The sequence below is a fragment of the Streptosporangium sp. NPDC023825 genome (assembly GCF_040639575.1).
Taxonomy (GTDB): domain Bacteria; phylum Actinomycetota; class Actinomycetes; order Streptosporangiales; family Streptosporangiaceae; genus Streptosporangium.
In genome coordinates this window covers 115,344-161,861 of the sequence record NZ_JBFAAE010000009.1, presented here as the reverse complement: position 1 = coordinate 161,861, position 46,518 = coordinate 115,344, and the positions used below count along the sequence as shown (strand labels likewise).

Annotated in this window: 41 protein-coding genes and 1 pseudogene (1 of these 42 cut by a window edge); 22 read left to right on the top strand and 20 right to left on the bottom strand. The window is 72.3% G+C overall.

The annotated features are described in order from the left end of the window. Positions 1 to 524, top strand: a pseudogene (locus AB0G15_RS11560) (LLM class F420-dependent oxidoreductase); the annotation flags it as partial. A 125-nt stretch (positions 525 to 649) separates the two neighbouring features. Then, positions 650 to 841, top strand: a complete 192-nt coding sequence (locus AB0G15_RS11555) for a hypothetical protein (RefSeq protein WP_362837709.1) — start codon at positions 650 to 652, stop codon at positions 839 to 841. 81 nt (positions 842 to 922) lie between these two features. Here the strand turns inward: AB0G15_RS11555 and AB0G15_RS11550 are convergent, their stop codons facing one another. Then, entirely contained in the window at positions 923 to 1,234 is a 312-nt protein-coding gene (locus tag AB0G15_RS11550; protein ID WP_362679526.1) for a DUF3817 domain-containing protein, read from the bottom strand. Between the two features lie 29 nt (positions 1,235 to 1,263). Then, positions 1,264 to 2,190, bottom strand: a complete 927-nt coding sequence (locus AB0G15_RS11545) for an SURF1 family protein (protein ID WP_362837707.1) — start codon at positions 2,188 to 2,190, stop codon at positions 1,264 to 1,266. A 132-nt stretch (positions 2,191 to 2,322) separates the two neighbouring features. Here AB0G15_RS11545 and AB0G15_RS11540 point away from each other — a divergent pair, with 132 nt between their 5' ends. Then, positions 2,323 to 2,499 carry a hypothetical protein gene (locus tag AB0G15_RS11540; protein WP_350971244.1) on the top strand — a complete coding sequence of 59 codons (177 nt, stop codon included), beginning with the start codon at positions 2,323 to 2,325 and terminating at the stop codon, positions 2,497 to 2,499. Between the two features lie 323 nt (positions 2,500 to 2,822). Then, the gene (locus AB0G15_RS11535; protein ID WP_362837705.1) at positions 2,823 to 4,280 is read left to right on the top strand and encodes an NAD(P)/FAD-dependent oxidoreductase; all 1,458 of its coding nucleotides are present in this window, start codon (positions 2,823 to 2,825) and stop codon (positions 4,278 to 4,280) included. Between the two features lie 281 nt (positions 4,281 to 4,561). On the opposite strand, the gene AB0G15_RS11530 is transcribed toward AB0G15_RS11535, so the two are convergent. After that, positions 4,562 to 6,349 (bottom strand): gamma-glutamyltransferase family protein, encoded by a 1,788-nt coding sequence (locus tag AB0G15_RS11530; protein ID WP_362837703.1) that lies wholly within the window; start codon positions 6,347 to 6,349, stop codon positions 4,562 to 4,564. A gap of 130 nt (positions 6,350 to 6,479) precedes the next feature. Here AB0G15_RS11530 and AB0G15_RS11525 point away from each other — a divergent pair, with 130 nt between their 5' ends. The 7 genes from AB0G15_RS11525 to AB0G15_RS11495 all read left to right on the top strand — a co-directional run bounded on the left by AB0G15_RS11525 (position 6,480) and on the right by AB0G15_RS11495 (position 13,754). Continuing rightward, positions 6,480 to 7,616: a histidine kinase gene (locus AB0G15_RS11525; RefSeq protein WP_362837701.1), complete on the top strand. Its 1,137-nt coding sequence runs from the start codon at positions 6,480 to 6,482 to the stop codon at positions 7,614 to 7,616. Beyond that, positions 7,613 to 8,260: a response regulator transcription factor gene (locus AB0G15_RS11520; protein WP_362837699.1), complete on the top strand. Its 648-nt coding sequence runs from the start codon at positions 7,613 to 7,615 to the stop codon at positions 8,258 to 8,260. The genes AB0G15_RS11525 and AB0G15_RS11520 overlap by 4 nt, the downstream gene beginning before the upstream one ends. A 93-nt stretch (positions 8,261 to 8,353) precedes the next feature. Next, a complete protein-coding gene (locus AB0G15_RS11515; protein ID WP_362837697.1) occupies positions 8,354 to 8,977 on the top strand; it encodes a Uma2 family endonuclease in 624 nt (207 codons plus the stop codon). 112 nt (positions 8,978 to 9,089) lie between these two features. After that, positions 9,090 to 9,608 carry a sigma-70 family RNA polymerase sigma factor gene (locus AB0G15_RS11510; protein ID WP_362837695.1) on the top strand — a complete coding sequence of 173 codons (519 nt, stop codon included), beginning with the start codon at positions 9,090 to 9,092 and terminating at the stop codon, positions 9,606 to 9,608. Continuing rightward, entirely contained in the window at positions 9,605 to 10,813 is a 1,209-nt protein-coding gene (locus tag AB0G15_RS11505) for a hypothetical protein (protein ID WP_362837693.1), read from the top strand. The genes AB0G15_RS11510 and AB0G15_RS11505 overlap by 4 nt, the downstream gene beginning before the upstream one ends. A 209-nt stretch (positions 10,814 to 11,022) precedes the next feature. Beyond that, on the top strand, positions 11,023 to 12,189 hold the full coding sequence (locus AB0G15_RS11500; RefSeq protein WP_362837691.1) for a sulfite exporter TauE/SafE family protein: 1,167 nt from the start codon (positions 11,023 to 11,025) through the stop codon (positions 12,187 to 12,189). Positions 12,190 to 12,341: 152 nt separating this feature from the next. Beyond that, complete coding sequence (locus AB0G15_RS11495) at positions 12,342 to 13,754, top strand: tetratricopeptide repeat protein (RefSeq protein ID WP_362837689.1); 1,413 nt, start codon at positions 12,342 to 12,344, stop codon at positions 13,752 to 13,754. 147 nt (positions 13,755 to 13,901) lie between these two features. Here the strand turns inward: AB0G15_RS11495 and ald are convergent, their stop codons facing one another. After that, positions 13,902 to 15,017 (bottom strand): alanine dehydrogenase, encoded by a 1,116-nt coding sequence (gene ald, locus AB0G15_RS11490; protein ID WP_362837687.1) that lies wholly within the window; start codon positions 15,015 to 15,017, stop codon positions 13,902 to 13,904. 208 nt (positions 15,018 to 15,225) lie between these two features. Further along, positions 15,226 to 16,620, bottom strand: coding sequence for an aspartate aminotransferase family protein (locus AB0G15_RS11485; protein WP_362837685.1), 1,395 nt, complete (start codon positions 16,618 to 16,620; stop codon positions 15,226 to 15,228). Positions 16,621 to 16,901: 281 nt separating this feature from the next. On the opposite strand from AB0G15_RS11485, the gene AB0G15_RS11480 reads away from it, so the two are divergent. Both AB0G15_RS11480 and AB0G15_RS11475 read left to right on the top strand, forming a co-directional pair. Continuing rightward, on the top strand, positions 16,902 to 18,248 hold the full coding sequence (locus AB0G15_RS11480; RefSeq protein WP_362837683.1) for a M20/M25/M40 family metallo-hydrolase: 1,347 nt from the start codon (positions 16,902 to 16,904) through the stop codon (positions 18,246 to 18,248). Positions 18,249 to 18,394: 146 nt separating this feature from the next. Then, positions 18,395 to 20,224, top strand: coding sequence for a substrate-binding and VWA domain-containing protein (locus tag AB0G15_RS11475; protein WP_362837681.1), 1,830 nt, complete (start codon positions 18,395 to 18,397; stop codon positions 20,222 to 20,224). A gap of 179 nt (positions 20,225 to 20,403) precedes the next feature. On the opposite strand, the gene AB0G15_RS11470 is transcribed toward AB0G15_RS11475, so the two are convergent. Beyond that, positions 20,404 to 20,928, bottom strand: coding sequence for a cysteine dioxygenase family protein (locus tag AB0G15_RS11470; protein WP_362837679.1), 525 nt, complete (start codon positions 20,926 to 20,928; stop codon positions 20,404 to 20,406). 75 nt (positions 20,929 to 21,003) lie between these two features. On the opposite strand from AB0G15_RS11470, the gene AB0G15_RS11465 reads away from it, so the two are divergent. From AB0G15_RS11465 to AB0G15_RS11450, 4 genes are all read left to right on the top strand, one after another. Continuing rightward, a complete protein-coding gene (locus AB0G15_RS11465) occupies positions 21,004 to 21,882 on the top strand; it encodes a LysR family transcriptional regulator (protein ID WP_362837677.1) in 879 nt (292 codons plus the stop codon). 90 nt (positions 21,883 to 21,972) lie between these two features. After that, positions 21,973 to 22,614 (top strand): heme ABC exporter ATP-binding protein CcmA, encoded by a 642-nt coding sequence (ccmA, locus tag AB0G15_RS11460; protein WP_362837675.1) that lies wholly within the window; start codon positions 21,973 to 21,975, stop codon positions 22,612 to 22,614. A 73-nt stretch (positions 22,615 to 22,687) separates the two neighbouring features. After that, positions 22,688 to 24,232, top strand: a complete 1,545-nt coding sequence (locus AB0G15_RS11455) for a DUF6297 family protein (RefSeq protein WP_362837673.1) — start codon at positions 22,688 to 22,690, stop codon at positions 24,230 to 24,232. 43 nt (positions 24,233 to 24,275) lie between these two features. Then, entirely contained in the window at positions 24,276 to 24,920 is a 645-nt protein-coding gene (locus AB0G15_RS11450) for a LysE family translocator (protein ID WP_362837671.1), read from the top strand. Between the two features lie 43 nt (positions 24,921 to 24,963). On the opposite strand, the gene AB0G15_RS11445 is transcribed toward AB0G15_RS11450, so the two are convergent. Both AB0G15_RS11445 and AB0G15_RS11440 read right to left on the bottom strand, forming a co-directional pair. After that, on the bottom strand, positions 24,964 to 25,917 hold the full coding sequence (locus AB0G15_RS11445; RefSeq protein WP_362837669.1) for an aldose epimerase family protein: 954 nt from the start codon (positions 25,915 to 25,917) through the stop codon (positions 24,964 to 24,966). Beyond that, complete coding sequence (locus AB0G15_RS11440) at positions 25,914 to 26,885, bottom strand: LacI family DNA-binding transcriptional regulator (RefSeq protein ID WP_362837795.1); 972 nt, start codon at positions 26,883 to 26,885, stop codon at positions 25,914 to 25,916. The genes AB0G15_RS11445 and AB0G15_RS11440 overlap by 4 nt, the downstream gene beginning before the upstream one ends. Before the next feature lie 399 nt (positions 26,886 to 27,284). Between AB0G15_RS11440 and AB0G15_RS11435 the strand changes: the two genes are divergently transcribed. Both AB0G15_RS11435 and AB0G15_RS11430 read left to right on the top strand, forming a co-directional pair. Continuing rightward, positions 27,285 to 28,442 (top strand): Gfo/Idh/MocA family oxidoreductase, encoded by a 1,158-nt coding sequence (locus tag AB0G15_RS11435; protein WP_362837667.1) that lies wholly within the window; start codon positions 27,285 to 27,287, stop codon positions 28,440 to 28,442. A gap of 45 nt (positions 28,443 to 28,487) precedes the next feature. Next, positions 28,488 to 28,916: a hypothetical protein gene (locus tag AB0G15_RS11430; RefSeq protein WP_362837793.1), complete on the top strand. Its 429-nt coding sequence runs from the start codon at positions 28,488 to 28,490 to the stop codon at positions 28,914 to 28,916. Positions 28,917 to 28,926: 10 nt separating this feature from the next. On the opposite strand, the gene AB0G15_RS11425 is transcribed toward AB0G15_RS11430, so the two are convergent. The 4 genes from AB0G15_RS11425 to AB0G15_RS11410 all read right to left on the bottom strand — a co-directional run bounded on the left by AB0G15_RS11425 (position 28,927) and on the right by AB0G15_RS11410 (position 33,889). Then, on the bottom strand, positions 28,927 to 30,570 hold the full coding sequence (locus AB0G15_RS11425) for a DMT family transporter (RefSeq protein ID WP_362837665.1): 1,644 nt from the start codon (positions 30,568 to 30,570) through the stop codon (positions 28,927 to 28,929). Between the two features lie 395 nt (positions 30,571 to 30,965). Further along, a complete protein-coding gene (locus tag AB0G15_RS11420; protein ID WP_362837663.1) occupies positions 30,966 to 32,432 on the bottom strand; it encodes an aldehyde dehydrogenase (NADP(+)) in 1,467 nt (488 codons plus the stop codon). Between the two features lie 185 nt (positions 32,433 to 32,617). Continuing rightward, positions 32,618 to 33,349, bottom strand: coding sequence for a hypothetical protein (locus tag AB0G15_RS11415; protein ID WP_362837661.1), 732 nt, complete (start codon positions 33,347 to 33,349; stop codon positions 32,618 to 32,620). A 99-nt stretch (positions 33,350 to 33,448) separates the two neighbouring features. Next, positions 33,449 to 33,889 (bottom strand): hypothetical protein, encoded by a 441-nt coding sequence (locus tag AB0G15_RS11410; RefSeq protein ID WP_362837791.1) that lies wholly within the window; start codon positions 33,887 to 33,889, stop codon positions 33,449 to 33,451. A gap of 145 nt (positions 33,890 to 34,034) precedes the next feature. On the opposite strand from AB0G15_RS11410, the gene AB0G15_RS11405 reads away from it, so the two are divergent. Beyond that, positions 34,035 to 34,319 carry a DUF2249 domain-containing protein gene (locus tag AB0G15_RS11405; RefSeq protein ID WP_362837659.1) on the top strand — a complete coding sequence of 95 codons (285 nt, stop codon included), beginning with the start codon at positions 34,035 to 34,037 and terminating at the stop codon, positions 34,317 to 34,319. A gap of 55 nt (positions 34,320 to 34,374) precedes the next feature. Here the strand turns inward: AB0G15_RS11405 and AB0G15_RS11400 are convergent, their stop codons facing one another. From AB0G15_RS11400 to AB0G15_RS11380, 5 genes are all read right to left on the bottom strand, one after another. Then, positions 34,375 to 35,961 carry an acyl-CoA synthetase gene (locus AB0G15_RS11400; RefSeq protein WP_362837657.1) on the bottom strand — a complete coding sequence of 529 codons (1,587 nt, stop codon included), beginning with the start codon at positions 35,959 to 35,961 and terminating at the stop codon, positions 34,375 to 34,377. Positions 35,962 to 35,980: 19 nt separating this feature from the next. Continuing rightward, positions 35,981 to 37,132, bottom strand: a complete 1,152-nt coding sequence (locus AB0G15_RS11395) for a thiolase domain-containing protein (RefSeq protein WP_362837655.1) — start codon at positions 37,130 to 37,132, stop codon at positions 35,981 to 35,983. A gap of 66 nt (positions 37,133 to 37,198) precedes the next feature. After that, positions 37,199 to 38,218 carry a thiolase domain-containing protein gene (locus tag AB0G15_RS11390; protein WP_362837653.1) on the bottom strand — a complete coding sequence of 340 codons (1,020 nt, stop codon included), beginning with the start codon at positions 38,216 to 38,218 and terminating at the stop codon, positions 37,199 to 37,201. Continuing rightward, positions 38,219 to 39,139, bottom strand: coding sequence for an OB-fold domain-containing protein (locus tag AB0G15_RS11385; protein WP_362837651.1), 921 nt, complete (start codon positions 39,137 to 39,139; stop codon positions 38,219 to 38,221). Next, positions 39,129 to 40,679, bottom strand: coding sequence for an acyl-CoA synthetase (locus AB0G15_RS11380; RefSeq protein ID WP_362837649.1), 1,551 nt, complete (start codon positions 40,677 to 40,679; stop codon positions 39,129 to 39,131). Before AB0G15_RS11380 ends, AB0G15_RS11385 begins: the two co-directional genes overlap by 11 nt. A gap of 320 nt (positions 40,680 to 40,999) precedes the next feature. On the opposite strand from AB0G15_RS11380, the gene AB0G15_RS11375 reads away from it, so the two are divergent. Further along, complete coding sequence (locus tag AB0G15_RS11375; protein WP_362837647.1) at positions 41,000 to 41,815, top strand: crotonase/enoyl-CoA hydratase family protein; 816 nt, start codon at positions 41,000 to 41,002, stop codon at positions 41,813 to 41,815. A gap of 81 nt (positions 41,816 to 41,896) precedes the next feature. Next, positions 41,897 to 43,099, top strand: a complete 1,203-nt coding sequence (locus AB0G15_RS11370) for a cysteine desulfurase-like protein (RefSeq protein WP_362837645.1) — start codon at positions 41,897 to 41,899, stop codon at positions 43,097 to 43,099. A gap of 50 nt (positions 43,100 to 43,149) precedes the next feature. Here the strand turns inward: AB0G15_RS11370 and AB0G15_RS11365 are convergent, their stop codons facing one another. From AB0G15_RS11365 to AB0G15_RS11355, 3 genes are all read right to left on the bottom strand, one after another. Next, positions 43,150 to 44,964, bottom strand: coding sequence for a hypothetical protein (locus tag AB0G15_RS11365; protein WP_362837643.1), 1,815 nt, complete (start codon positions 44,962 to 44,964; stop codon positions 43,150 to 43,152). A gap of 57 nt (positions 44,965 to 45,021) precedes the next feature. Continuing rightward, positions 45,022 to 46,137 carry a nitronate monooxygenase family protein gene (locus tag AB0G15_RS11360; protein WP_362837641.1) on the bottom strand — a complete coding sequence of 372 codons (1,116 nt, stop codon included), beginning with the start codon at positions 46,135 to 46,137 and terminating at the stop codon, positions 45,022 to 45,024. Between the two features lie 222 nt (positions 46,138 to 46,359). Continuing rightward, positions 46,360 to 46,518: the 3' end of a DUF3068 domain-containing protein gene (locus tag AB0G15_RS11355; protein WP_362837639.1), read on the bottom strand. It continues 735 nt past the right edge of the window; the window shows 159 of its 894 coding nt (coding positions 736-894); the start codon falls outside the window, past its right edge; the stop codon is at positions 46,360 to 46,362.

Here is a 46,518-nt window from a genome sequence, read left to right as displayed (position 1 = left end):
GGGAGCAGGGCGCGGCCTTCGGGGCGGTACCGGTGCGGGAGCAGGGCGCGGCCTTCGGGGCGGTACCGGTGCGGGAGCAGGGCGCGGCCTTCGGGGCGGTACCGGTGCGGGAGCAGGGCGCGGCCTTCGGGACAGCACCGGTGCCGAGGGTGGCGGCCTGGGTGACCGCCGCGGTCGACCCGGGGCGCGAGGCGGTCGACCGGATACGGCGCGCCGTCGTGGGATATCTCGCCGCGCCCGGGTACGGCGAGATGTTCGCCGAGGCCGGGTTCGAGGACGTGGTCGCGTTCGCCAGGACCCGCCCGCACCCCCGCGAGCTGCTGGCGGCCGTCCCCGACGGCCTGCTGGAGTCGGTCGCCCTGCTCGGCGGCGTGGACGCGGCCCGCGAGCGCCTGCGCGCGTACGCCGACGCGGGCGTGGACGAGGTGGCCCTGGTCCCGGTCGGCACGGACGCCGACCCCGGCGGCGTGGCGACACTCAAGGCGTTCAAGGCGCTCGAGACTCTCAAGGCGCCGGTCCGATAGCGGAACCGAAGGCAAAATCACGATATATCTCGGTTGGAACCACCTCGGCAGGTCCACACGTTGGACTGGCGACGCACAATGAACTACAGACGGGGCGTCCGCCCCGCGTTCGGAGGATGTTGAGGATGTCGCCCGTCCAGAAGTACGCGATCGGCGCCGGAGCAGTGGTGTTCCTGTCGTGGCTGTTCCTGCCAAATATCGTGACGCTGCTGATCCTCCTGGGCGTCGTCGCCGCCCCGGTCGTCGGCTACCTGATGCTCGACCCGTCCCAGCGCGCACGCCTCAAGCGCTCGCGTCGCCGGGGTCTCGGCCGCTGACCCGGCACCTGACCGCCCACCGCGCCACGGCACGGCCCGGCCACGCGAACCCGCGTCTCCGGGCCGGGCCGTCCGGGCCGGTCAGGCCGCGGCGGTGGCGAGCTCCGATTCCACCCGGCGGGTGACCTTGCGCTCGAACACGAACGAGAGCAGCGGCACGGTACCCGCGAGCATCACCCCGAGGATGTACGGCCACGTCCAGCGCGCCTTCATGCCCAGATTCATCGTGGCCACGAGATAGAGCATGTAGAGGAAGCCGTGGATCGGAGAGACGATCTTCGAGGGCTGCTCGATGCCGAAGCCGTACCTGAGCACGATGCAGGTGACCAGGACGAGCAGCATCACACCGACGATGTAGGCCAGGATGCGAAAGGGCTTGAGAGCGGATTCCACGGTCGGTTACCTCGGTCTTGGGGTTCGGTTCACGGGGCGGTGCGGGCTGGCAGGGCGGGGGCTTCAGGCTCGGTTCCCGGACCGGCCCCGGACTCGGCGCCGGTCCTGGAGTCGGTGCCGGTCCTGGAGTCGGTGCCGGTCCCGGGACCGGCGTCCCCGGAAGCGGCCCCGGGGCCGGGATCCGGGCCGGGGTCAGGCCCTGGACCGGAGGCGGGAGGAGCGTCGGAGTCGCGTTCCCGGGTGCGGCCGCGCAGCGCGTCGCGGACGAAGTGCCACCACATGAAGACCGCGAACAGCCCGAAGATCCACCACTGGGCGGCGTAGGCGAGGTTGCGCCAGGTGAGCCCGCCCCGCTCGGTCGGCGGGGGAACGCTCACCGGCCTGGCCGCGACCTCGGGGGCCGGTGACTGGGTGGCGGCGACCAGGAACCCGTCGCGCAGCCTCGTACCCCGCCAGACGTTGATCAGTTCGGCCGACGAGACGGTCAGCACCTGTCCCGGCGGCAGCTGCCGGACCCTGCGCTGGACGCTGTCGGTGGCCTCCGAGGGCTGCAGGCGCCCGGTGACGGTCACCCTGCCCCCGGAAGGTGCCGTGACGGCGGGGTCCCCGGCCGTGGCCACCCAGCCGCGTACGACCGGGATGGAGGTGCCGTCGCCGAGGTCGAGCGGCGCGAGCAGCCACAGGCCTCCGTCGCGCTCGGCCACCAGGAGCTGCTTCGAGGCGTCGAAGGTGCCCTCGGCGGTCACCCGGCGGCTGACCTTGTCGGCCGTCAGGTGCTCTCCGGGCGCGGTGAGCGTGGCGACCGCCACGGGGGCGGGGTCGAGCAGCGACTGGGGCCTGCCGGACTCCTCGAAGACACCGAGCTGCCACCTGCCCAGCAACCCGCACACGACGAGGGCTCCGACCGCGAGCAGGTGGAGCACCACCACGCGGGCGGAGAACAGGATGCGGAGCATGGCACCACGCTATCCGCCCCGGTCGGCGGTCCGGCCCCCAGCACCCGTCCTTGGCCGGGCGCCGGGACATCCTTCCCGTGAAAGTGGACAAATCTGTGCTGGGAGGTATCCCGTATCGCTAAAGTCATCCCCATGTCTGATCCTCAGCCGATTGACCCCGCGGGCAACACCCAGGCGTTCCGTGCGTTCGCCCAGCGCAAGGACCCGGAGGCCGCTCCCGAGAAGCGGTCGCTCGCCCTGCCGATCACGGCGGCGGTGGTGGTGGCGGTGCTGGTCGTCGTCGCCGTGGCCGCGTACCTGCTGCTCTGACGGCCGGGGGGTCCACAGCGCCGACGGCATCGCCCTCGGCGCTTTTCGCGTTACCGAACGGCCAGGCGCTCCCGGGACGGGAACATACCGAACCGGCCGGGCGCTGCCGTGGACAAGAACATACCGACCGGGCGGTTTGGAACGACCCGCCAGGCCGCGAGGGTGGACGACGTGCTCCCCGGCTCAATACATTGGACGAATAGTCCAATAGAAACGAGCACGGACCGCTCTCGCCGCACGGCCGGAACCGGCTCCTCGCCGGCGCCGCCCGAGGGCCGCCGCCGGCGAGGAGCCGGGAGAGCGAGGGGGAGCGAGGAGGCCCGATGAGCACGCGCCCCGGGATCACGATCATCGGCTCCGGTTTCGCCGGGCTGGGCATGGCGATCAAGCTCAAGGAAGCCGGATACCACGACTTCGTCATCCTGGAGAAGGCCGGCGACCTGGGCGGGACCTGGCGTGACAACACCTACCCCGGCTGCGCCTGCGACGTCCCCTCGCACCTGTACTCCTTCTCGTACGAGCCCGGCCCGGGCTGGTCGCGGATGTTCTCCCCCCAGGCCGAGATCCGTGACTACCTGCGGGCCTGCGTCGAGAAGTACGGTCTCGGCCCCCACCTGCGGTTCGGCGCGGAGGTCGCCGGGCTGGAGTACGACGACGCGGCGCGCCGCTGGCGGGTGGACGTCGCCGGGGGCGAGACCTTCACCACCAACGCGGTGATCTCGGGCACCGGCGCGCTGCACGTGCCGTCGCTGCCCGCGATCCCCGGCCGCGAGAGCTTCGCGGGCCCGTCCTTCCACTCGGCCGAATGGGACCACTCGGTGGACCTGACCGGGAAGCGGGTCGCGGTCATCGGCACCGGCGCGTCGGCGGTCCAGTTCATCCCGCGGATCGCCGGACAGGCCTCTCGCCTTCACGTCTTCCAGCGCACACCCCCCTGGATCCACCCCAAGCCCGACTTCCCCCTCTCCCCCCGGGCGAGGCGGCTCCTCGGCCTGCCGGGCGCCACCCGCGCGCTGCGCGCCGCGATCTACTGGGCACTGGAGAGCCGGGCGCTGGGCTTCGCCGTCGACCCGCGCCTGATGGGGGCCCACCGGAAGCTGGCCCTGCGCCACCTGGCCGACCAGGTCCCCGACCCGGCGCTGCGCGCCAAACTCACCCCCGGCTACACGATCGGCTGCAAGCGCGTCCTGATCTCCAGCGACTACTACCCGGCGCTGGGCAGGGACAACGTCGAGGTGATCACCGACGAGGTGCGGGAGATCAGGGAGGGCTCGATCGTCGACTCCACCGGCAGGGAGACCGAGGTCGACGTGCTCGTCTACGGCACCGGCTTCAGGGTCACCTCCGCGCTGGACGAGCGGCGGATCGTCGGCAGGAACGGCAGGAAGATCCAGGATGCCTGGCAGGACGGCGTGCAGGCCTACTACGGCATCACCGTCGCCGGGTTCCCGAACCTGTTCCTCCTGCTCGGCCCCAACACCGGCCTGGGCCACAACTCGGTCGTCTTCATGATCGAATCGCAGGTCCGGTACGTCCTGGGCTGCCTGCGCCTGCTGTCCAGGACGAAGGCCAAGGCCCTCGACGTCCGCCCCGAGGCGCAGCGCGCCCACAACGACCGCCTCCAGGACCGCCTCGGCCGCCGCGTCTGGAACACGGGCGGCTGCGGCAGCTGGTATCTCGACGAGCGCGGCGTCAACAGGACCCTCTGGCCGGGCTTCACCTTCGAGTACTGGGCACGCACCCGGACGCCGAGACGCGAGGCGTACGAGCTGATCCCCTGACCGCCTCCCCGGCGCCCCGCCGCGTTCCCGCGGCCCCCACCGGCCGCGGTCCCGCGGTCCCGCGGTCCCCGCCACCGGCGTTCGCCCCGGCCCGCCACCGGCGTTTCCACCGGCGGCGTTCGCGCCGGCCCGCCACCGGCCTTCCCACCGTCTCAGCCGGCCACGGCGGCGTGGCCGAGACCGCGCCGCCGTGGCCGGCGTCCGTTCGTACCGTCATCGCGCCCGCCACGACTCCTGCCGCGGCTCCCGTCGCGGTTCCTGCCGCGGGGCGGACGGGAACCCTACCTGCGCCCGCTCACCACCAGCGCGCTGCCGCCGCCGCGACGGGTCGGCTCCGCCACCGCCTGGAGCTTCCCGTGCCGCAGGAACTCGACCGCCGTGGCCGCGCCGATCTCGGGGTTCAGCACGAGGCTGTGGCCCCGGGCGGTGAGCTCGGCGCCGTAGCGGTCGATGAAGCCCTGCTCGGCCTGGGTCTGGGCGGTGTTGCGCTGGGTGGCCCGGGGCGCCGCGAGCGCCTCGGGGAGCGACATGCCGAGGTCCCAGCGGTTGACCAGGATCTGCAGCACGGTGGTGATGATCGTCGAACCGCCGGGGGAACCCAGCGCGAGCAGCGGCCTGCCGTCCTTCAGGACGATCGTCGGCGCCATGGAGGAACGGGGCCGCTTGCCCGGCGCGGGCAGGTTCGGGTCGCCCGGAGCCGGTCCGAAGGTGAAGTCGGTCAGCTCGTTGTTGAGCAGGAAGCCCCGGCCGGGCACGACGATGCCGTTGCCGCCGGTCGACTCGATGGTGATGTTGTAGGCGACCACGTTGCCCCACCGGTCCGTGACCACCAGGTGCGTGGTCTCCGGCCCCTCGGGGGCCGACGGGGTGGCCTCCGCGGAGGACGCGGGCGCGCACGGCCCGTACGTCCCGTCGGGGTTGCCCGGCGCGGCCGGGCTCGTCAGGGCCCGCTCGCCGATCAGGCAGGCGCGCTCCTTGGCGAACCCGTCGGACAGCAGCTCCCCGAGAGGGACGTTCGGGATGTCGCCGACGTACCTGCCCCGGTCGGCGAAGGAGAGCCTGGAGGCCTCCAGGTACTCGTGCTCGCCGACCTTCGGCAGGGCCTCGAGGATGTTGAGCGCCTCACCGACCGTCGAGCCCCCCGAGGACGGCGGCGCCATGCCGTACACGTCCATGCCCTTGTACGTCACCTTCGTGGGCGGCCGTTCGAGCGCCCGGTAGGCCTTCAGGTCGGGCAGTTCCATCAGCCCCGGCCGCACGTTGCGGGTGGAGCCCGGGGCGACCGGCGGCTTCTTGACGGTGGCCACGACCTCGGCGCCCAGGGAGCCGCCGTAGAGCCACTCGCCGCCCTGCCTGCCGAGCCTGCGGTAGGTGTCGGCCAGCTCGGGGTTGCGGAAGGTGGAGCCGACCGGCGGCGGGGCACCGCCCGGCAGGTAGAGCTTGGCGGTGGAGGTGAAGTCCTTGAAACGGGCCGCGTTGGCGGCGGTCTGGTCGTAGAAGGTCTGGTCGACCTTGAAACCCTTGGAGGCGACCTCGATCGCGGGCTTCAGGGCCTGGCGCAGCGAGAGCGTGCCGAACCTGCGCAGCGCCAGCTCCCACTGGGCGACGCTGCCGGGCACCCCCGCCGACAGCCCGCTGGTCACGGCCTCGTCGAACGGGATTCCCTCCAGAGAGGCCGGCCCCATCGCCTTCGGCGCGGTCTCCCGGCCGTCGATCGTGTGGATCTTCTTGCGGCGCGCGTCGTAGTAGACGATGAACCCGCCCCCGGCCAGCCCGGCCGAGTAGGGCTCGGTCACGCCCAGGGTGGCCGCCGCGGCGACCGCCGCGTCCACGGCGTTGCCGCCCTCGCGCAGCACGCCCAGCGCGACCTCGCTGGCGTCGAGGTCGACGGTCGAGACCGCGCCCCCGTACCCCTCCGCGACAGGCTTCTTCTCCGCCCGCGGCCACACGTGCGACACCTGCGGCCACACCTGCGACGCCTGCGGAGCGGCGGCGGCGGGTTGGACGAGCAGTAGGGAACTTCCCACCAGGATCCCCGCCAGGGGGGTGGCGAATCGACGATTGATCATGAGACCTCCCGCAGACAGCTTGACTCAGCCCGTGAGCCTTGTCAGCCCCTTCCCTACCGCAGGGGATGTAGTACCTCATGCCTCACGAGACGGACGCGAGCTTCCGGCGGGCGCACGTACAGTGCTGAACGTGCACGCCAAACCCCGCTGGGCCGAGTTCCTGCTCCCGCTGTTCGCGGGGGTCTTCCAGGGTGCGGCCACCCGCGGCGTGCAGTGGTGGCAGGTCCACGACCCCGGCATGCTCAGGGTCCCGCTCGACCCGCTGGGCTGGGCGCTCGTGCTGGCCGGCCCCCTGGCCCTGATCGTACGCCGCCGCCACCCGGTGGCCTGCCTGGCGGTCGCGGTGGGCTCGACCGCGATCTTCATCGGCCTCGGCCACCCCTACGGCCCGGTCTTCCTCAGCCCGATCGTCGCGCTGCACACCGCCGTGGCGCGCGGCCACCGGCGGGCGGCCTGGTCGATGTGGGGCCTGGCCTACGTGTTCCTCGTGGTCTACACGTCCTGGCTCGCCCCCGTCCGCCCGGCCGGCTGGTTCCACGACCTCACGGTGGGCGCGCTGATGGGCCTGGTCCTGGTGGTGGCGGAGTTCTCGCGGGCCAGGAGGGAGCGGCAGGCCGAGCGCGAGCGGGTGGAGGAGGAGGAGCTGCGGCGGCGGGCCAGCGAGGAGCGGCTGACCATGGCGCAGGAGCTGCACGACGTGCTCGCGCACAACATCTCCCTCATCCACGTCCAGGCGTCCACCGCGCTGCACCTCATCGAGGAGCATCCCGAGCAGGCGCGGACCGCGCTCACCACGATCAAGCAGGCGTCCAAGGACGTGCTGACCGAGATGCGGTCGGTGCTCAACGTCCTGCGCGACGGCGCGCCCCGCTCCCCCACCGCCGGGCTGGACCGGCTGGACGAGCTCATCGAGCGCAGCGGGCTGCCGGTCACCAAGGAGATCGTCGGCATCGTCGGCGAGGCCGGGCCGCTGCCTCCGGAGATCGACCGGGCCGGATACCGCATCGTGCAGGAGGCCCTCACCAACGTCACCCGGCACGCCCCCGGCGCGTCGGTCACGGTCGTGCTCCGCTACGACCCCCGCGCGCTGACCGTCCAGGTCACCGACTCGGGCGGCGACACCCCCGGGGAGAGCCTGGGCAGCGGGAACGGCGTCCCCGGCATGCGGGAGCGGGCCTCGGCCCTGGGGGGGACGCTGACCGCCACGCGCCACGGCCGGGGCTTCCGCGTCGAGGCCCGGCTGCCGATCCCGGAGGAACCCCGATGATCAGAATCGTGCTCGCCGACGACCAGGCCCTCGTCAGGGCGGGGTTTCGTGCCCTGCTGGACGCGCAGCCGGGGATGACCGTGGTGGCCGAGGCCGCCGACGGGGCGCAGGCCCTGCGGCTGGTCGCCGAGCACGAGCCGGACGTGGTCCTGATGGACATCCGCATGCCCGGCATGGACGGGCTGACCGCCACCCGCGAGATGCCCGCCGGGCCGCGGATCATCATCCTGACCACCTTCGAGCTGGACGAGTACGTCTTCGAGGCCCTCCGCGGCGGCGCCAGCGGCTTCCTGGTCAAGGACACCGAACCGGCCGAGCTCATCCAGGCCGTCCGGGTGGTGGCCGCGGGCGACGCCCTGCTCTCCCCCGGCGTGACCCGCCGCCTGATCGCCGAGTACGCGAGCCGCGCCAAGGAGCCGCGCCACACCCGCGACCTCGGCCTGCTCACCGACCGCGAGCGCGAGGTCCTCGCCCTGGTCGGCACCGGCATGACCAACGACGAGATCGCGGGTGAGCTCTTCATGAGTCCCGCCACCGCCAAGACCCACGTCAGCCGGACCATGATGAAACTCCACGCCCGCGACCGCGCCCAGCTGGTCGTCATCGCCTACGAGTCGGGCCTCGTCCGCCCCGGCTGGGTCTGACGTCCCGCATCCCGGTAAAGGCTCGCGCCTGCCCGCCCCACTTGCGATACTCAACGTGTTCACCAGAACACGAAGGGACATATCGTCATGGTCATGACATCGCGACGGAGCCACGCCAAGCTGCGCCCCTCCCCCGAGACCTCGTCCCAGCCCCTGCCAGGAACGGCGCGCGAGCTCTTCGACGCGCTCCCGCAGCTTCCAGGACTGCGGACCGAGATCATCGATGGGAGACTGGTAGTGAGCCCGATGGGCACCCCCGAGCACGCCAGAATCGCGATGCGCCTGTATCGCGCCCTCCTTCCCCTCATCGAGGAGAAGGAGTGGGACGGTTTCAGCGGCAACGTCGACGTCTGCATAGACGGACCGCGTGACCCGATCGTCCCCGACTTCGTCCTGGCGCCCGCCGACTGCCCGCGCCGGGGCGCCCGCGAGTTGCTCTCCTCCGGCCTCCTCATGGTCGCCGAGATCGTGTCCCCGGGAAGCGTCGTCGACGACCGCGACCGCAAGCCCGTCATCTACGCCTCCGGGGGCGTCCCCGTGATGCTCCTGATCGACCCCGTGGCCGCGCCCGCCACCATGACGGTCCTCAGCGACCCCAAGGAGGGCGAGTACCGGACCTCCACCCGGGTCGAGATGGGCTCGCGCCTCCACCTCCCCGAGCCGGTCGGCTTCACCCTCGACACCTCGATCTTCCTGGACACCCGGACCACGCCGTAAGAAGAAGACCGAACGGCGGGCAGATCCATGCGGCCCCGGCCGGTCGGGCGGGCACGCGAACACTCATGCCCGTCCCAAGCAGCGGATCGGGGCCGGTGCGCGTTCTTAGGGCATGAACGGTGAGACAGTCGCCCGCGCCCCCGCGCCGTCCGGCGCCGAGGCGGTACTGGCCGGCCTGTACCGCGAGCACTGGCTCGCCCTGGTGCGCCTGGCCGTGCTGCTCGTCGGCGACCGGGAGGCGGCGGAGGACGTCGTACAGGACGTCTTCTCCAGACTGCACGGCAAGGGTCCCGAGACACTCACCCTGACATACGTCCGCGTCTGCGTGCTGAACGCCTCGCGCTCGGTCCTGCGCAGGCGCGGCGTCGCCGCGAGGGCGGTGCTGGGACGGCCTGACGAGCCGGTGGACTCCGCGGAGACGGCCGCGCTGCTGGGCGAGTCGCGGCAGGAGATGCTGGCCGCGCTCAGCCGGCTGCCCAGGCGTCAGCGCGAGGTCCTCGTCCTGCGTTACTACCTCGACATGTCCAACGCCGACATCGCCCAGGCGACGCGCGTCAGGGAGAGCACCGTGCGGTCCACCGCCTTCAGGGCCCTGGAGCGGCTCGAACGCGAACTGGGAGGCAAGGCATGACCGAGATCGAGGACCGGCTCAGGGACGCGATGGCCGCCAGGGCCGAAAGCGTGCGGGACGACGGGCGGCCCCGGGCCCTGCCCGCGCCACGCGGGACGTCCGGCGCCAGGTGGTGGGCCCCGATCGCGGTGGCGGCCGCCATCGTGACCGTGGTGGCCGCCACCGTCGCGGGAACGCGTACGGTCACGCCGCCCACCCCGGCGGTCCCGCCGGTCCCGACGGTTCCGACGGCGCGGCCGACGCCTCGCACCGGCGTTCTCGCACCGCCGGTCAGGCAGGTGTGGCCGGGCGCGGTGCACGAGATCCCGGCGACGGGGCCCGGCGGCCGGGTGTTCACCCCGGACGTGTTCGTCACCGGCCGGGTCGTGGCGGGGCGGGGGCTCACCAGGAATCGGCTCGACGGGATCTGGTCGTACGACGTCGACAGGCGGAGGTTCACCCGGATCGCGCCGCTCAAGAACCCGAACGTGATGAACGCGCCGCTGGTCTTCGGCGACGGCTACCTGGCGTGGTCCACGCTCCGCGACCGCCTGACGGAGATATGGGCGGTGCCGGTCACCGGCGGCGTCCCGCGGCGGATCGCCTCGGTCGCGGCCGTGCTCGTCGACGACACCTACCGCGGGGTCGACCTGGCCATCGCCGGCGGCGCGGCCGTCTGGTCGCCGCTCGACGGCGGCGGCGTCTACCGGGCCCCGCTGACGGGCGGGAAGGCGTCCCTGGTCGACGGCACGAGAGGCTTCCACCTGGTCGACTGGCCGTGGGCCGGGCGGCCCGAGCAGGACATGATGTCGGACCGTCCCGCCGCTCGCCCGATGGAGTCCCTGAAGAACGTGCTCACCGGCGAGACCAGGGGCGCGGCCCCTCCGGCGGGGCTGACGTCCTGGAGCGACTGCGGGGTGACGTGGTGCCTCAACGGCGCCGAGGCGTGGCGACGCGACGGCACGAACCGGCACGGGCTGCCGGGGACGGCCCACGGGCTTCTCTACTCGGGCCGCTTCGTCCTGCTCCATCAGAGGAGCCGCGACGGCAGGGGGGCCAGCTCCCTGCACGACGTCGCCACGGGACGCACCGGCCTGCTGTTCCCGGTTCCGACGCGCCGGGGGGACAAGGCGCCTCCCACCCTGTACGTGCACGAGGGCATGTTCCGGTTCCGGTCGGGACCGGGCAGGCAGGTTCTCGTCGACCTGAACGCCGCCGGCCGGTGAGCCCCGCCGCCGGCGGGACCCACCGCGCGAAGTGGCTCCCCGGGGAACGTCCCCGGGGGGCGCCCGGCCGCCGGAAAGCCGGACGCCCGGCGAGGAGCCCGGAAACCGGAACCCCGGTGAGGAGCCCGGAAACCTGGACGCCCGGTAAGGACGGCGGGAGCGCTCGGTAAGGAAGTGTCACCGTCGGTCACCCTCCGGCGAGATTACGTTTGGTCCGTGGGGATCTGGATCGTCACCGGGGGCGTCCGCTGAGCGCGGGACCGGCCGCGCTGTTCGCCGCAGGGCTCGCCGCGGGACTGGTCGCGGGTACGGCCTCGTGCGCGGCCGTGCAGGGCGGCCTGCTCACCGGGCTCACCTCCCGCCGCCCGGCCGGCTCCGGCGGGCTCACCTCCCGCGGCCGCCCGGCCGGCTCCGGCGGACGCGGCGGGACCGGGGCGGGCCCCCCGGATCCCTCGGGTCCCTCTGGCCCTTCGGGTCCCGCTGTCGTCGCGCTGTTCCTCGCCGGGCGCCTCGGCTCCCACACGGCGGCCGGAGCCCTGCTCGGGCTCGCCGGGTCCGCGGTGCGGCTGGGTCCTCAGGTCAGGGCCGCGCTGCTCGTCGCGGCCGGGATCGCGGTCGTGTTCTTCGGAGTCCGCATGTTCGGCCGCGAACCGGAGGACGGATGCCGCCCGGACGCCCCGCCGGGCGGGCGTACGTCCCGGCGCGGGGGCGTGTCCGGGATCGCCGCCCCCGTGCCCAGGGCGCTGACGCTCGGTGCCGCGACGATCCTGCTGCCGTGCGGGGTGACGCTCAGCACCGAGATGGTGGCGGTCTCCAGCGGGTCGGCGCTGGGCGGGGCCGCGGTGATGGCGGGCTTCGTGGCGGGGACGGCTCCCGCGTTCGCCCTGCTCGGACTGGTCCTGCGGCGGGCCGCGACGACCAGGCTGGCGGCGCTGGCGGGGGTCGTCGCGCTGGCGGCGGGCCTGTGGACGATCTCCTCGGGGCTGAGTCTCGGGGGGTGGCTCCCCGGGGCCGGCGGCCCGGCCATGGCGGCGGACGGCCCGGCACGGCCGACGGGCGCCCCGGCAGGTCGGCCAGGGAGGGCTGCGGACGATCAGGGGGGCGACACCGCGGCCGTCCGCGCCGGCGGTGCCCAGCGGGTCGAGGTCCGGGCCACCGGCCACGGCTACCGGCCGGGCGTGGTGACCGCCCGCGCGGGGGTTCCCACCGACCTCGTCTTCCGTCTCGAGGGCGTCCCCGGCTGCACCCGGACGCTCACGATCGACGGCCGCGACGTGGTACTGCCCGCCACCGTGCGGCTGGGCGCGCGCGAGGCGGGTTCCCTGCGCTACGTCTGCTCGATGGGCATGTACGTGGGGTTCGTGCGCTTCGTCTGAGCGCCGGGCCACCGGGCCGAGCACGAGGGCAGGATCGGCGGACGGGCCGGCGGACGGATCGGCGGGCGGAAGTCGCGATTACCCTCCGCGGCCGAATGGTTACGTGCCACCCTGTGACCTGTCGGCTGCGCGACGTCGGCGAGGAGGGTGACATGGGGTGGTGGCCTGACGACCCGGAGGCGGCCGCGGGGCTGGTACCCACCCCCCGGAGCACCGAGCACGAGAACGACACGGACGGCGAGACCGCGCTGCTGCTCGCCGCGCACGGCGGTGACGTGCAGGCCGCCCACCAGCTGGGCCGCCACTTCGCGCAGCGGGGCGACCGCTCGGCGGCACGGCACTGGTGGGAGCGCGCGGCCGCCGCCGGAAACCTCGACAGCGCCTACAACCTGGGGATCTGGCACGAGAAGCACGGCACTCCCGCGGAGGCCGCGCGATGGTACGAGCTGGCGGCGAACGCCGGAGACGTCGAGGCCGCGGTGAACCTGGCGGTCCTCCTGCTGGACCAGCACGGCGACGTCCCCGCCGCCCGGCGGTGGTTCGAGACGGCGGCCAGGGCGGGCTCCCGCGCGGCGGCCAGGCGGCTCGCGCTGCTCTGCGAGGACGGCGGCGAGGTGAAGGCGGCCGGGGAGTGGCATCGCAGGGCCGCGATGGACGGCGACCTGGCCTCGGCCTACGACCTCGGGTTCCTCGCCTACGCCTCCGGCGAGGAGGACGAGACGCTGCGCTGGTGGGAGCTGGCCGCCCGGAGCGGCCATGCCGACGCGGCCTACCACCTCGGGCTGTTCCTGCAGGCCAACCGCGACCCCGAGGGGGCGGAGGCGTTCTTCCGGCTGGCCGCCAGGAACGAGCACCCCGGTGCCGCGTCCCAGCTCGGCGGGATCGCGCTGTCCCTCGGCGACCTGCGCACCGCGCGCGCCTGGTTCGAGCGGGCGGCCTGCACCGGCAGGATCGACGACCAGCGGACGGCCGGGTTCGTGTGCGTGGAGATGAGCGACGCTCGGGGGGCCGGCCACTGGTTCAGCCGGGCCGCGGCGGGGGGCGACCCGGAGGCGGCCTTCAATTTCGGCCTGCTGCTCATCGCCGAGCACAGCGACCTGCAGGGCGGGCAGCACTGGTTCCGCCAGGCGGCACAGGCGGGACACCACCGGGCCGCGGTCGAGCTGGCCGCGCTGCTGTCGGCCGCGGGCTTCTCCCGCGAGGCGGAGCGGTGGCTGTCCGATCCGCCCTCTCCCCCGTGGAGCCGGACCACCGAGCCCGAGCTCGTCGCCCGCGCCGAGCTGGCCGCGGCCGCCGTCGCCCGGCGGGGCGGCGCCCCCCTGAGGGTCGCCGACCTGACCGAGATCCTCGGTACCTGGGACCTCGTCACCCGGCCACTGCGCGACCACACCGACGTCACGACGTGGCTGACCGAGCGGAGCGGGCTGCCGTCGGGCGCGATCGAGCACTTGGCGTCCGTACGGGCCACGCTGCTGCGCCCCGGCGGCGCCCCCTGGCCGACCCCGGTGGAGATCGAGCACGTCCTGGTCACCGCACGCGCCCTGCGTTCCGGCTGGTCGCCGTGAACGAGGCGCGGACAACACGCGGACGAGACGCGGACGAGGCGCAGACGAGGCCGTGACCGGCGCCGTGCCCCCTCGCGAACCCGCCCCGCGGCCCGGCGGGGCCACGCGTCCCACGCCCGGCCGGCGCGGGACGAACGGACCCCTGGCTCAGGCGGCGATGACCTCGGAGACCGGCACGTACGGCAGGCCGAGGGCGACGGCGACCTGCTCGTTGGTGAGCCGTCCCGCGTGGGTGTTGAGGCCCAGCGCGAGGGAGGCGTCCTGCTGGAGCGCGGGCTTCCAGCCGAGGCCGGCCAGCTTGACCGCGTAGGGCAGCGTGGCGTTGGTCAGCGCGTAGGTGGAGGTGTTGGCGACGGACCCCGGCATGTTGGCCACGCAGTAGAAGATCGAGTTGTGGACCTGGTAGGTCGGCTCGGCGTGCGTGGTCGGGCGGGAGTCCTCGAAGCAGCCGCCCTGGTCGATGGCGATGTCGACGAGCACGGAGCCCGGCTTCATGCGGGAGACCAGCTCGTTGGAGACGAGGGTCGGGGCCTTGGCCCCGGGGATCAGCACGGCGCCGATGACCAGGTCGGCCTCCAGGACCTCCTTCTCGATCGCGTACGAGGTCGAGACGAGGGTCTTGAGACGGCCCTGGTAGATGGCGTCGACGAAACGCAGGCGGTCGATGTTGAGGTCGAGGACGGTGACGTCCGCGCCCATGCCGACCGCGATCTGCGCGGCGTTGAGCCCGGAGACGCCCGCGCCGATGACGACGACCTTGGCGGGGGCCACGCCGGGCACGCCGCCGGGCAGCACGCCGCGCCCGCCGTTGAAGCGCATGAGGTTGTAGGCGCCGACCTGCGGGGCGAGCCGGCCCGCGACCTCGGACATCGGGGCGAGCAGCGGCAGGGTGTTGCCGACCTGGACGGTCTCGTACGCGATGCCGGTGACCTGGCGGTCGAGGAGGGCGTCGGTGCACTCACGGCCGGCCGCGAGGTGCAGGTAGGTGAAGAGCACCTGGCCGGGGCGCATGCGGTGGTACTCCTCCGCGATGGGCTCCTTCACCTTGAGGATCATCTCGGCCTGGTCCCACACCTCGTCGGCGCTGTCGAGGATCTTGGCCCCGGCGAAGAGGTACTCCTCGTCGGTGAGGTGCGAGCCGAGGCCCGCGCCGCGCTGGATGTAGACGTCGTGGCCGTGACGGACGAGCTCGTGCACGCCCGCCGGGGTCGCGGCGACGCGGTACTCGTGGTTCTTGACCTCGGCGGGCACGCCGATCTTCATGGGATTTCCTTTCGTTGTTTCGACGGAGTGGCACAGCGAGGCTTGCGCGGGTGCGGTGCGGTCTCACTCCGGCGGACATGACGCCGGACGGCGAGCGCCGGCGAGGGCGCGGCGGGCCGGGAGGGCCCGGGCGGCGCGACCGCCGGCGGGTTCGGCGAGCCCGTCCGGGCCGCGTGTGGCGGTCCGGAGGGGGCGCGGCCGTGCGCGCTCAGAGGCGGCTCCATGCCTCCGTCAGCACCGAACGAAGGATGGACTCGATCTCGTCGAACTCCTTGGGTCCGCAGATGAGCGGCGGAGCGAGCTGGATGACCGGGTCGCCCCGGTCGTCGGCGCGGCAGTACAGGCCCGCCTCGTAGAGGGCGGGAGTGAGGAAGCCCCTGATGAGGCGCTCGGACTCCTCGGTGTCGAAGGTCTCCTTGGTGACCTTGTCCTTGACGAGCTCGATGCCCCAGAAGTAGCCGGAGCCGCGCACGTCGCCGACGATCGGCAGGTCGCGCAGGCGCTCCAGGGTGGAGCGGAAGACCGGCTCGTTGCGGGTGACGTGGCCGAGCAGGTCCTCCCGCTCGAACAGGTCGAGGTTGGCCAGCGCGACGGCCGAGGAGACCGGGTGGCCGCCGAAGGTGTAGCCGTGGGCGAACATCTCGGTGCCGTTCTTGAACGGCTCGAAGAGGCGATCGGAGGCGATCATGGCGCCGATCGGCGAGTAGCCGCTGGTCATGCCCTTGGCGCAGGTGATGATGTCGGGGACGTAGTCGAACTTCTGCCCGCCGAACATGGTGCCGAGGCGGCCGAAGGCGCAGATGACCTCGTCCGACACGAGCAGGACGTCGTACTCGTCGCAGATCTCGCGCAGGCGCTCGAAGTATCCGGGGGGCGGCGGGAAGCAGCCGCCGGCGTTCTGTACCGGCTCGACGAAGACGGCGGCCACGGTGTCGGGGCCCTCCATCTCGATGGCGCGGGCGACGCGCTCGGCGGCCCAGTAGCCGTACTGCTCGGGCGTCATGCCCGGCACGCCGGTGATCTCGTCGGCGCGGTAGTGGTTGGTGTTGGGCACCCTGACGGAACCCGGGACCAGCGGCTCGAACATCTGCTTGAAGGCCGGGATGCCGGTGATCGACAGGGCGCCCTGCGGGGTGCCGTGGTAGGCGATCTGGCGGCTGATGACCTTGTGCTTGAGCGGCCTTCCGGTGATCTTGAAGTACTGCTTGGCGAGCTTCCACGCGCTCTCGACGGCCTCGCCGCCGCCGGTGGTGAAGAAGACGCGGTTGAGGTCGCCGGGGGTCTCGGCGGCGAGACGCTGGGCCAGCTCGACGGCCTTGGGGTGCGCGTACGACCACAGCGGGAAGAACGCCAGCTCCTGGGCCTGCTTGGCGGCGGCCTCGGCCAGCTCGCTGCGGCCGTGACCCGCCTGGACCACGAAGAGGCCGGCGAGGCCGTCGAGGTAGCGCTTGCCGTGCACGTCGTAGATGTAGGAGCCCTCACCGCGCACGATCATCGGCACCTCGGCGCCCTCGTACGAGCTGTGCCGGGTGAAGTGCATCCACAGGTTGTCCTGCGCGGCCTTCATGAGCGAGGTCACGTCGGTGTTTTCAGGGTGCGTCATCACGATCTTCCCTCGTTGAGCTGAGCTTCCAACAGTCTGCCTGCCAGAACAGCTCTTGCCAAGTGAAAACGTGGCATTAAAGTGCGAGAACCTCGGAATCCGCAAAACGTCCATGTAACAACGACGAAATCCGCGATCAGGCGAGAAGTGCGTCCGACCATTGCCCAAACCCCGGTTCCGCTTGGCGGAACCCTGGTGTGCTGGAATCGTGCACGAGAGCGGCCGTACCTGCGGCTGTGATCCAATAGGACGCACCAGATATTGAGATGCGGGGGAAAGTCGTGACTCCTGACGAGATCGAGAACGCCGTGACCGCCGGCATGCCCCAGGCGATAGCGGACCTCAGAAGGCTCGTCGCCATCCCCTCGGTGGCCTTCCCCGGCCATCCCGAGGAGCCCGTGCACGCGGCCGCCGCGGTGACCGAGGAACTGCTGCGGAGCACCGGACTGCCGCGCGTCCAGCAGATCCCCGTCGAGGGCAGTTTCCCCGCCGTCTACGCCGAGGCCCCCGCCCCGCCCGGCGCGCCGACCGTGCTGCTGTACGCGCACTACGACGTGCAGCCCACCGGCGACCTCGCGCTCTGGCGCACCCCGCCCTTCGAGCCGACCGAGATCGATGGAGCGATCCACGGCCGCGGCGCGGCCGACGACAAGTCGGGCGTCATCTCCCACGTCGCGGCGCTCCGCGCCTTCCAGGGGCGCTTCCCGGTCGGCGTCAAGGTCATCGTCGAGGGCCAGGAGGAGTACGCGGGCGAGCGCCTGGAATCCTTCGTCGAGCACAACCCCGAGCTGTTCCGCGCCGACGCGATCGTGGTCGCCGACACCGGCAACCCCCGGGTGGGCGACCCGGCGGTGACGACCTCGCTGCGCGGCATGGGCGCCTTCACCATCGAGGTGCGCACCCTCAAGGAGTCGCTGCACAGCGGCTCGTTCGGCGGTGCCGCCCCCGACGCCCTCGCGGCGCTGATCCGGATGCTGGCCGCCCTGCACGACGACCACGGCGACATCCGCGTCCCAGGCCTGCCGCGCGGCAGCTTCCTCGGCTCCGGCCCGTCGGAGGAGGACTTCCGTGCCACCGCGGGCGTGCTCGACGGCGTCTCCACGGTCGGCTCCGGCTCGCTGGCCGACCGCCTGTGGGCCTCGTACGCGATCACGGTCACCGGCCTGGACGTGCCGACGGTCTCCGGCGCGATCAACGCCGTCCAGGCCGTCGCCAGGGCCCGGGTGACTGTGCGGGTGCCCCCGGCCGGCGACCCGAAGACCACCGTCGAGGCCGTCGTCGACTTCCTGCGGCAGGTCGCCCCCTGGGGCGTCCAGGTGGACGTGGGCGACTACACCATGGGTTCCGGCTACCTGGCCGACACCGGCGGCGCGGCCCGCTCCGCGCTGAACCGGGCGATGGAACGCGCCTTCGGCCGTCCCCCGCGCGACGTCGGCGCCGGTGGCTCGATCCCGCTCGTCTCCACCTTCGTCAGGCAGTTCCCCGCCGCCACGATCCTGCTCTTCGGCGCCGAGGACGACGACGCGGCGATCCACGCCCCCAACGAGCGCGTGAACATCGAGGAGCTCCGCCGCACCGCCACCGCCGAGGCGCTCTTCCTGCAGGAGTACGGCTCCACGGCGGTCTGACGCCTCGGGTTCCGACGACAGGGCCCTTCCGGCGATCGCCGGGAGGGCCCTCGGCGTGTGGTCACCCGCGACGAACTCCGGTCGCGGAGAACTCTCGGGGTGAGTCGTTCGTCGGATAGGTACAGACATCCCCCCGGGAGGCAGGGTTGTACCAGCAACCGCAGCGACGGCGGAGGAACTTCGCCCCGTTCATCGTCACCGTCATCGTCGCCGGAGCCCTGATCGTCGCCCTGCGGGTCTTCGTCGGCGCGAACGAAGCCGGAGCCGGAGCCGGAACGGCGCGCGAGGCCACCGGACGGCCCGAGGCCTGCGAGGGGGGCGTCACCCTGACCGTCGCCGCCTCGCCGGAGAAGGCCGAACTGCTCAGGACGATCGCCTCCGGCTACAACGGCAGGCGGGTGGGCGGGCGGTGCGCCGACGTCGTCGTCGAGACCAAGGCGAGCGGCGGTGCCATGCAGGCGCTGGCCAGGGGGTGGGACGAGCGCCAGGACGGCCCCCGCCCCGACGTGTGGTCGCCCGCCGGCAGCGGCTGGATCAACCTGCTCCGGCATCGCGCCTCGGCGGACGACTCCGCCTCCCCGGTCGCCGCCGACAACCCGTCGATCGCCACGTCGCCGCTGGTCGTCGCGATGCCCCTGCCGATGGCCGAGGCGCTGGGCTGGCCGGCCAGGAAGCTCGGCTGGTCCGATCTGCTCGCGGTGTCGGCCGGGTCGTGGGCGAAGTACGGCCACCCCGAATGGGGACGGTTCAAACTCGGCAAGACCAATCCCAACTTCTCCACCAGCGGCCTGAACGCCACCGTCGGCGCCTACTTCGCGGCGACCGGCCTGTCGAGCGACCTGTCGGAGAAGAACGTGGCCGACGCGAAGGTCAGGGACTTCGTGCGGGGCGTGGAACGTTCGATCGTGCACTACGGCGACACGACGCTGACGTTCCTGTCGAACCTCCAGCGCGCCGACGACGCGGGCGCGGGCCTGAGCTACATCTCCGCGGTGGCCGTGGAGGAGAAGTCGGTCTGGGACTACAACCAGGGCAACCCGACCGGCGACCCCGCGACGCTGGGCGAGCACGCCAAGCCCAAGGTGCCGCTGGCGGCGATCTATCCCAAGGAGGGCACGCTCATGTCCGACAACCCGTACGCGGTGCTGACCGCCCCGTGGGTCGACGACGCCAAGCGTGCGGTGGCGGCCGACTTCCTGGCGCACCTCCGGGCCCCCGAGCAGCAGGCCCGCTTCGCCGAGTTCGCCTTCCGCTCGCACGACGGCAAGGCGGGCGAGCTGATCACCCAGGCGAACGGGCTGCTGCCCGCCGAGCCGAGGACGACGCTGAGCCCGCCCGCCCCGAACGTGCTCGACAAGATGCTCACCGGCTGGGCCGACCTGCGCAAACCCGCGAACGTCCTGCTGGTCATCGACGTCTCCGGCTCGATGGGCGCCCCCGTTCCCGGCACCGGAAAGAGCAAGCTCGACCTGGCCAAGCAGGCCGCGATCAACACGCTGCCCCAGTTCGGCCCGCACGACAGGGTCGGGCTGTGGATGTTCTCCACCGAGCGCGACGGCGCGAAGGACCACCTGGAGCTGGCCCCCCTGGCCACCGTCGACGCCGCCCAGCGCGGGAGGCTGCGCGCCAGGCTCGACGGCCTCATCCCCGACGGCGGCACCGGCCTGTACGACACCGCGTTCGCGGCCCACGAGCAGGTGCGCGGGCTGCGGAACGGTGACGCGATCAACGCGGTGGTCTTCCTGACCGACGGCAGGAACGAGGACCCCGACAGCATCTCCCTGGAGAAACTGCTGCCCGGCCTGCGTACCGAACCGGGCCGGGAGACGGTGCGGATGTTCACGATCGCCTACGGCCAGGACGCCGACCTCGGCGTGCTGAGGCAGATCTCCGAGGCGACCGCCGCCGCCGCGTACGACTCTCGCGAATCCGGAAGTATCGACCAGGTGTTCACCGCGGTGGTGTCCAACTTCTGATGGCACGCCTCCCTCTGAGGGCGCGCCTCGCCGACGCGCCCAGGGCGACTCGACGGCCGCGCCGCGGCGGCCGGCCGAGCAAGCCTCGCTCACCGGCCGGGGGGTGGGCCCGGCTCGTGTGGGGAAGCCGGGCCCGTGATCCCCGCCTCACCGGACGGGCGGGGCGCGGGACGACCCGTTCAGCGAACGGGCAGCTCGTAGACGCGGCGGACGCTGGTGGGGGCGGCGCTGAGGTCGGCCCCGTAGATGTGGAGCGAGATGGCCGTCTCGTCACCGGTGTTGTGGACGCGGTGGATGTCACCGGGCGGGGCGAAACCGCTCACCTCACCGGTCTGGTTGGCGGCCCTGCCGATCTCGGTCAGGTGGTCGCCGTGGTCGCGGTAGAGGGTCTCGTACTCCACGCCCTGCAGCACGCCGAACACGCACCAGGCGATGTGGTCGTGGATCACGGTCTTCTGGCCGGGCCGCCAGACCACGGCCACGATCGAGAAGTTCTCCTCGGCGTGCAGGGTGTGGCCGACATAGCGGTCGGGGTCGCCGAGGCGCTCCTCCTCGGTGAGGATCCCGGGGGACGGCAGCCGTTCACGCAGCAGCCCGGCCACGGCGAAGGCCGTGGTCCGAGCGTCGGCGGACGGGTCCACGAGGTCTCTGACCCCCGCGACCAGTTCGGCCAGGCCCGGGCGGGTGAGCGTCAAGGTTGTCATGCCTCAAGGATGCGGCGAGGAGATACATAGCGTCCAATGCCTATCTTCCCCCTCATCCATAGATAAAGTTAATACATGCTCGATATCGTGCGACTTCGCGTCCTCGCCTCGGTGTCCCGGCACGGCTCGGTGACCGCGGCGGCGAGGGAGCTGCACTACTCCCAGCCCTCGGTGAGCCACCACCTCGCGAAGCTGGAGGCCGAGACCGGGGCCAAGCTGATCCAGCGGGTCGGCCGGGGCATCCGGCTGACCGAGGCCGGCCGGCTGCTCGCCGAGCGGGCCGTCGAGATCATCGGTCGCCTCGACTCCGCGTCCGCGGAGCTGTCGGCACACGTGGGCCTGCGTGCCGGGCGGGTCAGGCTGGCCGCCTTCCCCTCCGCCCTGGGGACGTTCGTGCCGGAGGCCGCCGCCGTCCTCGCCGGGGGGCACCCCGGCCTGGAGCTGCGCCTGACCGAGACGGAGCCTCCCGACGCGCTGCGCATGCTCAAGGCCGGTTACGTGGACGTGGCCGTCATCTTCCGCTACGACGACACCGCCCCCGAGGGCGACGGGATCCGGCTGCTCCACCTGCTGGACGACCCCAGCTACCTGATCACCTCCGGCCCGGCCGGCGAGCTGACCTCCTACCGCGACTCCCGGTGGATCGGTGGCTGCGACCGGTGCCGCACCCACCTGCTGGAGCTGTGCGCCAGGGCCGGCTTCGAGCCGGAGATCGCCTTCACCACCGACGACGTCGTCGCCGTCCAGGCCCTGGTCGCCGCCGGGATCGGGGTGAGCGCCCTGCCGGGACTCGCCCTGCACGCCCACCGGCATCCGAAGATCAACATGATCGAGCTTCCCGGCTCGACCCGCCACGTCTACGCCGCCACCTACGGCGAGCCCCCCGACCCGCCGGCCACCACCGCCCTGCTGGCCGCCCTGACCTCGGTGACATCCCCCCGTAGCCGCCTGTGATCGGTGCCCCGTCGAACGCGCGGGCAGGCCACCACGGGCCGGGACGATCGTCATGGCCCGCGCGGGGCCGGCAGTGGCTAGGCTCGAACGGTGTCCACAGCGATCATCACGGTCAGCGGTCTCAGCGTGGAACTCGGTGGCAACGCCGTGCTCCGCGACGTCGGCCTGACGGCGGCCCCCGGTGAGATCATCGCTGTGATCGGCTCGAACGGCGCGGGAAAATCGACGCTGCTGCGCTGTCTGGCCGGACTGCACCCGACGCCCTCCGGCGCGCTACGCGTCCTGGGCGGCCCTCCGCGGGACGACGCCGGCTTCTGGCGTGACGTCGCCCTGGTCGGGGACGAACCGGCCTGGTATCCGGGTCTGACGGCACGCGAGCACCTGGAGCTGACGCACGCCGTCCACGCTCCGGCCCGGCTGGAGGTCGAGGCGGCGCTGGAATCGTTCGACCTCCGGGAGCGCGCCGACGCGTCGCCGCAAGCTCTCTCCACCGGCCAGCGACAGCGGCTCTCTCTCGCGGCCGCCCTGCTCAGACCGAGCAGGCTGCTGCTCCTGGACGAGCCGGAGCGCGGGCTCGACGAGATGTTCCGCGAGCGCCTGGCCATGATCCTCACGCATTACGCGGACGCCGGCGGCACAGTGGTCATGGCGACCCACGACCACCGGCTCGCCGAGAACACCCGGGCCCGCCAGGTCGTGCTGGAGGCCGGGCAGGCGACGAGCCGATCATGAATGCGGAACGGGGCGTGAACACGGTTGTGAACACGGTTGTGAACACGGCGCCGGAGACGGATGCGGAGCGGGCATGGGCTCGGTTGTGAACACGGCGCCGGGTGCCGGCGGGGAGCAGGGCATGGCCACGGTCAAGAGCGTCCGCGCCTTCGTCGGAGCGCGCCGCGGCGTCCCCGCGAGCTGGCTGGACCGCTACGTGTGGCTGTTCGGGCTCGCGATCCTGCTCGTGGTACTGGCCCAGCCGGTCTCCTCCGCGCTCGCCTCGCTTTCCCGGCAGGTGGACCCGTGGCGGGCGGGAGCCGGCCTCGCCCTGGTCATGTTCTCCTACACCGGCCTTCTCCTCGCCGCCCGCGCGATCGGTCCCTTCGCGCTGCCGGCCGCCGACGCCGCCTGGCTGCTGTTGTCCCCGCTGCATCGGCGTGGCGTGCTGGGCCGGACGGCCACGATTCTCCTGGTGGGGTCCGTCCTGGCCGGGGTCGTGCTCGGGGTGGGTGCGCTCACTGTTCTTGGCGCGCCGGACCTGCTGGCACTGCGGCTGGCCACTGCCGTGATCCTGGGTGTCTCGGTGAGCGTGGGCGGCATGGCGCTGACCGTACTCGCCCAGTCGTCGCAGAGCTGGCAGCCGTGGCTGAACGCGGCCGTCGTCGTGACCGCCCTGCTGGCCGCGGCGGCGGCGCTGTCGGCGGCGAGCGGCCCGACGCGGCGCTTCGTGGCCGAGGTCGCGAACGCGCCCACGTCGCACGGCGCGTCGGTGGCCGCCCTCGCCGCGGCGGTGGCCGCTCTGCTCGGGTGGAGGGCGTGGTCGGCTCTGGCCGGGATTCCGGCGCGGGCCGTGCTCTCCGCCTCCACCCGGGCGGGTCACGTGAGCACCGCCGCCGTCGGCCTGGACCCGGCTGCCCTGACCTGGATCGCCGAGGACAACCACTGGCGGGGGCGTACCCTGCGCTCGCACCCCTGGCCGCGGCTGCCCGCACCGCTCGCCCTGGCCTGGCAGGACTGGCGTCGCCTGGGACGGCGCCCGGGCCGCCTGGTCGCCCTGCTCGGGGGTGCAGCGCTGCCCGCGCTGGCGGCGCTCGCGGCCGGTGAGGTCGGCGCGGTCGTGACGGGAGTCGTGTTCGCCGGGGCGCTGACCGCCGCGACGGCGGGCATCTCGGGCGCGCGCCGCGACGGCGACAACCCGGCTCTGGCCCGGCTCCTCGGGGTCGGCGCCCGCGCGGCCCTGGCCGCCAGATCGCTGCTGCCGGCGCTGCTGGGCGGCGCCTGGCTGACCGTCGCCCTCACCTTCGTATCCCTGACGGGCGCGCTCGGAACGGGCCCGTGGTGGCTCTTCGGACCGCTCGCGGCCCCCGCACTGGCCGCCGGAGGGTTGCGAATGGCCCGCCGGAACCCGATAGACCACTCCATGCCGGTCATCGAGACGGCGGGAGGTTCGATACCGACGGGCCCGCTCATCTGGGGTTTGACCGGCGTGGATCTCGCGGTGCTCGGATGCCTCCCGCTGGCGCTCGCCCTGGGTCTCCAGCCGTCCTCCCTCGCCGGTTTCCTCGCCGTCCAGGCTTTGGCCGGTACGGCCGCCCTGCTGGGCTACCTGCTCCAGGCGGGGTCCTTACGGCGGTGAAAATGCGAGGCGCCGGGGGAACCGATGCCTCTACGATCCGGATATGCCGGATTTGCCCACGCTTGCGCTCTTCGCCGCCGCGACCCTCGCCCTGCTGCTCGTTCCGGGGCCCGCGGTGCTCTACATCGTGACCCGCAGCGTCGCCCAGGGCCGATCCGCCGGGCTGGTGTCGGTGCTCGGCATCCACCTCGGCTCGCTGGTCCACGTGGCCGCCGCCGCCCTGGGCGTCAGCGCCCTGCTCGCCGCCTCGTCGACCGCTTTCATGATCGTGAAGTATCTCGGCGCCGCCTACCTGATCTGGCTGGGCGTGCGCAAGCTCATGACCCGCTCGAACGGGGAGGAGCCCTTCGAGCCGCGGACGGCGACCCGGTCCCGGATGTTCTGGGAGGGCTTCGTCGTCAACGTGCTCAACCCGAAGACCGCGATCTTCTTCCTCGCCTTCCTGCCGCAGTTCACCGACCCGGAGGCCGGGCCGATCGCCCCGCAGATCGTGTTGCTCGGCCTGATCTGGACGGTGCTCGGCATCGCCAGCGACGGCGCCTTCGCCCTGCTCGCCTCGGCCATGGCCGGCCGCCTGCGCCACTCGGCCCGCGCCCGCCGCCGCCTGGACGTCACCAGCGGTGTCGTCTATCTCGGCCTGGGAGCCGTCGCGGCCCTCAGCGGCGAGCACGCCACGGCCAGGGCCTGAGCGCCGGGGCGTGGGGTCACGCCCGGCGCCCTCCCCGGAACCGTCAGGTGAAGCGGTAGGTGGTGGTGGAGTCGAACCGCTCGCCGGGACGCAGGACCACCGAGGGGAAGTTCGGCCGGTTCGGCGAGTCGGGGAAGTGCTGGGTCTCCAGGCACAGGCCCGCGTGCTTGCCGTACGCGGTGGCGACGCCGTCCAGGAAGTTGCCCGTGTAGAACTGCACGCCCGGCTCGGTGGTGGTGACCTCCATGGTGAGCCCTCCGGCGGGCTCGTGGACCTCGATGCCGCCGCGCAGGACGTAACAGTGGTCGTAGCCGCCCCCCAGCGCCGGGTCGGCGATCCGCTCGCCGATCTCGTACGGCGAGGTGAAGTCGAACGGGGTGCCGGCGACCGGGGCGAGCTCCCCGGTCGGGATCTGCGTGGCGTCGACCGGCAGGTAGTGGTCGGCGTCGATGCGGACCACGTGCTTGAGGACGTCGCCGCCCCCGGCGAGGTTGAAGTAGGAGTGGTTGGTGAGGTTCAGCACGGTCGGCGCGTCGGTGACCGCCTGGTAGTCGAGCCGGATCGCGTCGCCGGTCAGCGTGTAGGTGACCGAGACGGTGAGCGTGCCGGGATAGCCCTGCTCGCCGTCCGGGCTCACGTACTCCAGGGTCACGGCGGTGTCGGAGGCGGCGGTGATCCGCCAGACCCGGGTGTCGAAGCCGTGCGTCCCGCCGTGCAGGCTGTTGGGACCGTTGTTGACCGGCAGCTCGTGGTCGCGTCCGTCGAGGGTGAAACGCCCGCCCGCGATGCGGTTGCCGTACCGGCCGACCACGGCGCCGAAGTAGCGGCTGCGCGTCAGGTAGTCGCCGAGGTTGTCGTAGCCGAGGACCACGTCGACGCCGGAGACCTCCAGCGACTGCAGGATCGCCCCGTAGCTGAGGACCGCGGCGCGCATTCGCCCGTTCGACAGCACGTGCCGCTCGACCCGCTCGCCCGAGGGGGTGGTTCCGAAGGTCATTGTCGCGCCTCTCCGGTGGATTCACGGACGACCAGGCTGGTGTCCAGGGTGGCCAGGGTGGGGGTGGCGCCGTCGCCGAACGACTGCAGCAGCAGGTCCACCGCCATCCGCCCGGCGGCGGCCGTGGGCATGACCACAGTGGTCAGCTTGGGCCGGTTCAGCCGCCCTGACACGATATCGTCGACGCCGACCACGCTGATGTCGTCGGGGACGCGCACGCCGCGCTCGTACAGACCCTCGATGAGCCCGATGGCCACCAGGTCGTTGTAGGCGAGCACGCCCGTCACCCCGGAGGCGACCACCTCGCCGGCGACGGCGAGGCCGCCCCGCTCGGTGGGCGCGTTCGGGCCGAGGGTGACCAGCTCGACGCCGTCCACCGCGGTCGCGGCGGCGCGCATCTCACCGCTGGTCCACGAGCCGCTCGGCCCGGAGAGCAGGGCGATCCTGCGATGGCCGAGGCCGGTCAGGTGCTCGATCGCGAGGCGGGCGCCCTGGCCGACGTCCATCAGGATCGTCGGCAGGCCCTTCATCTTCCGGTTGACCACCACGAACGGCACGTCGGCGTGGAGACGCTCTATCGCCCGGTTGGACAGCCGGGGGCTGCAGAGCAGGACCCCGTCGACCTGCTTGGCGAGGGTCTGGATCAGCTCCTCCTCGACCTGCGGGTCCTCGTCGGTGTCGGCCACGAACACGTGGTAGTCGCGTGCCCTGGCGTGCGCCTGGGCGGCCTTGATCAGCGGCGGGAAGAACGGGTTGGAGATGTCGGCGACGATGAGGCCGATGTTGTAGGTCCTGCCGGTGGTGAGGGCCCGCGCGGCACGGTTGGGGCGGTAACCGAGATCCTCGGCGACGGCGAGCACGCGGTTGCGGGTCTCGGTGTTCACCATATGCGGCGCCGAGAAGGTGCGGGACACCGTCGAGACATGCACTCCCGACGCCCGCGCCACGTCCCTGATCGTCGCTGCCACCATGCTCCTTCACCCTGATTCGGCATCGGGGCCCTGAAGCACATTAGTGCAAGCGGTTGCGTCACTGTCAACGCCGGAATCAGATGCTTTGCGAAGCAGTACGGGATCGGTTGTATACCCCTGGCTATCAGAAACACCGAAAAATCCGCAGATGAGGAGCGATTTACCAAATTGGGCCCTTGACGTTACGGGAAGATGTCCTCAATGTTTTTTGCAACCGGTTGCAGCCCGTGGTGTCGATTCGAAGGGAGCATCGGCGGATGACACGAACACGCGGAGGAGCTCGCCGGGCTGATCGGATCCGGCCCGGCCCCGGCCGGGCGGTGAACGGCCGGTGACGGCGCGGCGGGCCGGACCTGATCAGCCCGGTGAACGGGGACGGCGATGGGAGGTGGCGTGATGGAACCGGTTCGCGTGGTGCTCGCCGGGGCGCACGGGCACGGCTGGTGGCACCTGTCGAACGTCCGGCGGCTGGCCGAGACCGGCCTGGTGGACCTGGCCGGGGTGTGCGACGTGCGGCCCGTCGGCGGCCTGCCCGAGGGGACGGAGTTCTCCGGCGACCTGGCCGGGCTGATCGGGCGTACCGGCGCCGAGGTGACGATCCTGTGCACGCCCGTCCACACCCACGCCGAGCTGGCGGAGAGGGCGCTGCGCGCCGGCTCGCACGTGCTGCTGGAGAAGCCGCCCGCCGCCACGTACGCGGACTACCTCCGGATCGTCGCGGTGGCCGGGGAGACCGGGCTCGCCTGCCAGGTGGGGTTCCAGAGCCTGGGCTCGGAGGCGATCCCGGCCGTCCGGCGGATGGTCGCCGAAGGGGCGATCGGCCGGGTCACCGGGATCGGCGCGGCGGGCGCCTGGGAGCGGCCCTACTCCTACTACGACCGGGTGCCGTGGGCCGGGAGGCGCGAGGTCGACGGCGTCCCGGTGGTGGACGGCGTGCTCACCAACCCGCTCGCGCACGCGACCGCGACCGCGCTGGCCGTCTCCGGCGCGGAGGTCGAGGACGTCGAGGTCGAGCTCTACCGGGCCAACATGATCGAGGCGGACGACACCTCGTGCGCGCGGATGCGGATGGACGACGGGACGGTCGTGACGGTCGCGGTCTCGCTGTGCGCGGACCGGCGGCACGAGCCGTACCTGATCGTGCACGGCGAGAGCGGGCGGATCCGGCTGACCTACACCGAGGACCGGGTCGAGTTCGACGGGACCTCGGTCGTCCACCCCAGGACCGACCTGCTGGAGAACCTCGTCGCGCACGTCCGCGACGGCGCCGGTCTGCTCGTACCGCTGGAGAGGACGGCCGGTTTCATGCGCGTCCTCGACGCGGTGCGGCGGGCGCCCGAGCCCATGGCCATACCGGACGTGTTCCAGGAGATCGGCGACGAGCGCCGGGTGCTGCCCAGGATCGCCGAGGTGACGGCGGCGAGCGCGGAACGGCTGGCGCTCTACTCGGAACTCCGGGTGCCCTGGAGCGGGCGCCGTCCCGGGACGGGGCGGCCGCCCTCCGGCGGCGGCCCGGCCCCCGGAACCTCCTGGACACGTTCGCGGCCAGGCTGACCGAAGCGCAGGCGTCGTGCACGCGGCGCGACGTCCGCCGCCGCCCTGGGTGCCGACGCCCCGAACCACTTCGACAACGTGCCGCAGCGGCTCCCGCGCGTGCGCTTCGGCCAGGTGCACGTCCACAACAACCACTACGAGACCCCCGACGCCTCCGCCTTCCGGCACGCCCTCGGCGTGGGCGTGCAGTCGCAGATCTTCGCCGAGAACGACTTCTTCCGGCTGGGCCGGGCGGTCGACCCGGCGGATCTCCTCTACGACTGGGGCGGTACCGCCCTCACCGCGAGGGGGAACGTGCTCCGCGTCGGCGGCCGGGTCGTCCCCGTCGACCTCGTCGCCGTCCACAACGCCGCCAACGACCCCGGCCTCGGCGCGGACGCGGGCTGGACCCCCGTCCTGCACACGGCGATCGAACCGGCCCGGGCGGTGGACCGTCCGGTCTCCCGGCACGCGGGCGTGGGCGAGATCCGCTGAGGACCGCCGCTCACGGCTTCAGCGTGAGCCTCTTCCTCGACGCACCCGGGAACACGACGACCAGGTGCCGCTCCTCCCCCGCGTCGACCCGCACGTAGACACGGAGCCGGTAGCGGCCCTTCCCCGCGATCGCCAGGTTCGGCATCGGGGCACCCGCGCCCACGTCCCCGCCCTCGCCCATCTCCGGCACGGTGAGCCGGCCGCTGCGGCTGACGATCGGCACCTCGTTGACCTGATCCCATCCGGCCGTCCGCCGTGGTGGCGCGGTGCGCAGGGCCTTCACCGTGAGGCACAGATCGATGACGTCCTCGAGGTGCCCGATGAGCACCGTGCTACCGGCCACCCCGATGAGGGTGTCGTCGTCGTAGAGCCTGTCTATCGCCTGCTCCGCCGCCTCGCCGGCCGTTTCGTCCTTGGGGTCGTGGACCTGATAGCCGTGATCGCCGTCGGCGAACAGGAAGTACTTGGCCGTGGCCTGGACGACCCCCTTCGTCCGGGGCCACGGGTCTCGGCACTTCGCGTTCTCCTCGGCGATGTAGGCGTCGTTCGCCGCCTCCGTCTCCGCGGTCGACCGCAGCAGCTCGGGATGGGTCGCGCCGACGATCTCCGGGCAGACGTAGACGAGGTCCCACCGGTCCACGCCCCAGGCGGACCGCTCGCTCCCGGCCCGCGTCAGAATCGCCTGCTGCTCGTCGGGGTCCTTCGCCCGGCACAGTGCCCGCCCGGACGCGAGGATCTGCTGGTCCGACAGGCTGTCCGGGAACATGGGCGGGACCCCGCCGTCCGTGCTCCGCGCCCGGCACAGGAACGCGGCGTCGCGTTCCGCGGGTTTCAGGTCGCCGAAACTGGGCCGGGCATAGCAGTCCATCGACCAGCCGGTGTAGGTGAGGTGCGGGGTCTGCTCCGGGTGGATCAGTGCGATGACCGGCAGTACGGCCACGGCCGCCACCGCGACGCGGACTACGCGCCGCCGCGCGGGCGGAAGGTCCGCGGGGCGACTCCCGGTGGGCATTTCACGGGCGGTCGCCGCGATCCACACGGTGCTGACGAGTCCCACCGCGTCCGTCATGACCAGAACCACCAGCCTCTCGCTGGAGATCCCCTCGGAGAGGAAGTTGAGCGGGATCACCAGCACGTAGAGGCCCACCGACAACCACCCGGCGACCAGCGTGCCAAGGCTCCACCGCCCGTCGCGCCGCTGCCCGACGACCGTGAGGACGGTCGCCGCCACTCCGGCCAGCATCAGGCCCAGTCCGACGACGAGGCCCGACTCGAGGTCTGGGAGGTCGAGTTCGTCGAGCAGTTCGTTGGCCATCCCGGCCACCCCGACCGCGAACATCGCCCCGGCCGCCGCGCGCAGCATGCGGGACCGCCAGCGGATGACGAGCAGGTAGAGGACGTCGATGGCGGTCCACAGCGCGAGCCGCAATGCCGCGTCGACCGCGTCGGGGAGCAACGCGATCGGATACCACAGCACGAGGGTGTGCGCCACCGCCAGATACAGCAGGCGGCGCAGCGCCTTCTCCCGGCGGTCCAGCGGTCCTGGCGCGGGGGCACGCAGGATCAGCCACAGGAGCGCGGCCTTCACCAGGGCGGCCACGAGCAGCGCCACGGTCGTCGGGGTGTCGAACCCGTGGGGCGCGTAAAACTCCATATAGGGAGGCGACGACCATTCGACGGCCACCCAGAGCCAGGCGTCGCCGAGCACCAGGCCCGCGACCGCCGCCGCAAGGATCAGGCCTACTATCCCAATCCTAATAATTCGCCATAAACCATCCGGAAGCACGGGGAGCGATCTTAGCGCGGACAGCCCCGCTCAACCTCGAAAAACCAGCAGACCCTGGGCCGGAGCCACGCGAACGGGACAGCGCGCACAGGAGCGGCACGAAATGAGACGACCGCGAGCGACGCGAAAGGGAAAAGCGCCGAGCCGGTCTCCGGAATGCCCGGAGACCGGCGGGAACGTCAGGCGACGAAAACGCCGGACGACGGGAAATGCCAGGGGACGGAAAATGTCAGGCGACAGGACATGTCAGGCGACGGGAAATGTCAGGCGCGTCCCTCGGAGAGGACCCCGTCGACCCGGCGGGGGATGCCCAGCGGGTTGTCGTCGCGCAGCTCGGGCGGCAGGAGCTCGGCCGGCCAGTCCTGGTAGGCGGTGGGCACCAGCCACCTGCGGATCGCGGCGGCGCCGACCGAGGTGTGGGCGGCGGCCGTGCTGGCGGGCCAGGGACCGCCGTGGTGCATGGCCCAGCGGACCGCCACCCCGGTCGGCCAGCCGTTCCAGATCAGCCGTCCCGCCTTCTTGAGCAGCACCTCGGCGCTCCCGCGCGCCTCGGCGGGGTCGGTCGCGTGGATCGTCGCGGTCAGCGAGCCGTCCAGCCTCTCCAGTACGGCGGGCAGGTCCGCGGGGTCGTCGTAGACCACCACGAGGGCGGCCGGGCCGAAGCACTCCTCCACCAGGTCGGGCAGGTCCGCGGCGAACGTCGCCAGGTCGGTGACGAACACCTGCGGGGTCACCGCGAACGCCCCCTCGCCCGGCTGCCCCTCGGCCAGCGGGGTGAGCTTGCCGAGCCTGGCCAGCCCGCGCAGGTAGCCGCCCTGCATCCGCTCGGTGAGCATCGGCCCGCCCACGGTCTCCGAGACCGCCTCGGAGACCGACACCAGGAGCTCGGTGTCGTCGGGGACGAACACCAGCCCGGGATTGGTGCAGAACTGGCCGACGCCGAGGGTGAGCGAGGCGGCGAAGCCCTGGGCGAGGCCCTCGCGGGCGGCCGACGGCAGCACGACGACGGGATTGACGCTGCCCAGCTCGCCGTAGAACGGGATGGGGTCGGGACGCTCGGCGATGAGCGCCTGGATCGCCTTGCCCCCGGGGATGGAGCCGGTGAACCCGACGGCCGCCACGGACGGGTGTACGGCCAGCCGCTTCCCCGCGTCGAGCCCGCGGACCAGGCCGAGCAGGTCCGGGTCGGGCAGGGCGCGCCGGATGATCTGCCACGACAGTTCCGAGGTGGCCGGGTGCCCGTCGTGGGCCTTGACCACCACCGGGCATCCGGCGGCCAGCGCCGAGGCCGTGTCGCCGCCCGCGACCGAGAACGCGAACGGGAAGTTGCTCGCCGCGAAGACCCCGGCCACGCCGGGCAGCGGGTGGTTCATCCGCCGCAGGTCGGGGACCGGCGGCTGGGCCGTCGCGTGGTCGATCACCGCCTCCACGTGCCCGCCGTCGCGCAGCACCTGGGCGAAGAGCCGGAACTGGCCGGCGGCCCGCCCCACCTCCCCGCGCAGCCGGGTCTCCCCGAGCGCGGTCTCCGCGTCGGCCGCCCGCCAGAGCTCCTCGACGTTCGCCTCCAGCGCCGCCGCGACCGCCTCCAGCGCCGCCGCCCGGTCCGCGGAACGCCAGGCGGTCCCAGCGGCGAGAGCCGCCCCGACGATCGCGTCCACCTCGTCGTCCGAGATCAGCGGGAAGGGGTCCCCGACGGACTCGCCGGTCCTGGGGTCGATTGAGTGGATCAAAACGAAAGCCTTTCCTCAACGGATCCTGCCACGCCGGACCATCCTCCTAAGGTAAGCGCTTTCCTTGCCAGAGACCAACCAACTGGGGCAGGCACGACGCGGCCGTCTTCCACCTCCCCCTGGCCGGCTCGCCTTTGAACACAACCCGTCACGTCACGGGGCCGGTACGCGGGTTCCACGCGAAATCAGGGGAGCACCGCCTCCCAGCGGGCGATCAGGGTCTTGCCCCCGGCGACCACCGTCACGTTGTCCCCCGCCTTGCCCAGGGCGGCTCGCAACGTCGTCGCCTCGCCTGCCCGGTAGGTCCGGGTGCCGAAGTTGCCGCCGGTCGCGGCCTCGATCGGCGTGGTGATCCCCTCGGGCCAGGTCGCCTGCCGCCTGGGCCGGGTGCTCGGGTCCTCGTACATCGTCACCGTGATCGGCGCGGTGACGTCGGGCGTGCCGGTCGAGCGGATCCTGGCGGTCAGCTTCGAGAGGCGCTCGGTCGCGGCGACGATCGGCGCGTCCTCCGCCGACGGCGTCCCCTCCAGCCGGGTCTCGTGGGTCTTCCCGCCGGAGTCCACCACGGTGACGACCGCGAAGGGCTGGTCGGTGGCCCCTCCCGTACGGTCGATCGTTCCCTCCCGCCCGGCCAGGGATTCGACGAGCCCGGCCCGCAGGTCGCGCAGCTCGGCCTCCGGGAGCGGGACGACGACGAGTTCCGCGTCGCGCAGCGAGACGGCCCGCCCTTCGGCGGAGACGCTCATGCCGTCGCCGCCCTCGCACGTCATCCCGCCGCAGCTGACGTACCGGACGACGACGGCACCCGGCCGTTCCCCGGCGGGCGCGGTGGTCTCGACGGAGGCGGTGGTGCCGTTCCCCGAGCAGCCGATCACGAGGAGGAGCGGGAGCAGGACGACGGTCCGCAGAAAACGCATCACATCCCAGGAACGGATCGGGCCCCCGGCCGGTTCACACCCCACCGGGCCACGCGACCTCCCCTCCGGGCCCTCTCCGGACCGGTACGCCGGCGGTGTTCAGCTCATCAGGAGCGTGACCCCGGCGACGAACAGGGCGACGACCTTGACGACCTCCAGGGCGACGTAGACGTAGTGGCCCTTCGAGCGCGGCGCGTCCCGTCCGGCGAGAATCCGGTCGGACCCGCGCGCCAGCCGTGGCCGTACCACCGCCAGTTGCGCGGCCAGAGTCAGGATCGCGACCGCCGCCGGGGTGACGGCGCCGGACGGCGGAAGGCTGGAGACGACGGCGGTCTCGACCGCCAGCACGCTCAGGAGCACGGTGGCGAGCACGGCCTCGACCGTGTTGAGGGCGCGGAAGACCAGCCGCCCGATGCCGAGCCCGATCCTCGTGGTCACGCCGGGGGCACGGAACTTCAGCGGCGCCTCCAGGAAGGAGATCGCCAGCACCATGCCGAGCCAGACGAACGTCACGGCGGCGGCGATGGCGAGCGCCTGCATCTCGGTCACGACGCGCCCTCCACCGGCCACTCCTCGACGCGTGCCCGGCCGGGCACGGCCACACACGGCTGTCCGATCACATGGGTCATGGACTTGAGTTTATACAAAATCCAGTTGTATAAATAGGGGGACGAGAGGAAAAACCATGAACGACCAGGAACTTGACGTACGCCCCCTGCGCAAGCCCGACAAGCATCCGACGATCTTCGCGACCTACGGGGCCCTCGCCGTCGGCGACTCCTTCGTGCTGGTCAACAACCACGATCCCCGGCACCTGCGCGACGAGTTCGACGCCGAGCACCCCGGCGGCTACGGCTGGGACTACCTCGACAAGGGCCCCAGGACCTGGCGGATCCGGATCACCAAACTGGCCTCCACCCCGCCGCCTCGCGTCCCGGACGGCGCCGGCGCACACCTGCCCCTGGTGTGACCGCCGGCGGGCCGGATCGGCCCGCCGGACGACACGGGAAGAACCAGGAGGAGCGTCAGGAACGGGCGGCCTCGGCGGTCGTCCTGGCCCAGCGGTAGTCGGCCTTGCCCGCCGGGGAGCGGACCATCGCCTCGACGAAGGCGAAGACCCTGGGCACCTTGTAGCCGGAGATCTTCTCCCGGCAGTGGGCCTCGAGTTCCTCGGCCGTCGGCGCCGTGCCGGGGCGCGGCTCGATCACCGCCGCCACCCGGTTGCCCCAGCGCTCGTCCGGGATGCCGGTCACGACCGCGTCGAAGACCGCCGGGTGGCCCTTGAGCACCGCCTCGACCTCCTCGGGGAAGACCTTCTCCCCGCCGGTGTTGATGCAGGCGGAACCCCGGCCGAAGATCGCGATGGTGCCGTCCTCCTCGACCGTGGCCATGTCGCCGGTGAGCAGCCAGCGGACGCCGTCCTTGTCCGTCACGAAGGTGCGGGCCGTCTTGGCCTCGTCCTTGTAGTAGCCGGAGGCGATGCGGCCGCTCCTGGCCACGGTGCCCAGCTCGCCCGAACCGGGCTTGACCGGTTCCAGGGCCTCGTTGAGCACGGCCATGGTGGCCTGGGGGTTCGCCTGGTAGCGCAGCCCGGACTCGGGAGAGGAGCCGGGCACCGCCGAGGCGGTGAAGCCGGACTCGGTGGAGCCGAAGCTGTCGACGATCACCTTGCCGGGCAGCAGCTCCTCCAGCCGCTCGCGCACCGAACCGCTGAGGATCGCGCCGGTGGAGCTCAGCACGAACAGCGAGGACAGGTCGTAGGTACCGGTGGCGATCTCCTCGACCAGCGGGCGGGCCATCGCGTCCCCGGTGATGTTGAGCGTCAGGACCTTCTCCCGCTCGATCGTCCGCAGCACGTCGGCCGCGTCGAACTTGCGGACGTACGCGATCGTGCCGCCCATGCACCAGGTGATGAACGTGCCCATCTGGGCGGCGCCGTGCATCAGCGGGGCCGCGGCCATCATGGTCATCTCGCCCGCGGCGACGGCCGCCTCGACCACCTCTCCCGGGGTGGCGCGCGGCTCGCCGTAGGGGTTGCCGCCGCCGAAGGCGAAGAACAGGTCCTCGGTACGCCACATCACGCCCTTGGGCATGCCGGTCGTGCCGCCGGTGTAGATGATGTAGAGGTCGTCGCCCGACCGCTCGGGGAACCCGCGCGTCTCCGGCCGCCCGGCCAGCGCCTCCTCGTACGGCACCGCGCCCTCGACCTGGGACGGTCCCCCCACCGCGATCAGGTGCTCCAGGAGGGGGGCGTCCGGGGCGGTGGCCGCCACCCGGGCGTCGAACTCCACGTCGAACAGCAGGGCCACGATGTCGGAGTCCCGGTAGAGGTAGAGCAGCTCCGCCTCGACGTAGCGGTAGTTCACGTTGACCGGCACCGCCCGGATCTTGAGGGCGGCCAGCAGCCCGGCCACGTACTCGATGCCGTTGTACAGGTGGATCCCGACGTGCTGCCCGGGGCGCACGCCCCTGCCCTGGAGGAAGTGGGCGAGCCGGTTGGCGTGCGCGTCCAGCTCGGCGTAGGTCATGCGGCGGTCGCCGCAGATGACGGCCGTGCGGTCCCCGACCGCGTCGGCGACCCCTTCGAACAGATCCGCGTGGTTGAACTCCATTCGCACCCCTCCTGGGGGATCAGGGTTTGTCGCTGCCGACCATCCACATCGCGAAGAACTGGGCGCCTCCCCCGTAGGCGTGCCCGAGGGCCCGCCTGGCGCCGTCCACCTGGTGTTCCCCCGCCGTCCCCCGCACCTGGAGCGCCGCCTCGGCGAACCGGATCAGCCCGGAGGCGCCGATCGGGTTGCTCGACAGCACGCCGCCCGAGGCGTTCCACGGGATGTCGCCGTCCAGGGCGGTGGCCCCGGACTCGGTGAGCTTCCAGCCCTCCCCCTCGGCGGCGAAGCCGAGGTTCTCCAGCCACATCGGCTCGTACCAGGAGAAGGGCACGTACACCTCCGCCACGTCGATCTCCCGGCGCGGGTCGGTGATCCCGGCCTGCCGGTAGACGTCGGCCGCGCAGTCCTTGCCGCCCTGCGGGTTCACGGTGTCGCGGCCCGCGCGGAAGATCGGCTCGGAGCGCATCGCGGTGCCGAGGACCCAGGCGGGGGTGCTGCCGGTGAGCTTGTCCTCCGCGGCCAGCACCATCGCGCAGGCGCCGTCGGAGGACGGGCAGGTGTCGAGGTAGCGGATCGGCTCCCAGAGCATCGGGGTCGACTCGACCATCTTCCGGTCGATTCCCGGGATCTTGAGGTGCGCGTACGGGTTCTTCAGCGCGTTGAGCCGGTCCTTGACGGCCACCAGGTGGCCGACGTGCTCGGGGGCGCCGGAGCGGCGGATGTACTCGCGGATGTGCGGGGCGAAGTAGCCGCCCGCGCCGACGACCAGCGAGGCGCTGAACGGCAGGTGGGTGGACAGGGCCCAGGTGGCGTTGGACTCCGACTGCTTCTCGAACGCCACCACCAGCACCCGGTCGTGCACGCCGCCCTGGATCAGCGAGGCGCCGACGAGCGCGGTGGACCCGCCGACCGAGCCCGCGGTGTGCACCCGCATCATCGGCTTGCCCGCGGCGCCCAGCGCGTCGGCGAGGTAGGCCTCGGGCATCATCACGCCCTCGAACAGGTCGGGCGCCTTGCCGATGACGACCGCGTCGATGTCCTTCCAGGTCAAGCCCGCGTCCTCCAGCGCGCGCAGGGCCGCCTCGCGGACCAGCCCGGCGAGGGAGACGTCGCGCCGCTTGGTCGTGTAGTGGGTCTGGCCGACACCGATGACGGCGCAGGGGTTACCCATGGTCGCTCACCGCTCCTCGCTCGCCGCACGGTCCACGCCGCTCACTGCGTCGGGTTCGCTCCACCTTCATGCCTCCATCACGGTGACGAGGTTGTGCTGGAGGCAGGGGCCGCTCGTGGCGTGCCCGAGGGCGCGGCCCGCGGTACCGTCCATGACGCGCCCGGCCGCCTCGCCGATCCTGATGAGGCCGGTGGCCATGACCGGGTTCGCGGCGAGAGGGCCGCCGCTCGGGTTGACGCGCGTGCCCTCCGGGAGCTCCAGCGCCTCGCGCAGGACGATCTCCTCGTGGCTGAACTGGACGTGCAGCTCGGCCACGTCGACGTCACCCTTGCCGGCCCCCGCCGCGCGTGCGGCGTCGGCGGCGGAGGCCGACCGGGCGAGGTCCCTCATGCCCAGGTAGTGCGGCTCTATGCGGTGGGCGATCCCCGTTATCCACGCGGGGCGCTCGCACAGCTCCCTGGCCAGGTCGCCGGCCGCCAGCACCACCGCGGCGGCGCCGTCGGTGATCGGGGCGATGTCGTACGGCCGCAGCGGCGCGACCTCCGCCTCCTCCCCGGCGGGGTCGGGCAGGTCGAGGGCGTACGGATTGGCCCTGCCGTCGGCGCGGCTGCGCCGCACGATCTCGTCCAGCTCGGCCCGGTCCGCCCCGGTGGCCGACGCCTGCAGCGCCGCGAAGGAGACCTGGTCCAGCCCGAGGGGGGCCAGGTAGTACGGGTCCAGCTGGAGCGTCATGATCTCCCGCAGGTCCCCCTGGGACGACTTGCCGAAGCCGTAGACCAGGGCCGAGTCGACGTCGCCGTGCTGGAGCCTGACCCAGGCCTCGTACAGCGCCCAGGCCGCGTCCATCTCGACGTGGCTCTCCGAGATCGGCGGCCAGGCGCCGAGCGCGTCGAGCGCGGAGACGAACGAGAACGGCGCGCCCGCCAGGTAGTCGCACGACCCCGAGCAGGTGAAGCCGAATTTCCGCAACCCGGTGGCGGCCCTCACCTCCTCCAGCGGGGGGAGGATGAGCTCGGCCTCGCTCTGTCCCTCGTCGACGGCGCTGTGCCGGGTCTGCGCGAACGCGACGACCGCTATCTCCCGCATCTAGAGCTCCGCGTCCGGCTCGCCGGTGGGGGCGAACCACTTGATGTTCGACATGGACATCGTCCGCTCCTCCTCGGGCACCCACACGGCCCGCACCCGCATGCCCTGGCGCACCTCGTGGGCCGGGATCCCGCCGACCAGGGCGATCATCGGGATGTCGGTGCCGTCGAGCTGGATGTACGCCGAGACGAACGGCACCTCGGGGGCCCGCGGGTCGGGCAGGTTGTTGATGGCGAAGGTGGTGATCGTGCCGGTGTCCGGGACGACCACCTCCTCGGTGATCGACACCCCGCACTCGGGGCAGGACAACCGGTAGGGCACGTAGACCTTGTGGCAGGTGCCGCACCGGCAGCCGATGAGGACACCCTCGGCGACCCCCTGCAGGAAGCGGGTCAGCGCCAGGCCCGGCGTCACCGTGTACTCGGCGCTGACCTCGGAGACGATCCGGGTGACCTCGGGGACGAAGCTCTCGATGTCGGTGATGTGCCCGGTGCGCCCGGCCCGCCAGCGGGGGCGCACCCGCAGCCCGGGGCGCATCGCCCTGGCGTCCGCCGCGCTCCCCACGTCCACCGCGTGCACCAGCGAGGTGTCGGCGCCGTCCAGCCGGATCAGGGCCCAGGCGAACGGCCGGTCCAGCGGGTGGTTCTTCCTGGGAGTGGTCACCCACGCCCAGCTCTCGACGGTGCCGGCCGGGCCGACCTCGACGAACTCGCCGGTCACGGCGTCGCCGGTCTCCGGGTCGTACTCCAGCGGCGGCACCAGCGTGCGGCCGCCCGCCGTGCGGACCCCGACGAGCCGCCCGTCCCGCAGCTCGGTGAGGAAGCGCCCGATCACCGGTCCCGTCGTGCGCGTGTATCCGCCGGGGAACTCCAGCACGTGCCGCGCCCGCAGCGGCGAACGGGTGTCTTCGCTAGATGGCACGTTCGTGTCCCTCCCAGTACGGGTCACGCAGCTTGCGTTTGAGGAGCTTGCCGTTGGGCTCGCGGGGCATCTCCGCGATGAAGTCGATGGATTTCGGCCACTTCATCCTGGACAGGCGGCCTCGCAGCGACTCGACGAGCTCGGCCGCCAGCTCCGGCGAGGGGGCGACCCCGGCCGCGGGCTCGACCACGGCCTTGATCTGCTCGCCCCACTCCTCGTCGGGGATGCCGAACACGGCCACGTCGGCGATCTTGGGGTGGACCATCAGCTCGTTCTCGATCTCGGCCGGGTAGATGTTGGTCCCGCCGGAGATGATCATGTCGGCCTTGCGGTCGCAGAGGAAGAGGTAGCCCTCCTCGTCCAGGTAGCCGATGTCGCCGACGGTGAAGTGGTCGCGCAGCCGGTTGGCCGCGGTCTTCGCCGGGTCGCCCTTGTACTCGAACTGGACGCCCATCATCTTCATGTAGATGGTGCCGGGGGTCCCCGCCGGCACGGGCTCCAGGTTCTCGTCCACGATGAGCAGCTCGCTGATCGGCCAGGCGGTGCCGACGGTGCCGGGGTGACTCCGCCAGCCCTCCGGGGTGGCGAGGGTGCCGCCGCCCTCGGTGGCCGCGTAGTACTCGTAGATGCAGTCGCCCCACCACTCCAACATGGCCCACTTGACAGGGACCGGGCAGGGGGCGGCGGCGTGGATCATCCATCTGAGCGAGGAGAGGTCGTACTTGGACCGCACGTCGCCGGGGAGCGCGAGCAGGCGCTTGAAGTGGGTGGGGACCATGTGCGAGTTGGTGACCCGGTACCTCTCGCAGAGCCGCAGCGTCTCCTCGGCGTCCCACCTGTCCATGTAGACGAGCGTGTGCCCCATCTGCAGGGCCGTCCCCCCGAACTGGGTGACGGCGGTGTGGTAGTTCGGCGAGGTGACCAGGTGGACGTTCTCCTTGCCCGGGGTGATGCCGAACAGCGTCAGCAGGAACGACATCAGCTCGGCGGCCTCGTCCGGGTCCAGGCCGCTGAGCGGGCGGCGCACGCCCTTGGGCTTGCCGGTGGTGCCGGAGGTGTAGTGCATGGTGGCGCCCGCCGTACGGTCGGCGGGAGCGGTGTCCGGCTGTCCTTCGGTCAGCTCCGCGACGGGCCGTACCCCCTCGACCCGCCCGAAGGCGAAGACGCGATCGGCGGCGATGCCCGACTCGGCGGCGCCGCGCAGTCCCTCCTCCGCGTGGCGCTCGTGGACGAAGAAGGCGCGCGCCTCGCTGTCGGCGACGATGTAGCCGATCTCGGGTCCGGTGAGGTGCCAGTTGATCGGCGTGTAGTACCAGCCGGCCTGCAGGGCGGCGAGGTAGAGGGTGAGCCCGTCCGAGCCGTTGGGCACGAGCCCGCAGATGCCGTCGCCCGCCTTGAGCCCGAGTCCCCTCAGGGCGTGGACGAGGCGGTTGGCACGGGCGAGCAGGTCACCGGCGCGGTGTTCGGTGCCGTCCGGGTCGACGGCGGCCACCCACTCGGGGTCCGCCTGCGCCAATCTCCAGAAACCGAGCGTACCCATCGGAAATCCTCTCGGTGGAAAGGCCCCGGCACGCCGGAGTGAATCACGTTCTCTTTATCGCGACAAGCCCTGGCGGAACGGGGTATTTAGAACAAGAATCTGTTCTTGTACGCATGGGCAGACTAACCCCGTGGGATACGCCTAGCAAGCGCTTGACTCAGCACGGGTCCCGCCCTTTCAATGCAGGATCGGCACCCCGGGAGACGCCTCGCCCGGCGTCGCCGGAATCCCGGTCCCACCCCGGGCGGCCAGGCCGCGCGGGAACGATACGCATCCAGAATTTCCCATCAGGCACCTGGCGAATCACCGGAGGTCGTCCCGTGGAACTCCTGCCGATCAGCACACCGCACTGCCGGGTCGAGCGTGACGGTCACGTCGTGGTCGTCACCATGGACCGGCCCGAGGCGAGGAACGCGCTCTCCACCGACATGCTGGTCGGCCTGGCCGACGCCTGGGCCTACGTCTCGGAGGAACCCGAGGTCCGCGTCGCCGTGCTGACCGGCGCGCACGGGACGTTCTGCGCGGGCGCCGACCTGAAGGCCATGGGCAGCCCGTCGCAGGACGCCCGGGTCAGGGAGCGGGCCGCGGCCATCCCCGACTTCCACTGGAAGGGCCTGCTGCGCGACTCCGGCGCGCTGCCGACGAAGCCGATCGTCTGCGCGGTCGAGGGGTACGCCGTGGCCGGGGGCACCGAGCTGCTCGTCGGCACCGACATGCGGGTGATCGCCGAGTCCGCCACCCTCGGCCTGTTCGAGGCCCGCCGCGCCCTCTTCCCCATGGGCGGCTCCGCGATCCGCCTGCCCCGCCAGATCCCGTACGCCTTCGCCATGGACATCCTGCTCACCGGCCGCGCCGTCACCGCGCGGGAGGCGCTGGCCATGGGCCTGGTCAACCGGGTCGTCCCCGACGGGGAGGCGCTGACGACCGCCCTGGAGATCGCCGCCCAGATCGCCGAGTGCGGCCCCCTCGCCGTCCAGGCGATCCTCCGCGCCTACCGCGAGACCCTGGGCCTGCCCGAGGCCGAGGCGATGAAGGTCTCCGACGCCATCGGCTGGCCGGTCATCGGCTCCGAGGACGCCAGGGAGGGCTCCCGGGCCTTCCGCGAGAAGCGCCCGGCCGCCTACCGGGGCGAATGATGTGACGTGCCCGGTTCCCGTGCCCCGCTTCCGCGGAGAACGGGACGCTTTCGTAGGGTCGGGAGTGACCTGGGAGGTTTCATGGCATACGACGTAGCCGCCGTACGGGCGCACTTTCCCGCGCTGGACGAGGGCGCGGCGCACTTCGACGGGCCGGGGGGCTCGCAGGTGCCCGAGCCTGTCGCGGAGGCCGTGGCCGGGGCGCTGCGGTCCGCCGTCTCCAACCGGGGGGTGGAGACCGCCGCCGAGCGGCGCGCCGACGGGATCGTGGCCGAGGCGCGCCAGGCGATGGCCGACCTGCTCGGCGCCACGCCGGGCGGCGTCGTGTTCGGCCGCAGCATGACGCAGCTCACCTACGACATGGCCCGCGCGCTCGCCAAGGAGTGGGGCCCCGGGGACGAGGTCGTGGTCACCACGCTGGACCACGACGCGAACATCCGGCCCTGGGTACAGGCCGCCGAGGCGCGCGGGGCCACGGTGCGCCGGGCCGACTTCGACCCGCGGAGCGGCGAGCTGGCCGTCGACGCGATCGCGAGCCTGCTCACCGGGCGCACCAGGCTGGTGGCCGTCACGGCCGCGTCGAACCTGCTGGGCACCCGCCCGGACGTCCCGGCGATCGCCGAGCGGGTGCACGAGGCCGGGGCGCTGCTCTACGTCGACGGCGTGCACCTGACGCCGCACAGCCTGGTCGACGTCGGACGGCTGGGCGCCGACTTCTACGCCTGCTCGCCGTACAAGTTCCTCGGCCCGCACCTGGGCGTGCTCGCCGCCGACCCCGGCCTGCTGGAGACCGTCCACCCCGACAAGCTGCTCCCCTCCAGCGACGCGGTGCCCGAACGCTTCGAGCTGGGCACGCTGCCGTACGAGCTGCTCGCCGGCACGACGGCGGCGGTCGACTTCCTCGCCGCTCTCGTACCCGGCGGGGGGACCCGGCGCGAACGCCTGGCCCGCTCGATGACCGCACTGGAGGAGCACGAGAGGGCGATGCTCGAACGGCTCGACGCCGGTCTGGCCGAGATCGCCGGGGTGACCTTCCACGGCGCGGCGTCGCGCCGCCGTACCCCCACGACGCTGTTCTCCGTCGACCACGTCAGGCCCGCCGACGCCTACCGCTTCCTGGCCGAACGCGGCGTCAACGCGCCCGCGAGCAGCTTCTACGCTCTGGAGTGCTCGCGCCGCCTGGGCCTCGGCGACACCGGGGCGATCCGGGCCGGGATCGCGCCGTACACCGACGAGTCCGACGTGGACAGGCTCCTCAAGGGCGTCCAGGAGCTGGCCGGTTAACCCGGCGGGTAGATCGGGCACCGAAGCATTCGCCGCGCCAGGTTCGGGGTCTAGCGCGGGACCGGGCCGCCGAAGAGGCCGCCGGTCACGCAGACCTGGGTCTCCGCCGACAGGATCTCCAGCCGTACGGAGACGCCGGGGGCGGTGAAGGGGATGTGGATCCTGCCGGTTCCCTGCTCGAGGACGACCTCGGTCTCCTGCTCCCCGACGCGCACGTAGGCCGCCGTCCTGGCGGTGGAGCGGTAGTCCAGGCCGAGGACGACCATGCCGCCCTTGTGCGTGAGGGGGACCGAGATCATGCCGCCCCGCTGGGGGAAGCAGCCTCCGGGGGCGGCGACGTAGGGGCCGGTGAGGCGGGCCGGGACGAGACGGCGCCCGGCGCGGTCGAGCACGAGCGGGGCGGCGGCCGGCCGGGGGTTGCGCATGAGGGCGGCCAGCTCGGGCGGGGCCAGCGGGCTGAGGGTGAGGTTGCTGAGACCCTCGTCCCCGTACCCGAAGCCGAACTGGTCGTAGGGGGTCTGCTGGGGGTAGACGTCGCTGCCCGGCGGGGCGGCGGCCAGCGTGGACCGTACCGAGGCGAGGTAGGAGCGGATCTCGGCCCGGCCCGGCTCCGTCCCCGTCACGTATCTGTGCGCGGAGTAGACGGAGCAGGCGGCGACCCCGGCCGCCAGCAGCGCGCAGGCGGTCCTGACGGCGGCGCGGGCCGGGATCCGCCTGCGGTACGGGCGCGCCTCGCCCAGCAGCGGGAGCATCGCCAGCGCCAGGCAGAGGGCGATCACCGGGGTCACGTCCGCGAGGTAGCGGGCCTCCTCCCCCAGGGCGCGGTCCAGGGAGCGTCCGGCCAGGATCGGCACCATGAGGAGGGGCGGGTAGACGGCGAGGATCAGCCACGCCTTCCACGCCCCGCGCCGGAAGAACAGGGTGACGGCGACGACCACCGCGACGAGCAGCCAGGCGGCGCCGATCATCAGTTGCGGCGGGACCGCGTAGAACTTGTACCACCAGGGTCCGGGGCCCCCGGCCGCGAGCACGGGGAGGGTGACGCCCAGCATCCGCGCCATGGCCCGGCCCGCCACCTCCGACGCGGGCGCCCCGATGGCCTGGCCGTGCAGGCGGTCGAGCTGCAGGACGAACAGGACCGAGTAGGCGCCCGCCATGAGCGCGTACGCGCCGAACACGACCGCCAGGGAGCGCAGGCGCTCGCGGACCGGGAAGTACAGGACCGTGACCAGGACGAGCAGCAGGGGGATGGCGAAGACGGCCTTGAGGTGGAAGGAGCCGAGCCCGAACAAGAACCACAGCCCCGTCACGACCGCGTCCACGCCCCGCCCCGACCGCAGGAACGTCACGTGGGAGGCGACCGCCATCGCGATGGCGACCTGCAGCGGCAGGGCCTGGACCGCCGCCGCCCACCAGTAGAAGGCGGGCAGGGCGAGCGGCGTGAACAGGTAGAGGGACAGCGGCACCAGGATCGCCCAGCGGGCCCCGAACAGCACGCGCAGCATGCGGTACACGGCGAGCGAGGCGGCGAGCTGGAAGAGCAGCAGCGCCGCCGCGGTCACCGTCCAGTCGTACGCGCCGAGCGAGGTGACGACCTTGTTGGCGATCATCCCGACCGGCATCACGTGCGCGGAGTAGACGCCGAAGAGGTAGTCGAGCCCGAACGGCTCGGCCGCGGCCCGGCCCACCATGTTGAGGTCGTCGCCGAAGAAGCCGCCCCGGTTCAGGACCACGGCCCGCCAGACCAGCTGGGCCGCGACGAGAACGAGCGCGACGCCGAACACCCGCCGGCTCCCGGGGAAGGGCCGGGAGACCCTCGCCAGAGGATCGGGGGCACGGTCGGTGACCTGGGGCGACGCCATCATTCTCCAAACTCATCGGCTCTGATGAGTTCTTAGCCCATTCGTCCAGGTATGAGCTACCTACTCGCCGGTAATGCGGCCCAATCGTTCCATTGCCTCGACATACTGCTCGACCATGCCGAAGACGACGTCCCTGGTGGACCTGACCTGGTTCATCGTGCCGATGATCTGCCCGGCGGGGAAGGTCGCCAGCTCGGTCGCGTCGGAGCGGCCGATCCGGCGGAGCGCCTCGGAGATCAGCATGAACTGCAGCGGCATCGGGAGCGTGCCGGGCGACTCCTGGGACTCCCAGGCGTCGGTCCACTCGTTCTTGAGCAGCCGCGCGGGCTTGCCGGTCCAGGACCGCGAGCGCACGGTGTCGCGCGAGGTGGCCGCCAGGATGCGCCGCTTGACCACCTCGGAGGTGTCGGCCTCCTCCACGGCGAGCCAGATCGACCCCGTCCACACGCCCTCGGCGCCCAGCGCGAGCCCGGCCGCCATCTGGCGGCCGTCGCCGATGCCGCCCGCGGCCAGTACGGGGACGTCGACGGCGTCCACGACCTGCGGGATGAGGACCATCGTGGAGATCTCCCCGGTGTGCCCGCCCGCCTCGGTGCCCTGGGCCACGACGATGTCCACGCCGACCTCGACCTGTTTGATCGCGTGCCGGGGGGTGGAGGCGAGCGCGGCGACCTTCACCCCCTTGGCGTGGGCCTGCTCGACCACGTCGGCGGGGGGCGGGCCCAGCGCGTTGGCGAGCAGCGCGATCGGGTGCCGCAGGGCCACCTCGACCTGCGGGCGGGCGGTGGCGTCGGTCCAGCCGAGCAGCACCCTCCCCGCGTCCGCGTCGGCCGACAGCGGCGGCACGCCGTGCTCGGCGAGCAGGCCGTCGACGAAGTCCCGGTGCCCCTGGGGGATCATCCCCTGGAGCCGTCCCACGAGGTCCTCGGGGGAGTCGACGCCGAGGTCGGAGCCCGCGTACGAGGCGGGCATGACCACGTCGACGCCGTACGGCTTGCCGTCGACGTGGTCGTCGATCCACTTGAGCTCCATCTCGAGCTCCTCGGGGGTGAAGTAGAGGGCGCCGAGCACGCCCATCCCCCCCGCGCGGCTGACCTCGGCGACGACGTCACGGCAGTGGCTGAACGCGAAGATCGGCAACTCTATCCCGAGCATGTCGGTAACACGTGTCCGCATACCACGACTGTACGACCGGCCGGGAACAAACTGCAACGCGTTCTACTATAGAACATTTCTTCTCGCTGCAACCTCAAGCTACTCGCGAGTAACGAAGCGGAAAAAAGGTGGAACGCGTTCCAATAATGTTCCGCCGGGAACGCGAAAAGAGGGAGGCCGCGGGCGTGTGCCCGCGGCCTCCCCAATAGTCCGTCAGTGGTCCGTCAGATGCCCGGCCGTCTCTCAGACGCCCCTGCGGCGCCTCATGAGCAGGAAGCCGACGACGACCAGGACCAGGCCGCCCACCAGGAGCGCCACCGGGATCGTGGTCTTGAGCAGCGTGATGGTGTTCCTGCCGTCGACCGCGTTCTTGACCAGGTCGTCCTGGGTCTGCTGGGTCAT

What these genes read in the sequence shown, in the direction of transcription:
- AB0G15_RS11555 (WP_362837709.1), top strand. Translation starts at nt 650, where the DNA reads ATGTCGCCCGTCCAGAAGTACGCGATCGGCGCCGGAGCAGTGGTGTTC.
- AB0G15_RS11545 (WP_362837707.1), bottom strand. Translation starts at nt 2,190, where the DNA reads ATGCTCCGCATCCTGTTCTCCGCCCGCGTGGTGGTGCTCCACCTGCTC.
- AB0G15_RS11540 (WP_350971244.1), top strand. Translation starts at nt 2,323, where the DNA reads ATGTCTGATCCTCAGCCGATTGACCCCGCGGGCAACACCCAGGCGTTC.
- AB0G15_RS11535 (WP_362837705.1), top strand. Translation starts at nt 2,823, where the DNA reads ATGAGCACGCGCCCCGGGATCACGATCATCGGCTCCGGTTTCGCCGGG.
- AB0G15_RS11530 (WP_362837703.1), bottom strand. Translation starts at nt 6,349, where the DNA reads ATGATCAATCGTCGATTCGCCACCCCCCTGGCGGGGATCCTGGTGGGA.
- AB0G15_RS11520 (WP_362837699.1), top strand. Translation starts at nt 7,613, where the DNA reads ATGATCAGAATCGTGCTCGCCGACGACCAGGCCCTCGTCAGGGCGGGG.
- AB0G15_RS11515 (WP_362837697.1), top strand. Translation starts at nt 8,354, where the DNA reads ATGACATCGCGACGGAGCCACGCCAAGCTGCGCCCCTCCCCCGAGACC.
- AB0G15_RS11510 (WP_362837695.1), top strand. Translation starts at nt 9,090, where the DNA reads ATGAACGGTGAGACAGTCGCCCGCGCCCCCGCGCCGTCCGGCGCCGAG.
- AB0G15_RS11505 (WP_362837693.1), top strand. Translation starts at nt 9,605, where the DNA reads ATGACCGAGATCGAGGACCGGCTCAGGGACGCGATGGCCGCCAGGGCC.
- AB0G15_RS11495 (WP_362837689.1), top strand. Translation starts at nt 12,342, where the DNA reads ATGGGGTGGTGGCCTGACGACCCGGAGGCGGCCGCGGGGCTGGTACCC.
- ald (WP_362837687.1), bottom strand. Translation starts at nt 15,017, where the DNA reads ATGAAGATCGGCGTGCCCGCCGAGGTCAAGAACCACGAGTACCGCGTC.
- AB0G15_RS11485 (WP_362837685.1), bottom strand. Translation starts at nt 16,620, where the DNA reads ATGACGCACCCTGAAAACACCGACGTGACCTCGCTCATGAAGGCCGCG.
- AB0G15_RS11470 (WP_362837679.1), bottom strand. Translation starts at nt 20,928, where the DNA reads ATGACAACCTTGACGCTCACCCGCCCGGGCCTGGCCGAACTGGTCGCG.
- AB0G15_RS11465 (WP_362837677.1), top strand. Translation starts at nt 21,004, where the DNA reads ATGCTCGATATCGTGCGACTTCGCGTCCTCGCCTCGGTGTCCCGGCAC.
- AB0G15_RS11455 (WP_362837673.1), top strand. Translation starts at nt 22,688, where the DNA reads ATGGGCTCGGTTGTGAACACGGCGCCGGGTGCCGGCGGGGAGCAGGGC.
- AB0G15_RS11450 (WP_362837671.1), top strand. Translation starts at nt 24,276, where the DNA reads ATGCCGGATTTGCCCACGCTTGCGCTCTTCGCCGCCGCGACCCTCGCC.
- AB0G15_RS11445 (WP_362837669.1), bottom strand. Translation starts at nt 25,917, where the DNA reads ATGACCTTCGGAACCACCCCCTCGGGCGAGCGGGTCGAGCGGCACGTG.
- AB0G15_RS11435 (WP_362837667.1), top strand. Translation starts at nt 27,285, where the DNA reads ATGGAACCGGTTCGCGTGGTGCTCGCCGGGGCGCACGGGCACGGCTGG.
- AB0G15_RS11425 (WP_362837665.1), bottom strand. Translation starts at nt 30,570, where the DNA reads ATGGAGTTTTACGCGCCCCACGGGTTCGACACCCCGACGACCGTGGCG.
- AB0G15_RS11415 (WP_362837661.1), bottom strand. Translation starts at nt 33,349, where the DNA reads ATGCGTTTTCTGCGGACCGTCGTCCTGCTCCCGCTCCTCCTCGTGATC.
- AB0G15_RS11410 (WP_362837791.1), bottom strand. Translation starts at nt 33,889, where the DNA reads ATGCAGGCGCTCGCCATCGCCGCCGCCGTGACGTTCGTCTGGCTCGGC.
- AB0G15_RS11405 (WP_362837659.1), top strand. Translation starts at nt 34,035, where the DNA reads ATGAACGACCAGGAACTTGACGTACGCCCCCTGCGCAAGCCCGACAAG.
- AB0G15_RS11400 (WP_362837657.1), bottom strand. Translation starts at nt 35,961, where the DNA reads ATGGAGTTCAACCACGCGGATCTGTTCGAAGGGGTCGCCGACGCGGTC.
- AB0G15_RS11395 (WP_362837655.1), bottom strand. Translation starts at nt 37,132, where the DNA reads ATGGGTAACCCCTGCGCCGTCATCGGTGTCGGCCAGACCCACTACACG.
- AB0G15_RS11390 (WP_362837653.1), bottom strand. Translation starts at nt 38,218, where the DNA reads ATGCGGGAGATAGCGGTCGTCGCGTTCGCGCAGACCCGGCACAGCGCC.
- AB0G15_RS11380 (WP_362837649.1), bottom strand. Translation starts at nt 40,679, where the DNA reads ATGGGTACGCTCGGTTTCTGGAGATTGGCGCAGGCGGACCCCGAGTGG.
- AB0G15_RS11370 (WP_362837645.1), top strand. Translation starts at nt 41,897, where the DNA reads ATGGCATACGACGTAGCCGCCGTACGGGCGCACTTTCCCGCGCTGGAC.
- AB0G15_RS11365 (WP_362837643.1), bottom strand. Translation starts at nt 44,964, where the DNA reads ATGATGGCGTCGCCCCAGGTCACCGACCGTGCCCCCGATCCTCTGGCG.
- AB0G15_RS11360 (WP_362837641.1), bottom strand. Translation starts at nt 46,137, where the DNA reads ATGCGGACACGTGTTACCGACATGCTCGGGATAGAGTTGCCGATCTTC.